The 41,519-nt window shown below is 55.8% G+C and carries 43 protein-coding genes, 3 tRNA genes and 1 rRNA gene; 24 read left to right on the top strand and 23 right to left on the bottom strand.

All coding sequences use genetic code 11. From position 1 onward, the window contains the following. From rrf to dkgB, 3 genes are all read left to right on the top strand, one after another. Positions 1-115: ribosomal RNA gene (rrf, locus tag WFK85_RS22190) — 5S ribosomal RNA — on the top strand. Positions 116-170: 55 nt separating this feature from the next. After that, positions 171-247 (top strand) — tRNA-Asp (locus tag WFK85_RS22185). 175 nt (positions 248-422) lie between these two features. Beyond that, positions 423-1,229, top strand: a complete 807-nt coding sequence (gene dkgB / locus WFK85_RS22180; RefSeq protein ID WP_008457256.1) for a 2,5-didehydrogluconate reductase DkgB — start codon at positions 423-425, stop codon at positions 1,227-1,229. A 6-nt stretch (positions 1,230-1,235) separates the two neighbouring features. On the opposite strand, the gene yafC is transcribed toward dkgB, so the two are convergent. Further along, a complete protein-coding gene (gene yafC / locus WFK85_RS22175; RefSeq protein ID WP_336709690.1) occupies positions 1,236-2,138 on the bottom strand; it encodes a DNA-binding transcriptional regulator YafC in 903 nt (300 codons plus the stop codon). A 104-nt stretch (positions 2,139-2,242) separates the two neighbouring features. On the opposite strand from yafC, the gene WFK85_RS22170 reads away from it, so the two are divergent. The 3 genes from WFK85_RS22170 (at position 2,243) to WFK85_RS22160 (ending at position 5,207) form a co-directional block, all read left to right on the top strand. Next, entirely contained in the window at positions 2,243-3,418 is a 1,176-nt protein-coding gene (locus WFK85_RS22170) for an MFS transporter (RefSeq protein ID WP_166876476.1), read from the top strand. Positions 3,419-3,564: 146 nt separating this feature from the next. After that, positions 3,565-4,368 (top strand): endonuclease/exonuclease/phosphatase family protein, encoded by an 804-nt coding sequence (locus WFK85_RS22165; RefSeq protein ID WP_008457262.1) that lies wholly within the window; start codon positions 3,565-3,567, stop codon positions 4,366-4,368. Between the two features lie 71 nt (positions 4,369-4,439). Then, a complete protein-coding gene (locus WFK85_RS22160) occupies positions 4,440-5,207 on the top strand; it encodes a class I SAM-dependent methyltransferase (RefSeq protein WP_336709692.1) in 768 nt (255 codons plus the stop codon). 46 nt (positions 5,208-5,253) lie between these two features. Here WFK85_RS22160 and mltD read toward each other — a convergent pair whose 3' ends face one another. After that, positions 5,254-6,624: a murein transglycosylase D gene (gene mltD, locus WFK85_RS22155; protein ID WP_336709694.1), complete on the bottom strand. Its 1,371-nt coding sequence runs from the start codon at positions 6,622-6,624 to the stop codon at positions 5,254-5,256. 70 nt (positions 6,625-6,694) lie between these two features. Continuing rightward, on the bottom strand, positions 6,695-7,450 hold the full coding sequence (gloB, locus tag WFK85_RS22150) for a hydroxyacylglutathione hydrolase (protein ID WP_336709696.1): 756 nt from the start codon (positions 7,448-7,450) through the stop codon (positions 6,695-6,697). Positions 7,451-7,485: 35 nt separating this feature from the next. Between gloB and WFK85_RS22145 the strand changes: the two genes are divergently transcribed. Continuing rightward, positions 7,486-8,250, top strand: a complete 765-nt coding sequence (locus WFK85_RS22145; protein WP_166994247.1) for a methyltransferase domain-containing protein — start codon at positions 7,486-7,488, stop codon at positions 8,248-8,250. Here WFK85_RS22145 and rnhA read toward each other — a convergent pair. Further along, positions 8,204-8,680: a ribonuclease HI gene (gene rnhA, locus WFK85_RS22140; protein ID WP_039290486.1), complete on the bottom strand. Its 477-nt coding sequence runs from the start codon at positions 8,678-8,680 to the stop codon at positions 8,204-8,206. The genes WFK85_RS22145 and rnhA overlap by 47 nt on opposite strands. A 66-nt stretch (positions 8,681-8,746) precedes the next feature. On the opposite strand from rnhA, the gene dnaQ reads away from it, so the two are divergent. Continuing rightward, entirely contained in the window at positions 8,747-9,478 is a 732-nt protein-coding gene (gene dnaQ, locus WFK85_RS22135; protein ID WP_008457272.1) for a DNA polymerase III subunit epsilon, read from the top strand. Between the two features lie 134 nt (positions 9,479-9,612). Continuing rightward, positions 9,613-9,689 (top strand) — tRNA-Asp (locus WFK85_RS22130). 112 nt (positions 9,690-9,801) lie between these two features. Here WFK85_RS22130 and WFK85_RS22125 read toward each other — a convergent pair. Both WFK85_RS22125 and WFK85_RS22120 read right to left on the bottom strand, forming a co-directional pair. After that, positions 9,802-10,725, bottom strand: coding sequence for a DMT family transporter (locus tag WFK85_RS22125; RefSeq protein ID WP_008457273.1), 924 nt, complete (start codon positions 10,723-10,725; stop codon positions 9,802-9,804). A 146-nt stretch (positions 10,726-10,871) separates the two neighbouring features. Further along, entirely contained in the window at positions 10,872-12,365 is a 1,494-nt protein-coding gene (locus WFK85_RS22120; protein ID WP_336709697.1) for an NCS1 family nucleobase:cation symporter-1, read from the bottom strand. Positions 12,366-12,508: 143 nt separating this feature from the next. Between WFK85_RS22120 and WFK85_RS22115 the strand changes: the two genes are divergently transcribed. From WFK85_RS22115 to puuE, 3 genes are read left to right on the top strand one after another with little or no spacing between them, the layout of a single operon-like run. After that, positions 12,509-13,222, top strand: coding sequence for a GntR family transcriptional regulator (locus tag WFK85_RS22115; RefSeq protein WP_008457275.1), 714 nt, complete (start codon positions 12,509-12,511; stop codon positions 13,220-13,222). A gap of 2 nt (positions 13,223-13,224) precedes the next feature. Further along, positions 13,225-13,962, top strand: coding sequence for an allantoin racemase (gene hpxA, locus WFK85_RS22110; RefSeq protein ID WP_008457276.1), 738 nt, complete (start codon positions 13,225-13,227; stop codon positions 13,960-13,962). A 17-nt stretch (positions 13,963-13,979) separates the two neighbouring features. Next, positions 13,980-14,936 carry an allantoinase PuuE gene (gene puuE, locus WFK85_RS22105; RefSeq protein WP_336709699.1) on the top strand — a complete coding sequence of 319 codons (957 nt, stop codon included), beginning with the start codon at positions 13,980-13,982 and terminating at the stop codon, positions 14,934-14,936. A gap of 460 nt (positions 14,937-15,396) precedes the next feature. Here puuE and hpxZ read toward each other — a convergent pair whose 3' ends face one another. From hpxZ to WFK85_RS22085, 4 genes are read right to left on the bottom strand one after another with little or no spacing between them, the layout of a single operon-like run. Further along, the gene (gene hpxZ, locus WFK85_RS22100) at positions 15,397-15,780 is read right to left on the bottom strand and encodes an oxalurate catabolism protein HpxZ (protein WP_336709701.1); all 384 of its coding nucleotides are present in this window, start codon (positions 15,778-15,780) and stop codon (positions 15,397-15,399) included. Next, positions 15,781-17,157 carry an AtzE family amidohydrolase gene (locus WFK85_RS22095; protein WP_166994253.1) on the bottom strand — a complete coding sequence of 459 codons (1,377 nt, stop codon included), beginning with the start codon at positions 17,155-17,157 and terminating at the stop codon, positions 15,781-15,783. After that, positions 17,154-17,342: an oxalurate catabolism protein HpxX gene (hpxX, locus tag WFK85_RS22090; RefSeq protein ID WP_008457287.1), complete on the bottom strand. Its 189-nt coding sequence runs from the start codon at positions 17,340-17,342 to the stop codon at positions 17,154-17,156. Before hpxX ends, WFK85_RS22095 begins: the two co-directional genes overlap by 4 nt. Positions 17,343-17,353: 11 nt before the next feature. After that, complete coding sequence (locus WFK85_RS22085) at positions 17,354-18,937, bottom strand: gamma-glutamyltransferase (RefSeq protein WP_166994255.1); 1,584 nt, start codon at positions 18,935-18,937, stop codon at positions 17,354-17,356. A 122-nt stretch (positions 18,938-19,059) separates the two neighbouring features. On the opposite strand from WFK85_RS22085, the gene WFK85_RS22080 reads away from it, so the two are divergent. The 3 genes from WFK85_RS22080 (at position 19,060) to hpxK (ending at position 22,586) form a co-directional block, all read left to right on the top strand. Next, positions 19,060-19,899 carry a MurR/RpiR family transcriptional regulator gene (locus WFK85_RS22080; RefSeq protein ID WP_008457289.1) on the top strand — a complete coding sequence of 280 codons (840 nt, stop codon included), beginning with the start codon at positions 19,060-19,062 and terminating at the stop codon, positions 19,897-19,899. Positions 19,900-20,085: 186 nt separating this feature from the next. Then, positions 20,086-21,327, top strand: a complete 1,242-nt coding sequence (locus WFK85_RS22075) for an aminotransferase class V-fold PLP-dependent enzyme (RefSeq protein WP_166994259.1) — start codon at positions 20,086-20,088, stop codon at positions 21,325-21,327. Beyond that, positions 21,327-22,586, top strand: coding sequence for an allantoate amidohydrolase (gene hpxK / locus WFK85_RS22070; protein ID WP_336709704.1), 1,260 nt, complete (start codon positions 21,327-21,329; stop codon positions 22,584-22,586). The genes WFK85_RS22075 and hpxK overlap by 1 nt, the downstream gene beginning before the upstream one ends. Positions 22,587-22,627: 41 nt before the next feature. On the opposite strand, the gene WFK85_RS22065 is transcribed toward hpxK, so the two are convergent. Then, entirely contained in the window at positions 22,628-23,395 is a 768-nt protein-coding gene (locus tag WFK85_RS22065; RefSeq protein WP_336709714.1) for an amidohydrolase, read from the bottom strand. 258 nt (positions 23,396-23,653) lie between these two features. After that, a complete protein-coding gene (gene fadE / locus WFK85_RS22060; protein WP_336709705.1) occupies positions 23,654-26,098 on the bottom strand; it encodes an acyl-CoA dehydrogenase FadE in 2,445 nt (814 codons plus the stop codon). 229 nt (positions 26,099-26,327) lie between these two features. Between fadE and lpcA the strand changes: the two genes are divergently transcribed. Continuing rightward, positions 26,328-26,909 (top strand): D-sedoheptulose 7-phosphate isomerase, encoded by a 582-nt coding sequence (gene lpcA / locus WFK85_RS22055; RefSeq protein WP_008457307.1) that lies wholly within the window; start codon positions 26,328-26,330, stop codon positions 26,907-26,909. Positions 26,910-26,964: 55 nt separating this feature from the next. Beyond that, positions 26,965-27,732 carry a class II glutamine amidotransferase gene (locus WFK85_RS22050; RefSeq protein WP_008457309.1) on the top strand — a complete coding sequence of 256 codons (768 nt, stop codon included), beginning with the start codon at positions 26,965-26,967 and terminating at the stop codon, positions 27,730-27,732. Here the strand turns inward: WFK85_RS22050 and dpaA are convergent. Next, positions 27,703-28,443, bottom strand: coding sequence for a peptidoglycan meso-diaminopimelic acid protein amidase (gene dpaA / locus WFK85_RS22045; RefSeq protein ID WP_039300629.1), 741 nt, complete (start codon positions 28,441-28,443; stop codon positions 27,703-27,705). The two genes, WFK85_RS22050 and dpaA, sit on opposite strands and share 30 nt — an antisense overlap. Positions 28,444-28,735: 292 nt before the next feature. Between dpaA and dinB the strand changes: the two genes are divergently transcribed. Beyond that, entirely contained in the window at positions 28,736-29,791 is a 1,056-nt protein-coding gene (dinB, locus tag WFK85_RS22040) for a DNA polymerase IV (protein ID WP_008457347.1), read from the top strand. A 119-nt stretch (positions 29,792-29,910) separates the two neighbouring features. Here dinB and pepD read toward each other — a convergent pair whose 3' ends face one another. Then, positions 29,911-31,368: a beta-Ala-His dipeptidase gene (gene pepD, locus WFK85_RS22035; protein ID WP_166994265.1), complete on the bottom strand. Its 1,458-nt coding sequence runs from the start codon at positions 31,366-31,368 to the stop codon at positions 29,911-29,913. 255 nt (positions 31,369-31,623) lie between these two features. Here pepD and gpt point away from each other — a divergent pair, with 255 nt between their 5' ends. The 3 genes from gpt (at position 31,624) to crl (ending at position 33,910) form a co-directional block, all read left to right on the top strand. Beyond that, positions 31,624-32,082: a xanthine phosphoribosyltransferase gene (gpt, locus tag WFK85_RS22030; protein ID WP_008457349.1), complete on the top strand. Its 459-nt coding sequence runs from the start codon at positions 31,624-31,626 to the stop codon at positions 32,080-32,082. A 121-nt stretch (positions 32,083-32,203) separates the two neighbouring features. Further along, positions 32,204-33,451: an esterase FrsA gene (gene frsA / locus WFK85_RS22025; RefSeq protein ID WP_166994267.1), complete on the top strand. Its 1,248-nt coding sequence runs from the start codon at positions 32,204-32,206 to the stop codon at positions 33,449-33,451. 57 nt (positions 33,452-33,508) lie between these two features. Next, positions 33,509-33,910 carry a sigma factor-binding protein Crl gene (gene crl / locus WFK85_RS22020; protein WP_008457351.1) on the top strand — a complete coding sequence of 134 codons (402 nt, stop codon included), beginning with the start codon at positions 33,509-33,511 and terminating at the stop codon, positions 33,908-33,910. Positions 33,911-33,965: 55 nt separating this feature from the next. Here crl and ompC read toward each other — a convergent pair whose 3' ends face one another. After that, positions 33,966-35,075 carry a porin OmpC gene (ompC, locus tag WFK85_RS22015; protein WP_008457352.1) on the bottom strand — a complete coding sequence of 370 codons (1,110 nt, stop codon included), beginning with the start codon at positions 35,073-35,075 and terminating at the stop codon, positions 33,966-33,968. Between the two features lie 298 nt (positions 35,076-35,373). On the opposite strand from ompC, the gene proB reads away from it, so the two are divergent. The 3 genes from proB to WFK85_RS22000 all read left to right on the top strand — a co-directional run bounded on the left by proB (position 35,374) and on the right by WFK85_RS22000 (position 37,929). After that, complete coding sequence (gene proB / locus WFK85_RS22010) at positions 35,374-36,477, top strand: glutamate 5-kinase (RefSeq protein WP_008457354.1); 1,104 nt, start codon at positions 35,374-35,376, stop codon at positions 36,475-36,477. Between the two features lie 11 nt (positions 36,478-36,488). After that, positions 36,489-37,742 carry a glutamate-5-semialdehyde dehydrogenase gene (gene proA / locus WFK85_RS22005; protein WP_008457356.1) on the top strand — a complete coding sequence of 418 codons (1,254 nt, stop codon included), beginning with the start codon at positions 36,489-36,491 and terminating at the stop codon, positions 37,740-37,742. Between the two features lie 111 nt (positions 37,743-37,853). Next, positions 37,854-37,929 (top strand) — tRNA-Thr (locus tag WFK85_RS22000). Positions 37,930-37,943: 14 nt separating this feature from the next. On the opposite strand, the gene WFK85_RS21995 is transcribed toward WFK85_RS22000, so the two are convergent. From WFK85_RS21995 to WFK85_RS23680, 8 genes are all read right to left on the bottom strand, one after another. Further along, a complete protein-coding gene (locus WFK85_RS21995; RefSeq protein WP_442892337.1) occupies positions 37,944-39,101 on the bottom strand; it encodes a site-specific integrase in 1,158 nt (385 codons plus the stop codon). Further along, positions 38,984-39,331, bottom strand: coding sequence for a helix-turn-helix domain-containing protein (locus WFK85_RS21990; protein WP_336709707.1), 348 nt, complete (start codon positions 39,329-39,331; stop codon positions 38,984-38,986). Before WFK85_RS21990 ends, WFK85_RS21995 begins: the two co-directional genes overlap by 118 nt. A gap of 172 nt (positions 39,332-39,503) precedes the next feature. Beyond that, on the bottom strand, positions 39,504-39,821 hold the full coding sequence (locus WFK85_RS21985) for a hypothetical protein (RefSeq protein WP_336709708.1): 318 nt from the start codon (positions 39,819-39,821) through the stop codon (positions 39,504-39,506). Further along, positions 39,821-40,060 carry a DNA polymerase V gene (locus WFK85_RS21980; protein WP_336709709.1) on the bottom strand — a complete coding sequence of 80 codons (240 nt, stop codon included), beginning with the start codon at positions 40,058-40,060 and terminating at the stop codon, positions 39,821-39,823. Before WFK85_RS21980 ends, WFK85_RS21985 begins: the two co-directional genes overlap by 1 nt. A gap of 71 nt (positions 40,061-40,131) precedes the next feature. Next, positions 40,132-40,530, bottom strand: coding sequence for a hypothetical protein (locus tag WFK85_RS21975; RefSeq protein WP_336709710.1), 399 nt, complete (start codon positions 40,528-40,530; stop codon positions 40,132-40,134). Beyond that, the gene (locus WFK85_RS21970; RefSeq protein ID WP_336709711.1) at positions 40,523-40,837 is read right to left on the bottom strand and encodes a hypothetical protein; all 315 of its coding nucleotides are present in this window, start codon (positions 40,835-40,837) and stop codon (positions 40,523-40,525) included. Before WFK85_RS21970 ends, WFK85_RS21975 begins: the two co-directional genes overlap by 8 nt. Further along, positions 40,834-41,109: an ASCH domain-containing protein gene (locus WFK85_RS21965; protein WP_336709713.1), complete on the bottom strand. Its 276-nt coding sequence runs from the start codon at positions 41,107-41,109 to the stop codon at positions 40,834-40,836. Before WFK85_RS21965 ends, WFK85_RS21970 begins: the two co-directional genes overlap by 4 nt. Continuing rightward, positions 41,102-41,371, bottom strand: a complete 270-nt coding sequence (locus WFK85_RS23680; RefSeq protein WP_442892336.1) for a BlaI/MecI/CopY family transcriptional regulator — start codon at positions 41,369-41,371, stop codon at positions 41,102-41,104. The genes WFK85_RS21965 and WFK85_RS23680 overlap by 8 nt, the downstream gene beginning before the upstream one ends. Positions 41,372-41,519: the final 148 nt, after the last annotated feature.

Below are 41,519 nucleotides of genomic sequence, written 5' to 3'. Positions count from 1 at the left end.
CTGGCGGCCGTAGCGCGGTGGTCCCACCTGACCCCATGCCGAACTCAGAAGTGAAACGCCGTAGCGCCGATGGTAGTGTGGGGTCTCCCCATGCGAGAGTAGGGAACTGCCAGGCATCAAATTAAGCAGTAAACCGGGGCAACAAACCGGTGGTTGTAGAAAAATTCGGTGGAGCGGTAGTTCAGTCGGTTAGAATACCTGCCTGTCACGCAGGGGGTCGCGGGTTCGAGTCCCGTCCGTTCCGCCACTTATTTAAGCCCTGAGTCTTAGACTCAGGGCTTTTTTGTTTTTAAATTTCATCACACACGGCGGCATTGTTGCTGATTTAGCAAAAATCTTCTGCATTTATCTGCCTTTTTCATCAAAGTTCTCCCCTGCATACTCTGCCTCATACAAACGCACACCCTATAATGAGGTTAATAATGGCAATTCCTGCATTCGGTCTGGGCACTTTCCGCCTGAAAGACGACGTCGTCATCGCATCGGTTAAAACTGCGCTGGAACTGGGCTATCGCGCAGTAGACACTGCTCAAATCTATGATAATGAAGCGGCTGTTGGTCAGGCCCTGGAAGAAAGCGGTATTCCGCGTGATGAACTGTTTATCACCACCAAGATCTGGATCGAAAATCTGAGTAAGGACAAGCTGATCCCGAGCCTGAAGGATAGCCTGGCGAAACTGAATACTGATTATGTCGATCTGACCCTGATCCACTGGCCATCACCAAACGACGCCGTACCGGTTGCTGAATTTATGCAGGCGCTGTTGTCGGCGAAAGAAGCGGGTCTGACTCGCCAGATTGGGATTTCGAACTTTACGGTTGAGCTGATGCAGCAGGCCATTGACGCCATTGGCGCTGAAAATATTGCGACTAACCAGATCGAACTGTCGCCATACCTGCAAAACCGTACCGTTGTTGAGTGGGCAAAACAGCATAACATCCACATCACGTCTTACATGACGCTGGCGTATGGCAAGGCACTGGCAGACGAAACGATTGGCCGCATTGCACAGAAGCATCAGGCGACCCCTGCTCAGGTGATTCTGGCGTGGGCGATGGCTCTGGGTTACGCAGTCATTCCTTCATCTACCAAACGTGTGAATCTCGAAAGCAACCTGCAGGCGCTGAACTTGAAGCTGGATGCAGAAGACATGGCGGCTATTGCTGCTCTGGAATGCAATGACCGCCTGGTGAGCCCGGAAGGGCTGGCACCTAAGTGGGATAACTGATCCTGATTACGGCCCTGAATGGGGCCGTTTTACTGCGTCACTCAGAAAATCAATAAATGCACGAATACGTGTACTGACCGCCCGGTCGCTATAGTACACCGCACTGAAAGGCATATTGACCGGCAAAAGTTTATCGGCAAGCACCTCAACGAACTCTCCGCTCTCAATCTCTTTATCAATCATAAAATCCGACAGGCAGGCAATGCCGTTTCCCGTCAGGCAGAGCTGCTTAAGTGTCTCGCCACTATTCGAAGATAACCCAGGCTTAATCTCAAAAAGCTGCCCATCCGCTTGTGAAACAGGCCAGCGGTTAAGAGATGACGGCTCGGTAAAGCCCAGGCAGACATGATTCATCAAATCGTCGGCAGTCTCCGGCACACCGTGTGCCGCCAGATATTCAGGTGATGCAATAATCTTGCGATAACTGCTAAAGAGTGGGCGAGCACGTAAGCTTGAGTCGGTTAAATTGCCCACGCGGATCGCCACATCGACTTTGCGTTCGATGAGGTTAATGAAGGTTTCTGAAGAGACTAGCGAGAGCGTCATTTCCGGGTAGCGTTCGCGGAACGGTTTTATCAGCGGCATCAGTAAATGCAACATTACCGGCGTTGCGGCATCAATGCGCAATAATCCCCGCGGCGTTTGCTTACTTTCCATCACTTCATTTTCGGCTGCGGCCATCGCCTGCAGAATCTGCTGCACGTTACGGAAGTAGCGTTCACCTTCCTCCGTCAGGCTCAGCTGCCGGGTTGTGCGGTTGAGCAGGCTTACTCCCAGCTTCATCTCCAGCTTTTTAACCGTTCTGCTTACCGCAGAGTTAGCCTGTCCCAGCTGTTCTGCTGCGCGGCTAAAACTCCCGCTTTCTACTACGGCAACGAAAATCGCAAGTTCTTCCGATGTAGCCTTCATTGTTGCTCCACAAGCAAAATTCTATTGAGATTTTACATATTTTTGTTATTTAAGCATCCCGCCATACTGCGTGTCATCAAAAGACACCTGTTATGGAGTAAATTATGCCTCTGGCGCTTCTGGCACTGACAATCAGTGCTTTCGCAATCGGTACTACCGAATTTGTGATTGTCGGGCTTGTGCCGACCATCGCTGAACAACTCGCGATCTCCGTGCCGTCGGCAGGATTGCTGGTTTCTATCTATGCCCTGGGCGTAGCCATTGGCGCGCCTGTCCTGACCGCTTTAACGGGTAAATTGCCGCGTAAACAGCTGCTGATCGGGCTAATGGCTCTCTTTACAGTGGGTAACGTTATTGCCTGGCTGTCGCCTAATTACGAGACCCTGGTTGTGGCACGTCTACTAACTGGCCTGGCGCATGGCGTGTTTTTCTCTATTGGCTCGACGATTGCGACAAGCCTTGTGCCTAAAGAGAAAGCTGCTTCGGCGATTGCCATTATGTTTGGTGGCCTGACGGTAGCGCTGGTGACCGGCGTGCCATTAGGCACTTTCATCGGGCAGCATTTTGGCTGGCGTGAAACCTTCCTCGCGGTATCGGCTATTGGCGTGATCGCGTTAATCAGCAGCATGATCCTTATCCCGAAAGATATTCCTAACCGTGCGATGGCGGGAATAAAAGAGCAATTACAGGTACTAACGCATCCGCGTCTGGTACTGATCTATCTGGTTACTGCTCTGGGCTATGGTGGCGTGTTCACCGCCTTCACCTTCCTTGCTCCAATGATGCAGGATCTGGCCGGCTTCTCACCTTCTGCGGTTAGCTGGATCCTGCTCGGTTATGGCGTATCGGTGGCTATCGGTAACATCTGGGGTGGTAAACTGGCGGATCGTCACGGTGCGGTGCCGGCTCTGAAATTTATCTTTGCCGCTCTGGCTGCGTTACTTCTGGTCTTCCAGTTCACCGCGCATTCGCATGTTGCTGCCTTGCTGACTATTTTGGTGATGGGTGTTTTTGCTTTCGGCAATGTGCCGGGATTACAAGTTTATGTTGTCCAAAAGGCTGAGCAATACACGCCCAACGCGGTAGATGTTGCCTCTGGGCTCAACATTGCGGCCTTTAACGTAGGGATTGCCCTGGGCTCCATCATTGGCGGTCAGACTGTACAGAACTTCGGCCTGGCGCAAACGCCCTGGATTGGCGCCGTGATTGTTGTTCTGGCACTGCTGTTAATAGGCTTAAGTGGCCGACTCGATAAGCAATCACGGGTTGCCATCGGTTAAGTTTTATCCTTCCGGAGCGTGATTGTTTACGTTCCGGAAAGGCAATGGTTTGTAATGGTCGTTGAAAGTCTGCGCTAAAGTCCCTATAACTGAAAGATAGCCTGCGAGCTGCAGGCAAGTTGAGTTACTGAGGTCGTTAGCCAAACGTGCACAAGAATACCTATGCCATGAGATATGTAGCCGGACAGCCAGCAGAGCGCATTCTGCCTCCTGGCTCGTTCGCGACTATCGGCCAGGCATTACCCCCCGGTGAACCTTTACCCGGTCAGGACACAATTCGCGTTCTGGTGTGGAACATCTTTAAGCAGCAGCGGGCCGACTGGCTTTCAGTGCTGCAAACCTTCGGCAAAGACGCACATCTGATGTTGCTCCAGGAAGCGCAAACGACGCCTGAGCTGGTCAGGTTTGCGACTTCTAACTATCTGGCTGCCGACCAGGTTCCTGCCTTTGTTTTACCCCAGCATCCTTCTGGCGTGATGACGCTGTCTGCAGCCCATCCGGTATATTGCTGCCCACTGCGTGAACGCGAGCCGATCCTGCGCCTGTCTAAATCAGCTTTGGTCACGGTCTATCCGCTGCCAGACGGGCGCATGTTGATGGTGATTAATATCCACGCCGTCAATTTTAGCCTCGGTGTCGATGTCTACAGCAAGCAGTTGGGGCCTATTGGAGACCAGATAGGGCATCACAACGGGCCGGTGATCATGGCCGGTGATTTCAATGCCTGGAGCCGTCCACGCATGAACGCGCTCTTCCGCTTTGCCCGCGAGATGACGCTCCGTGAAGTCCGCTTTACTGACGATCACCGCCGCCGGGCGTTTGGTCGCCCTCTTGATTTTGTGTTCTATCGTGGCCTGAACGTCACCGAAGCTTCGGTGCTGGTGACTCGTGCATCAGACCATAATCCGCTACTAGTTGAATTCCGTCCCGGCAAGCCTGAGCTGAAATAAGGTTCGTCAGGTCTGCCGTTGGGCAGACCTGTGCGCTGCCCTTTTTCTCACTTAACCGCAAGGACATAACGATGACAACGCAATCCCATCACGACAAAGTTGGCCAGCAGTTTGGATCTCAGGCCAGCGCCTATTTGACCAGTACGGTTCATGCTTCCGGGCGCGATCTGGAGCGGCTTAGCGCAAGGCTGAATGACTTCCCTCATGCCACGCTCCTGGACATGGGATGCGGGGCAGGGCACGCCAGCTTTATTGCCGCGGCTAGAGTGAAATCGGTGGTGGCTTATGATCTGTCCGAGCAGATGCTGGCGGTCGTTGCTGAAGCGGCAACAACGCGCGGAATAGCGAATATCGCGACGCGTCAGGGATACGCGGAATCATTGCCGTTTGACGACGGTATTTTTGACGTGGTGATCAGTCGCTACTCAGCGCATCACTGGCACGATGTTGGCCAGGCGCTGCGCGAAGTAAAGCGCGTGCTTAAGCCCGGTGGTATTGCCATCTTTATGGATGTGACCTCGCCAGGCCATCCGGTTAAGGATATCTGGCTGCAAACGGTCGAGGCGCTGCGAGATACCTCGCATGTGCGTAATTATTCCAGCGGAGAGTGGCTTAGCCTGTTCAATGAGGCGGGCCTGGTCACGCACAGCGTGTTGTGTGACAGGTTGAATCTGGAATTTACCAGCTGGATCGCCAGAATGCGCACGCCGATAGTGTTATCGGACGCAATCCGCGCCTATCAAAAAAGCGCCTCGGACGAGGTGAAACAATACTTTGAATTGCAGCGGGACGGCTCATTCACCAGCGATATCATCATGCTGGAAGCGCGAAAGGCATGAGGTAAAAAAGAAAAGGCACCGTAAGGTGCCTTTTTTGTTCTGGCTATCAGGTATCCGGCGAGCTGTTGCCGCTGACAAACAGCGTCAAACGGTCACCCGGTCTCAGGTCATCGGTACCGCTGTTCCAGCGCATCACATCTTTGATGTTCACGCCGTGACGTTTAGCAATACTCGACAACGAGTCGCCTTTGCGCACCTGATAAGTGATGCTGCTGTTATCAGCCAGCTGCGTGGCGCCACCTTTCACGCTGAGCGTCTGCCCAACTTTGAGGTGCGAACCGCGCAGGTTATTCCAGCCCTGCAAATCCTTAGCATTCACACCGAGGCGTGAAGCAATGCTGGACAGAGTATCCCCTGAACGCACTTTATAGGATTTGTTGCCACCCGCGTTGAGGCGGTTATCCGCCACCAACGTTGGCTGTAAAGCATCGATTTCACCTGAAGCCAGAGAGGCTTTCAGCTGCTCGGCATGCTTTTTCGGCACCATCACATAGCGCTGATTTTTCCCAACGGTGGTGCTTTTCACGCCGGCGTTGAAGGTCTTCAGGTTGGTGAGCGACATGCCTGCCATTTCGGCGACCTGCGTTAACTCAACCGGACTGCTTACTTCAACACGCGCCAGCGCGCGGCTTTCATCCGTTGTCGGCAGACGTACGCCGTACTTCTGACTGTTTTTGAGTATGTCACTCAACGCCAGCATTTTCGGTACGTAGATCTTTGTTTCACGTGGCAAAGCCAGCGACCAGAAATCGGTAGGTTTACCCCGCGATTTGTTCGCTTTAATAGCATTCAGCACGCGGCCTTCACCGCTGTTGTACGCCGCCACGGTCAACAACCAGTCGCCGTCAAACATCTTGTTCAAACGCTGCATCATATCCAGTGCGGCAGTGGTGGAAGCCACTACATCACGGCGTGCATCGTACGCTTTGGTCTGCTTCAGACCGTAATTGCGCCCCGTACTTGGGATAATCTGCCAAATGCCTGCGGCATTTGCACCAGACGTCGCGTGGGGGTCAAAAGCGCTCTCCACTATGGGTAGTAGTACTAGTTCCATTGGCATGTTGCGTTTCTTAACTTGCCCGGCAATCCAGTACATATACGGCTCTGCCCGTAATGTTACATCGTGGAGATAGCTCTTATTACTCAGGTACTTCTGTTTCTGTTCGCGGATACGGATGTTTTCCGGTATCCCCATCTTTAGCTCGTTGCCGATGAAGTTCCACAGGTTTTGATCTTGCGCGAGGAAGGTTCCATCATCCATCCATCGCGCGGAGGTCGCTCGACCCGTGTACTTTCCTGCTTCACCTTGACCAGCTGCAGACAGACTCTGTGCGTGCTGTTGAATGTTGGCATCATGCTTTGACGCCTGGCACCCGACAAGCAAGACAGAGGCGAGTAGTATCGCTTTTGCCTTCATGTGTGTGTCAATGGTTGCTTAAAAGACGAGCGATGATACCGTCGCCTTTTCGACAACACAACCAGAATATTCAGAAGCTGTCCTTCTTTGTCCTTAACCAGGCGAATATCTCATGGGGTTGTTGCAAGTTTGTTTCTTTTTTTATTTCTTCTTTTAAAACAACATCTTCAGTGCGTAAAAAAATATTTATTTCACGTTCAGTTTGCAGGGAAGACGGCAATGTTGAATGATTTTTTGCGCGTAACTCCTTAACTTTTCGATAGTATCCCGTTAAATGCTCATCATGGGGTAGAATACTTAAGGCAAACTTTATGTTCGATTCCGTATACTCATGTGCGCAACAAATCAGTGTATCGGCGGGGAGTTCATTAAGCTTTTGAAATGAATTAAACATCTGATCTGCCGTGCCTTCAAAAAGCCTTCCACAGCCGCCTGAAAACATTGTGTCGCCGCAAAATAGATAAGGAAAACTAAAAAAGGAGATATGTCCTAAAGTGTGACCAGGTGTTGCTATCACGCGAAATTCACGCCCAAGCAGACTAAACTTATCCCCTTCGCCCACGATCTGAGTGGCGCCTTTCTGCCGGGTTTCCTCCGGGCCGTAGACCTTAATCTTCGGAAACTTGTCCTTTAATTGCTGAACGCCACCCACATGATCGGCATGATGATGGGTCAGCAGAATGGCCTCTGGCTGCCAGCCGTTTTCCTCTATTCCCCTCAATACCGGTGCGGCGTCGCCAGGGTCAACGATCACACATTTTCCCTGCTCGTTATTAAGCACCCAGATGTAGTTATCCTGGAAGGCACGAATACTGTTAAGATTCATAGTTCAACCTCTCTATGGCCATTAAGAAGGTAGTGATGAAACCGGCAAGGATACCTGAGATTATCACTTCCCCCCATCATTGGGCGCAGCTGCGGTGGGGAGAACACTATCGGGATGCGCTCGAAGAGCAGCTCCGCCCGTGGCTGGCGAAAATGTTCGGCTTTCACTTATTGAAAATTGGCAACCTGAGTGCGGAAGTGAACACCGAAGCGTGTGCGATTTCGCATCAGGTTAATGTGGCCCTGCAGGGTGAACACCTACAGGTTAATGCCGATCCTCTGCACTTGCCTTTTGCGGCGAAGTCGGTGGATGCTTGCCTGTTGGCCCACACGTTACCCTGGTGCCCTGATCCCCACCGCCTGCTGCGGGAAGTGGATCGTGTCCTGATCGACGACGGTTGGATCGTGCTCAGCAGTTTTAATCCCATTAGCTTGCTGGGGCTGGGGAAAATGGTCCCGTTCCTGCGTAAGCGTGTGCCTTATAATAGCCGAATGTTTACCCCCATGAGGCAACAAGACTGGCTGTCGTTACTGAATTTTGAAGTGATGTACCGGCGCAGTTTTCAGGTCCTGCCCTGGCATAAGCAAGGTGGGCGTTTGCTGAGTACGCATCTGCCGGCGCTGGGCTGTATGCACGTTATCGTGGCGCGAAAACGCACGCTGCCGCTGACGCTGAACCCAATAAAAAGCCGCAAAGCGAAAAATCAGATTCGCTCGGCGGTAGGGGCCACGCGGCAGTACCGCGAAGCCGTTGCTAAGGTGCCGCCGCGTCCGGCTGATAACCCACATCCTCATGAGTAGGGCGGGAGGCTGCGTTGCGCGCCAGTTCGTCGCAGCGTTCGTTCTCCGGGTGGCCAGCATGCCCTTTGACCCATTCCCACTTAATCTGGTGATGGCTCAGGGCGGCGTCCAGGCGCTTCCATAAATCGACGTTTTTCACCGGCTTTTTATCTGCCGTCTTCCAGCCGCGTTTTTTCCAGTTGTGGATCCACTGGGTAATGCCCTGGCGGACGTATTGGCTGTCGGTGCTGAGGACCACATCGCAGGGTTCGATCAGCGCCTCAAGCGCGACGATAGCGGCCATCATTTCCATGCGGTTATTGGTGGTGAGACGAAACCCTTCGCTGAAGATTTTCTCGTGCTGCTTGTACCGCAAAATTGCCCCGAAGCCGCCCGGCCCTGGATTCCCCAGGCAGGAGCCATCGGTGAAAACTTCTACCTGTTTACGCATCTCTGGTAGACTTCCTGTGATGAAAACGTCAAGTCTGACACAAACGAGCGCGATGAGCACAGCTATATGATTTCTACCCCCACCAGACAAATAGTCCTCGATACCGAAACCACCGGTATGAACCAGATCGGTGCTCATTATGAAGGGCATCGCATTATCGAGATCGGTGCGGTTGAAGTGATCAACCGTCGCCTGACGGGCAACAACTTCCACGTCTACCTCAAGCCCGACCGGCTGGTGGATCCGGAAGCCTTTGGCGTTCACGGTATTGCGGACGAGTTCCTGGCGGATAAGCCGACCTTCGATCAGGTTGCAGACTCGTTCCTCGACTACATTCGCGGCGCCGAGCTGGTCATTCATAACGCCTCGTTTGATATCGGCTTTATGGACTACGAGTTCAGCAAGCTGCGGCGCGACATTCCTAAAACGGATACCTTCTGTAAGGTAACCGACAGCCTGGCAATGGCCCGTAAGATGTTCCCGGGCAAGCGGAACAGCCTCGATGCGCTCTGCTCTCGCTATGAAATAGACAACAGCAAACGTACGCTGCACGGCGCATTGCTCGATGCCCAAATCCTGGCCGACGTTTATCTGATGATGACCGGCGGGCAAACGTCACTCAAATTTTCTATGGAAGGTGATGTGCAGCAGCAGCAGGGCAGCGGCGGCATTCAGCGCGTGGTACGTCGTGCAACAGGTATGCGGGTGATCCACGCCAGTGATGAAGAGCTGGTGGCCCATGAATCGCGCCTTGATTTGGTGCAGAAGAAGGGCGGCAGCTGCCTCTGGCGCAGCTAAAAATAGCCAAAACGAGTTAAAAATCACCACTCAGGTGATTTTTGCGGCAAACGGTTAATTTTATGATAAAAAGCGTTGACGGTTATCGGGGCAATCCGTAATATCCGCTTCGTTCCCGACGGGGAACAAAACGCGGAGCGGTAGTTCAGTCGGTTAGAATACCTGCCTGTCACGCAGGGGGTCGCGGGTTCGAGTCCCGTCCGTTCCGCCACAATTCAGAAGGCCTGAGTCAGCAATGACTCAGGCCTTCGTCGTTTCTGTCTTTCTTAAAAATCCACCTAACCCCCGCGCCGCAATCGCGCAAGGGCTGGCTGAAACCACCTCTAGTGCCTGCTGGCCAACGCCACGCCTACCAAAATAGTCGCAATCCCGATGATATGGAAAAGATGCAGCGTTTCGCCGAGAAATACCAGCGACAGCACTACGCCAAAGACTGGGATCAGGTGAATGCTAAGCCCGGCACGTGCGGCGCCGACGGCTTCCACGCAGCGTCCGTACAGCAGATAGGAAACAAAAGAGGGGAATGCACCGAGGAACACGACCGCTGAAATCGTCATGGTATTCCAGTGTGGCACAGCCCCGGTGCTCATTTCATGCAGCCACAGCGGCAGCGTCACCACCAGCGCGATAGCCACCTGAACGCCCAGCAGCCCCATGCGGCTAATATCGGAAGGAATTTTTCGGATCCACAGCGTATACAGCGCAAAACAAGCCATGGCCGCCAGCAGCATCAGGTCACCCGATGAAAACGCCATTTGCAGCAGCCCGTGGATATCGCCCTTAAAGATAATAAACAGCACGCCGCAGCAGGAAATTGCCAGGCCGACCACCTGCTTAACGCTGAGCTTGTGCCCAAAGAATAGCGCACCAAACAGCATAATCAGCACCGGTATACAGGAGTTAAGCAACAGCGCGTTGGTACTCGAAGTGTGGTGCAGGCCGATATAGACCAGCAGGCTAAAGCAGACGATCCCCGTCACCGACACGGCGACAATCCAGCCCAGATACTCCCGGTAGCGACGAAAGTCTCTTTTTATATAAGGCAGCGCAAACGGCAGAATCACTATGAGCGCCACCAGCCAGCGCATAAAGGTGAGCCCCACCGGGGGAATATCATTGCGAACGGCTTTGCCGACGATGTAATTGCACGCCCAAAGCAGCGGCGGAATAGTGAACAGGAGTAAAACATACCAGGCCGACGGCTTATGGGGGGCAGCCTCAGTGGCCGACTTCTTACTGCTGAGCAAGGGACTCTCCTTTGATACGGGATTTTGCTGGAAAAGGCGAAGGGAGAATATATCACTCGCGCTTAGCCAGCCGTCGTCTCAGAGAAGAAAAAGAGTATGTCTGGAAATGAAAAAGCCTGAACCCCTTCGGGCCCAGGCCTCAATGTTTACTCTTTGGAGGTGGCGACGCGGCCAGCAAAACCGGCAGCAACGCTGACTTTTTCGCTACGGGCCAGCCAGCGGTAGCAGCTCAGGCCGAGGAACACGCCGATAAACCAGCTGAAGTTGGCGACTTCATGCAGCGAAGGAATAAAGCTGATGGTCAGGCAAACGGCAACCGAAGGCACCAGGGCGATAATCGCTTTCGGGTTAAAGCCTCGGCTGTACCAGTAGCGGCCTTTCGGCGTGTCGTTAAACAGATCGTCGACGTGAATTTTACCGCCTTTCACCAGGTAGAAGTCCGCCAGCAGGATGCCGAACAGCGGCCCAATGAACGAGCCCAGCACATCCAGCGTGTAGTGGATAAGTTCCGGGGACTGGAACAGGTTCCACGGCGTCAGCAGCACAGAACCCACCGCGGCGATCATCCCACCCGCACGGAAGCTGATCTTCTGCGGAGAGCAGTTAGAGAAGTCGAACGCCGGAGAAACAAAGTTCGCCACGATATTGATCCCGATAGTCGCGGTGATCATCGTCAGCAGGCCAATCGCCATCGCGAGGCTGTTGCCGATATGGCTCACGGTTTCGATCGGGTCGGTGATCATTTTGCCGAACAGCGACTGAGTACCGGACACAATCACCACGGTGACAATAGAGAACAGCAGGAAGTTAAACGGCAGGCCCCAGCGGTTGCCGCGGCGGATCTCATTCATGCTTTTACCGTAGCGAGAGAAGTCGCCGAAGTTCAGCAGCGGGCCGGAGAAGTACGACACCACCAGCGCGGTGGCGGTGATCATCTGCCACACCTGCTCGCCGGAGCTAAGCTGTTTGCTGGCTAAGGTAAAGGAGATGCCATCGAAGCCGGTCTGATACAGGATCCAGCCTGCCAGCGCCATCATCACGATGTATACCGCAGGGCCCGCGATATCAATAAAGCGCTTAATCGCATTCATCCCGTGCCAGAACACCATCGCCTGCAGCACCCACATAATGCCGAAGCAGACCCAGCCGAGCTGAGACAGGCCGAGGAAGCTGACGCTGGTCATCGGCGCAAGCGTTGGCCAGAACTTCAAGAGCACCAGCATTAAAGCGTTAGCGGCCAGGTAAGTTTGTATCCCGTACCAGGCGAAGGCGATAAGCCCGCGGATCACCGCCGGAATATTCGCGCCGAAGACGCCGAAAGCCTGGCGGCAAATCACCGCGTAAGGCACGCCCGCCATCTGGCTGGGTTTGGCGACCAGGTTGGCACAAAACTGCACGATGCAAATCCCTGCCAGCAGGCAAATCAGTACCTGCCAGCTGGCCAGCCCGAGCGTAAAGAAGCTGGCTGCCACCACGTAGCCGCCCATGCTGTGTACATCCGACATCCAAAACGAAAAAATATTATACCAGGACCAAGTCTGGTGGCGGGTTGGGGCCAGGTCATCGTTGCACAGGCGCGGGCTGTAGCCGGCGTTGGCACTCTCTTTCATGGCTGTTGCGTTGTTCTCTATACCTGGCATGGGATCTGCTCCTATAAAAACAGAAGATGGATTACGTCTGCCATAGGTATTGCAGGAACCAGGCCAGGTTTGCATTTCTTGTATTCAATTATCAGTGATATTGTATACAAATAAAAAGTGCCTGGTGCTAACAGGAGAGGTGAATGAAGCGTGATTTCGGGGTGACAGCCCCAGCAGAACTGCATGATAAAGAAGCCGTTATCTGGCAATCGCTGATGACGGCGATGGTCGAACACCAGCTACCGCCGGGCAGCAAACTGCCGGAAGAAGCGCTGGCGGACGTTTTTGGCATTAGCCGAACCGGGATCCGTAAAGTCTTAACGCGCCTCGCAACGGTGCAAATGATCACCCTGCTGCCCGGGCGTGGTGCATTTGTGGCGATGCCGGACGTCGAAGAATCAAAAGCGATCTTCCAGACACGCTCCGTCCTCGAATGCGCCAACCTGCCTCATGTCCTCGAGCATCTTCAGGCGCCGCACCTGGCCGCGCTGCGTAAAATCATCCAGCAGGAAGAAAAAGCGCACCGCGACGGAGACGGGCCGGCGGCCATCCGCCTTTCAGCGGCGTTTCATATTCAGCTGCAGGCTATCTCCGGCAATGCCGTGCTGACGGAAATGGTCACCAGTTTGACGCACCGCTCCTCGCTGGTGATCGCTGCCTGGGGCGCGCCGTGGCAGCGGGGCTGCCGCTGTGACGATCATGAACACCTTATCGATCTGCTGCGTAAAAAAGACATTGAGCCGCTGACCCTGGCGATGAAGCACCACTTCGATCACATTGTTTCCAGCCTGCATTTTGAGCGCAGCGGTGAAACCACCCCAGACTTCGCCCGCCTCTTTGGCACCCGACAGGAATAACCATGCCCCAGCCTATTATTCAAGTGATCAACCCCAATACCAGCCAGGCGATGACGCACACCATTGCTGAAGCCGCGCGTAGCGTTGCCGCCCCCGGTACGCAAATCCTCGCGACCTGTCCGGAGCAGGGCGTGGAGTCAATAGAAGGGCACTTTGACGAAGCCATTGCGGCCATCGGTGTGCTGGAACAAATTCAGCAGGGCAAAGCACAGGGCGCGAGCGGGCACGTCATCGCCTGCTTTGGCGACCCTGGGCTGCTGGCGGCGCGTGAGATAGCCAGCGGGCCGGTGATTGGCATTGCCGAAGCGGCCATGCATATGGCCACGATGGTCGCCACCCGCTTCTCTATTGTCACCACGCTGCCACGCACGGTGATCATCGCCCGCCATTTGCTGCAGCAATACGGCTTCGAGCATCACTGCGCGGCGCTGCATGCCATCGATCTGCCCGTGCTGGCGCTGGAAGACGGCACCGGGCTGGCCCAGCGCATGGTGCGTGAGCGCTGTATTCAGGCCAAAAAAGAAGACAACAGTGGGGCGATCGTGCTGGGCTGTGGCGGCATGGCAAACCTGGCGAAAGAGCTGACCGAAGAGATCGGTATCCCGGTTATCGACGGCGTCACCGCGGCGGTGAAGCTGGTGGAGTCGCTTGTTGCGCTGGGGATCGGCACCAGCAAATTTGGCGATCTCGCTTATCCGAATAAAAAGCCGCTTTCCGGCTCTTTTGCTCGCCTGGGTTAAAGTTGAAGAGGCCAACTATGACGGAAGAACAAAAGCGTAATCGCTACCCTTTTACCGAAAACTACCCGCGCGATCTCGCCGGTTATGCCGGCAATCCTCCCCATGCGCAGTGGCCGAACGGCGCGCGTATTGCGGTTCAGTTTGTCCTGAACTTTGAAGAAGGGGCGGAAAACAACGTGCTGCACGGCGACAGCGGCTCGGAACAATTTCTCTCCGACATCATCGGGGCGGCCAGTTTCCCGGACCGCCATATGTCGATGGACTCCCTGTACGAATACGGCTCCCGGGCAGGGTTCTGGCGTATCCATAATGAATTCCAGAAGCGCGGTCTGCCTCTGACGGTGTTTGGCGTCGCCATGGCGCTGGCCCGCAACCCGGAGATCGTGGCCGCGATCAAAGCCGCTGACTACGACGTGGTCAGCCACGGCTGGCGCTGGATCCATTATCAGAATATGGACGTTGCCACCGAGCGCCAGCACCTGCATCAGGCGATGGAAATCCTGGAAGATCTGTTTGGCTCACGCCCGCTCGGTTGGTACACCGGGCGCGACAGCCCTAATACCCGCAGGCTGGTGGTTGAGCAAGGCGGTATCCTGTACGACAGCGATTACTACGGCGACGATCTGCCTTTCTGGAGCAAAGTGGCCTGCGAAGACGGCAGCACCAAACCTCACCTGATCGTGCCGTACACGCTGGATACCAATGACATGCGCTTCGCCACCGCGCAGGGGTTCAATACCGCCGAGCAGTTTTACACCTACCTGAAAGACAGTTTTGACGTGCTGTATGAAGAAGGCGACACGGCACCGAAGATGATGTCTATCGGCATGCATTGCCGCCTGTTAGGGCGACCGGGCCGTTTCCGGGCCTTGCAGCGTTTTCTGGATTACGTGCAGCAACATGAAGGGGTGTGGATTTGCAGAAGGCAGGACATTGCCGAGCATTGGGTGAAGACGCACCCGTTTGTTGAATGATGTTATTGGCCTTCCCATTCTTTTGTGGATGCCATTTTTATACAGATATGTCTTTGAGGCTCGTTTCTGAGATATTTGTTACTTTGTTGCTGTTCAGTTCACCCGTATCTCTGCTTCCCCTGCACGTTCAGAGCACGGTGAACCTGTCAGGGAGATAACGCCATCTCCCTGACAACCCTGGCCGCCCGGCTAGCTCAACCCCGCCTGAGTTGGGTCATAGCCGGAGGCTGAGAGCGTCGGGAACGCATCTCAGCCGACCGAGGACTGGGAGATAAAACGGAGGTCTGCCGATTCAGCGGTCGATTTATTTCGCCGGGAGCCCGGGGTCTTAGGGGAGTGACGGTGACTCCCCTAAGACGTTCACCTGTATGGTGGCAACATATGAAGCGGTATTTAAGGTGAACGGAACACGACATGGGCTTTCATAAACAGAAGATTTTTATGGTGAAGAAACAGACTATCACCCCATTAAACTTACATGCGCCGCCACAATCTTCCAGCCTGAGGCAAACCGGACCCAGGTCTGCATCTGGCGGCCAATCTTATCGCTGCCTTCTCGGGTAAACTCAGTGCTCGCCACCGCGAGGTCGTCGCTGAAGGTGGTGATAACGGTATTTCTCAACTGGCGACCCAGCCCCTTCGGCGAACGCCCGTTGCGGAAAGCGCGGATCTGCTCAATGCCATAAAGGTTTTCCGTTGCGCCAAAACGCACGGTGCGAGCATCCTCCCAAAACAGCTCATCCAGAACGGCGACGTCATTGGTAATCAGCGCCTGCTCGTAGCGATAAAATGCCGCAGTGACTTCATTTAAAACGGCCGGGCGGTCGATATTATCTCGCATCATTTAACTTACCTTCGTCTGTAAAATACCCTGAGATTCCAGGCGGCGAGCGGCCTGCAAACACACGTCTTCCCGCCACGGTGCGGCAATTAATTGCACGCCAATCGGTAAACCGCTGGCCGCGACCAGCGGGGCGCTGACAACCGGTAATCCCAGGAAAGAGATTGGCTGCGTCAGGATGCCCATGCTGGCTTTGACCGGGATATCTTGCCCGTTGATATGCATGGTTTGCTGCCCGATAAGCGTGGCGCAGCATGGCGTGGCGGGGGCAACAAGCAGATCAAAATGGTCAAACAGCGGCAGCGTGCGATCGCGGAACCAGGCCCGGAAGCGCTGAGCCTGGGTGTACCAGGCCGACGGCGTCATGGCCCCCGCCAGCAGGCGTTCGCGCGAGTTAGTTTCGAAGCGCTCAGGGCTGGTTCGCAGTGCGGGCAGGTACTGATTTCCCCCTTCGGCGGCGGTCAGCAAAAAAGCCGCCGAACGGGCGAGTTCGGCTTCCGGCATAGAAACTTTTTCCGTAGCCTGGAGCGCTTTGGCTACCCGGCTAACGGCTTCTTTGGCATCTGCGTCACACCAGCTTTCAAAGAAACCCTCCAGCACCGCCACGCGAAGCGGCGTATCACGCTCAAGCGCTGCGCAAACCGGCTCAATGGCGCGCGAAGTCTGAAAAGGATCGCTACTGTCGTACCCTTGCAGCACATCGTAAACCGCCGCGACATCCTCCACGCTCCGAGCCAGCGGGCCGATATGGTCGAGGCTGGCGACAAAAGGATGGCTGCCGCCGCGCGACAGGCGACCAAAAGTCGGCTTCAGGCCCACGAGCCCGCAAAGTGAAGACGGGACGCGAATGGAGCCGTTGGTGTCGGTGCCAAGGGTGAAGTTCACCATGCCCGCAGCTACAGCTGCCGCTGAGCCGCCGGACGAGCCGCCCGCAATACGCGACAGATCGTGCGGGTTTTTGGTGGCTCCGTAATAACTGTTTTCCGTGGTGAAGCCGTAGGCATAGGCATCCATATTCAACGCCCCGCTTAGCATTCCCCCCGCTTTTTGCAGCCGTGTAATAGCGAAGGCATCTTCAGAGGCCGCGGGTTGCCCGGCAAACAACTCCGCACCTGCAAGGGTTGTTACCCCTTTAATGTCGAAAAGATTTTTTACCGCGTAAGGCACGCCCGCGAGCGCTGGCAAAGGGCTGCCGCGACCGATCAGTTGGTCTACCGAGGCCGCCTCTTCCAGAAGACGATCCTGGGTGATTTCCGTAAAGGCATTAAGCTGCGGGTTTCGCTGCTCAATCTTTGCCAGCGTTTGCCGGGCCAGTTCGGTAGCTGAAAAATCTTTGTCCCGCAGTCCCTGCTGGATCTGTCGGATAGAAAGGGCAGTCATAGCGTATAAACTCCGGCGGTTTCCTGGCGATCGGCAAGCGGGAAGGCCATCAGCGGTCCAGCCATGGCCGCAATACGTGTCAGCTGCAACTCCAGCTCTTTGCGGCGCTCGTCGGTCAGCGGCACGGCGAGCAGTTGCTCCATCAGGACAATGTAGTGCTGCCAGTCAAAAGAAGATTGGTTCATTGGTATTTTCCTCAAAAGCCTGCGGCGCTGCCGTTGCTGCGCGGATCCCACGCACCTTCGAGCATGCCATTGGTATGTCTGACGATGGCGCCGGCGTGGCCGACGATCTCGCTGAAGGCGGGGACTGTTTCTACCTCGTGTCCGAGGGCTTCAAGCGCGTTGACGGTGTCCTGGCTAAAGCGGCTCTCAAGCTTGAGGCTGTCGGAAACTTGCCCCCAGGTGCGGCCCAGCAGCCAGCGCGGCGCGCAAATGGCCTCCTGTAAACCGATGCCCTGAAGTACATAGCGGGTAAAGATTGTCGCCTGCGTCTGCGGCTGGCCGTCGCCGCCCATCGAGCCGTAAACCAGCGTTCTGCCGTCGGCGAGCCTGGCTGCTGCCGGGTTCAGGGTGTGGAACGGTTTTTTGCCCGGCGCCAGCGCCAGCAGATGCTCTGCATCGAGGCTGAAAGATGCCCCGCGGTTTTGCCACAGCACGCCGCTTTGGGGTAGCACAACCCCGCTGCCGAATTCGTGATAAATACTTTGAATAAACGACACGGCCAGGCCATTCCCGTCAATGACGCCCATCCAGACCGTGTCGCCGGGGCCTTTACCTTTGCCCCACGGGGCGGCGCTTTGGTCATCAATTTTTGCGGCCAGCAGATCCAGCGCCTCGGGATCTAACAGGTTTTGTATTGAGGTCGCGATCAGGCGCGGGTCGGTGATGTGCTTGTCGCGCAGCGCAAAGGCTTTTTTAGTGGCTTCCACGATGCGGTGTACGGTCTGAACTTCACTGGCGTTTGCCATCGACAGGCGGTCGGTAATGCCGAGGATCGCCAGCGAGACCAGCCCTTGCGTAGGCGGGGCGAGGTTAAAAACTTCCCCGGCCTGGTGCTCAAGGCGAAGCGGTTTGCTGCGGGTTGCCCGATGTGCGGCGAGGTCAGCCGCGGTGATTGGCAGTCCCAGTTCGGCCAGCTCTTCGGCAATGATTGAAGCCAGCGGGCCGCGATAGAAACTGTCCAGGCCTTCTACGGTCATTCGCGTCAGGGTCCTGGCCAGCCGGGGCTGCGTGAAACGACTCCCGGTCGCGGGCACTTCACCGCGCTGCAGGAACGTGTCGGCAAAACCTGGAATATCAACCAGCTCTGCGTATTTGCTTTGTGTCGCGTTCGCCTGAGAGGCGGTGACCGGGATCCCGTCCGCCGCATAGCGAATAGCATCGGCCATCAGGCGGGAAAGCGGCATCTGCCCGCCGCCAAGCTCCGATGACACTTTCAGTGCTTCTGCCCAGCCGCTCAGCGTGCCGGGCACGGTCAACGCAGCACGGGTGCCGCGGTGGGGAATAGCGCGTTCTCCCCGATAGAAATCCAGTGACGCCAGCGATCCGGCGGCCCCGCTGGCGTCGATGGCCACAGGTTCCCCCTCAGGCGGAACAATCAGCCAGAATCCATCCCCGCCTATACCGTTCATATGGGGATAAACCACCGCGATAGTGGCGGCTGCGGCGACCATCGCTTCAACGGCATCACCGCCCTGGCGCAGCACAGACAGCGCACTTTCAGAAGCCAGATGATGGGGCGTCACCGCCATGCCTCCGGGGGCCATATTGCTTTGCATATTTTTCTTCTCTTGCAGGAAATCCGCTCGGGTAGGGGAGTCAGAAGCAAGAGATGTTCCAGGTTGACGAGGATCGTTTCACTGTGTCAGGCTTTGATGAAACAAAAGTTGCAGGAGTCGGCATGAAACAGTTAGACGAGCGGTTGCGGGCGTCATGGGCGCTCTTTTCCCCGCAGGAGCAGCGCGTGGCCTCGTTCATCGTTGACCACTTTGATGACTTGATCAGCTACAACAGCGCCGAGTTGGCGCGGCTTTCAGGCGTGTCCAAGGCCACCGTGAGCCGCCTGTTTAAGCGCTTAGGTTACGAGCGCTACAAAGATATGCGCGAAGAGCTGCGGACCCTGCGCCAGAGCGGGATGCCGCTGACGGAAAACCGCGATGCCGTGCAGGGCAACACGCTGCTGGCGCGTCATTACAAGCAGGAAATGGCGAACCTTACTCAACTGGTAAATCAGCTTGAAGCGGGCCCGTTTGCCGAAGTGGTCAAGGCCCTTGTGACCGGAAAACGACTGTTTATCATTGGGATGCGAAACTCCTGGCCGGTGGCGATGCACTTGCGCCAGCAGCTTTTGCAGGTGCGCAGCGGCGTACATCTGCTCCCGCAGCCGGGGCAGACGCTGGCGGAAGAGCTGGTGGATATCGGCCCGGAAGATTGCGTCGTCACCGTGGCGTTTCGCCGCAGGCCGCGCATTATTAAGCCACTGCTCACCAGTTTACAGCAGCGCGGTATACCGCTGGTGATGCTGAGCGAACCGGGTTCGGCGGTGCTGGCAAGTTATCCTGGCTGGCATTTGAGCGCGCCGCTCGACAGCGTTTCGGCGTTTGACAGCTACAGCAGCGCCATGAGCCTGGTGAATTTACTGGCTAACGCGGTGCTGCATGAATCATTGACCAGTGGACGTCAGCGTATCCATAATATCGCTGAATTGTATACAGAGCTGGACGAACTCGAACAGCGTTAATGCTCCTCGACGGTGCAACTGCACAGTTCGGGTGAGCCAAAAGAGTTCATCGTTTTTACCCAAACCTGTTTTTCCGCGCTGGCTTAAGCCTGTCAGCCGGAAAAAATTTTGCCTGCGGCTGGCACATTAGTTGCAAAAGATGATTATAAGAATCTTTTGTTTCAATCTCAGACTCAAGGAATCGCCATGTTTGATATTCAGCAGTTTTCCCAGATCAACCCGCCGCACCGTTTGCTGATGGGGCCAGGCCCGATCAATGCCGATCCGCGCGTGCTGCGTGCCATGGCGAGCCAGCTTATCGGCCAGTATGACCCGGTGATGACGGGATATATGAATGAGGTGATGGTGCTGTACCGCGAGCTCTTCCGCACCGAAAACAAATGGACGATGCTGGTGGACGGCACTTCCCGCGCCGGGATCGAGGCCATTTTGCTGTCGGCTATTCGCCCTGGCGATAAAGTGCTTGTGCCAGTGTTTGGCCGTTTTGGTCACCTGCTGTGTGAGATTGCCCGCCGCTGCCGCGCCGAAGTGCACACCATTGAAGTTCCGTGGGGCGAAGTATTCAGCCCGCAGCAAATCGAAGACGCCATCAAAGCGGTAAAACCTCGCCTGCTGCTGACCGTGCAGGGCGATACTTCCACCACGATGCTGCAGCCGCTGGCCGAACTGGGGGAGATCTGCCGCCGCCACGGCGTGCTGTTCTACACCGATGCTACAGCATCGTTTGGCGGGAACGAACTGCTCACCGATGCCTGGGGACTGGATGCCGTTTCCGCCGGATTGCAGAAGTGCCTGGGCGGCCCGTCAGGCAGCTCACCGGTTACCCTTAGTCCGAAAATGGAAGAGGCCATTCGCCGCCGTAAATGCGTGGAAGAAGGCATTCGCACTGCCGCCCATCAGGACGGGGACGAAGAGATGATCTACTCCAACTACTTCGATCTGGGCATGATCATGGACTACTGGGGGCCGGAACGTCTGAATCACCACACCGAAGCGACGAGCATGCTGTTTGCTGCCCGTGAGTGCGCCCGCGTGATCCTGGAAGAAGGTCTGGACGTCGGTATTGCCCGTCATGAGCTGCACGGCAGGGCGATGGTGGCGGGGATCCAGGGCATGGGGCTGGAAACTTTCGGCGATCTTGACCACAAGATGAACAACGTCCTCGGCGTGGCTATCCCGGCGCAGGTTCACGGCGAAGAGGTTCGTAAGCTGCTGCTGGAAGATTTCCATATCGAGATCGGCACCTCCTTCGGCCCGCTACAGGGCAAAATCTGGCGCATCGGCACCATGGGCTACAACGCACGCAAAGACTGCGTGCTGCAAACGCTCACCGCGCTGGAAGCGGTGCTTAACCGTCTCGGCTTTAAAAGCGTGCAGGGTGAAGCGATGCAGGCAGCGTGGAACGTTTACGCGCAGGGTGCCCGCTAATGGGCGCGCCGCTTATGGATGCTAACGATGCCGCGGTTGCCGCCCAGCGCGTCATGGACAGGGCTGACCAGCTAGCTGCTATCAGCGAAAGCGCGGGCCAGCTGACCCGGGTTTACCTTTCGGTGCAACATTTGCGGGCGAATCAGCTGGTCGCTGGCTGGATGGAGCAGCTCGGCATGACGACCTGGCAGGACGCTGTCGGCAATATTTGTGGGCGTTACGAAGGCAGGCAAGAAGGCGCGCAGACGATTTTGCTGGGATCCCATCTTGATACGGTGCGCAATGCGGGCCGCTACGATGGGATGCTCGGCGTGCTGTGTGCCCTGGAAGTGGTCGCGTACCTTTATCAAAACAATATCCAGCTCGAGCAGGCCATCGAAATTGTCGGTTTTGGCGATGAAGAAGGCACCCGCTTTGGGGTTACCCTGCTGGGGAGCCGAGGCATCACCGGCAGTTGGCCGGCGCATTGGCTGAGCTGTGAAGATGCCAACGGCGTCAGCGTGGCGCAGGCCATGACGATTGCCGGTCTGGATCCGACGCGTATTGCCAGCGCGGAGCGGCCAAAAAGCGATTTCAGCGCTTACCTTGAGGTGCATATCGAGCAGGGACCGGTGCTGGAAGAGCAGGGCCTTGCGCTGGGCGTGGTCACGGCCATTAACGGTGCCCGTCGCCTGAACTGCAGCTTTACCGGCCATGCGGGCCATGCGGGGACGGTGCCAATGGCGCTGCGCAAAGATGCGCTGGCCGCCGCTGCCGAATGGATGACCTTTATTGAATCCGCCACGCGCCGCCACGGCCCCGACGAAGTTGCCACGGTGGGAACGTTAAGCTGCGCGCCAGGCGCGGTGAACGTCATCCCTGGCGACGTTCAGCTTACGCTGGACATTCGCAGCCCGCGTGACGAAAGCCTGGCGAGTTTGTTAGGCCAGCTTCTTGCCGAAGGGGAAGCGATTGCCGCCCGTCGCGGCATGCAGTTTACCGCAGAAGCCTACTACGCTATTCCGGCCACGCCGTGTGATGTGGCGTTGCAGGCAATGCTAACGCAGGCGGTGAGCGAAGTTCAGGGGCGGAGCCTGTCGTTGCCAAGCGGCGCAGGGCACGACGCCATTGCCATCGCCGAGCGTTGGCCGAGCGCCATGCTGTTTGTTCGCTGCGAGAAGGGTATCAGCCATCATCCGGCGGAATCCGTCATGGAAAGCGACGTGGCCCTTGCCGTCCAGGCTTTCACTCGCGCCGTGACTGTGCTGGCGGAACAATAAAAAACCGGCCTGAATAGGCCGGTTTCTGCATACTTTCATTCTTAAAGGCTGAAAGGATCGGCATCCTGCCAGGCCGGAAATTTATCCCGGTACTCCCGCAGCGCAATCAGCGAAAGATCGGCATCAAGTCGTGCCGCCTGGTGAGGTTCAACGCTCGCCAGGATCTCGCCCTGCGGGCTGATGATCCGGCTGTCGCCCCGGTAATGGTGGCCGTTGCCGTCGGTGCCCACGCGATTGCAGCCTGCCACATAAGCCTGGTTCTCAATGGCGCGCGCCTGCAGCAGACTTTGCCAGTGCAGAGAGCGCGGCGCGGGCCAGTTGGCGACGTACAGCGCCAGATCGTAGTCGTTGCGATTGCGGGACCACACCGGGAAGCGCAGGTCGTAGCAAACCAGCGGTAAAATACGCCAGCCTTTCCACTCAATAATCACGCGTTCTTCCCCGGCCTGATAATGATGATGCTCATCGGCCATGCGGAACAGGTGGCGCTTATCGTAGAAATGCACTTTGCCATCCGGCTGAACCAGCAGGAAGCGGTTCACCGGCCCGCGTTCGGTTTGCAGAGCGGCGCTGCCGGCGATCATCGCCTGCGTTTGCTGGGCTTTGAACTGCATCCAGTCAATCACTTCCTGTTCCGGCATTGACTGCACGGCGGCTTCCATCGCGAAGCCGGTGGTGAACATTTCCGGCAGAATAATCAGGTCACGTCCGCGCACGCCCTCCAGCAGCACATCAAAATGACGCAGGTTCGCGGCACCGTCCATCCAGACGAGCGGTTGTTGCAGAACGGAAACTTTCAGACCAGACACCATCGGCAGCCTCTTAGCAGAATATTTCATCCACTGTAGCACGAGAAAACGTGCTTTTGTTGGCAATAAAAAACCCCGCATCTGCGGGGAAAAGGCAACTGGTAACTTTCAGATAAAATAAAAAACTTAAAGAAAACAGTCATGAATAAATAGAAAAATCAATTCATTGATTTTTGGCGTATTACCACAAAGAGGGAAAAACCACGCTTTTTCCCTCTTTGTTATAAAGAATTAACCCCTCATAAGAGGGGTTAATGGTCAGGCGGCTTCAACCTTTCTGTGCTTTTCCGGCACCTTCACCGGCTGTGTCGCCAGCGCCTCCGGATCAAACTCATCCACGTTGATGCTGCGCAGGCGGCTGGCTTCCGCTTTGGTCAGAATCGCCGCTTCATCGGCGGTGATCTTGCCTTCACCCAGCAGCTGCTTCGCCAGTTCATCCAGGCGAGTGAACGGCAGATTGCGCTTCAGCTCTTTGCATACGCGCTGGTGGATTGGCTCGGCGGCCATAATATCCAGCAGAGCGGCTTCCAGCAGGCCAGCAGGGTTATGCTCGCTTGGCGTCAGGTACTGACCGCGGCCAATACGCGACCGGGTTGCGGACGGCACCTGCAGGATTTTCGCCAGCTTGTGGTCCAGCACATCGGACGGCGCATCGTAGCGGCGACCCAGCGGGAAGATAACCAGCCGCAGCGTACCGGCCACAAAGCGGTTCGGGAAGTTGCGCAGCAGGTCATCAATCGCCTGTTCGGCCTGGAACAGCGCATCCTGCAAGCCCCAGTGAACCAGCGGCAGATCGGCTTCGTTACGCCCTTCATCTTCGTAGCGTTTCAGCACCGCCGTCGCCAGATAAAGCTGGCTCAGCACATCACCCAGGCGAGCAGAGATACGCTCTCTGCGCTTCAGGCTACCGCCCAGCACGGCCATGGAGACATCCGACAGCAGCGCCAGGTTGGCGCTCAGGCGGTTGATGTACTGGTAGTAGCGTTTAGTTGCATCGCGGGTCGGCGTGCTGCTGCCGAGGCCGTTGGTCAGGCCCAGCCACAGGCTGCGCATTTTGTTGCTGCCCACGTGGCCGATGTGCTTGAACAGCAGCTTATCGAAGGCATTCACGTCGTTATTCTGCGCCGCAGCCATCTCTTCCAGCACGTACGGATGGCAGCGAATTGCGCCCTGGCCGAAGATGATCATGCTGCGGGTCAGAATGTTAGCGCCTTCAACGGTGATAGCGATCGGCGCGCCCTGGTAAGCGCGGGCCACGAAGTTAGCGTCGCCGAGCATGATGCCTTTCCCGCCGACGATATCCATCGCATCAAGAATGGCGCGCTGGCCACGGTGGGTACAGTGGTACTTAACAATCGCAGACAGTACGGCGGGTTTCTCACCGAGCACGATGCCGTAGGTAATTAAAGAAGCTGCGGCATCCATGACATACGCGTTACCGGCGATGCGTGCCAGCGGCTCTTCAATCCCTTCCATTTTACCGATAGAGATTTTGAACTGACGGCGAATATGCGCGTAAGCACCCGTTGCCATCGCCACGGATTTCAGGCCGCCGGTAGCGTTCGACGGCAGGGTAATGCCGCGACCTACGGACAGGCACTCAACCAGCATACGCCAGCCCTGACCGGCCATTTTTGGACCACCGATAATAAAGTCGATAGGCACAAAGATGTCGTTCCCACGGGTTGGGCCGTTCTGGAACGGCACGTTCAGCGGGAAGTGACGTTTGCCGATCTCCACGCCAGGCGTGTGGGTTGGGATCAGCGCACAGGTAATGCCGAGGTCTTCTTCGCCGCCGAGCAGGCGTTTCGGGTCAGACAGTTTGAACGCCAGGCCCAGTACGGTGGCGATAGGGGCGAGCGTGATATAGCGTTTGTTCCAGGTCAGGCGCATACCGAGCACCTGTTCACCCTGCCATTCCCCCATGCAAACCACGCCGCTGTCCGGGATGGCACCGGCATCGGAACCGGCTTCCGGGCTGGTCAGCGCGAAGCAAGGAATTTCCAGGCCGCGGGCCAGGCGAGGCAGGTAGTGATCTTTTTGCTCTTCGGTGCCGTAGTGCTGCAGCAGTTCGCCCGGGCCTAAGGAGTTAGGCACGCCGACGGTAATCGCCAGGATCCCGGAAACACCGGACAGTTTTTGCAGCACGCGAGCCTGAGCATAGGCTGAGAACTCGAGGCCGCCGTACTCTTTCTTGATGATCATCGCGAAGAAGCGATGCTCTTTCAGGTAAGCCCACAGCTCAGGGGGCAGGTCGGCCAGCTCATGGGTGATCTGGAAATCGTTCGCCATGCGGCAGGCTTCTTCCACCGGGCCATCAAGGAACGCCTGTTCCTCTTCGGTCAGCTTTGGCTGCGGGTAGTTATGCAGTTTTTGCCAGTCCGGCTTGCCGCGGAACAGATCGCCTTCCCACCAGGTCGTCCCGGCGTCGATGGCTTCTTTTTCGGTGCGGGACATCGGCGGCATGACTTTGCGGAAGCCACGGAAAATCGGTGAGGAGATCAGCGATTTACGCAGCGGCGTGACCAGCAGCGGCACCAGAATTACCGACAGCGGAACCAGCACCCAGAAAGACCAGATGCCAGCGAAGCCCAGCGCGGCGGTCCACGCGAGCAGAAGCACGCTGCTAAGCAGCAGATTTGCCTGGTGATAGAACAACACACCCAGCAGAACAACGGTAAGGACAATGCTTAAAATCAACATAAAGAAAGCTCCCTTGCTTGTAGGAGGTCTGACCACTTGTGATGTATTGGTTGTAGTGGATGTTGCTTTCTTTAGCAATGTGTTTACAAAATAATTACAACCTCGCTCACATTGTTGCCGCACTTCCAGGGAAAACCCCGGCTTTACACGCGGGGTTACGCTTCTCGCTTTCGGCGCTATCCGGTACACTGCGGGATGTGAAATTCACTCAAACCTCAAGGACCTCCTCATGTACCAGGATCTTATTCGTAGTGAGCTAAATGAAGCGGCGGAAACGCTGACTAACTTCCTTAAGGATGAAGCCAACATTCATGCCATCCAGCGCGCAGCGGTGCTGCTGGCAGACAGTTTCAAAGCGGGCGGCAAAGTACTGTCCTGCGGGAACGGTGGCTCACACTGCGATGCTATGCACTTTGCGGAAGAGTTAACGGGCCGCTATCGTGAGAACCGCCCGGGCTATCCGGCGATCGCGATTTCTGACGTGAGCCACATCTCCTGCGTCAGCAACGATTTTGGCTACGACTATGTCTTCTCTCGCTACGTTGAAGCCGTTGGCCGCGAAGGCGACGTGCTGCTGGGGATCTCCACGTCCGGCAACTCCGGCAACGTCATCAAAGCGATTGAAGCTGCCCGCGCGAAAGGCATGAAAGTCATTACTCTGACCGGCAAAGACGGCGGCAAAATGGCCGGTACGGCTGACATCGAAATCCGTGTGCCGCACTTCGGCTATGCGGACCGCATTCAGGAAATTCACATCAAAGTGATCCACATCCTGATTCAGTTAATCGAAAAAGAAATGGTTAAAGCTTAGCCCGTAATGCCCCAGCTCCTCCCGGAGCAGGGGCATTCGTTGTGGGAGAGAAGAGATGTGCGAATTGCTCGGGATGAGTGCCAACGTACCGACGGATATCTGTTTTAGTTTTACCGGACTGGTGCAGCGCGGAGGCGGAACAGGCCCCCATAAAGACGGCTGGGGTATAACCTTCTACGAAGGAAAAGGCTGCCGCACGTTTAAAGATCCGCAGCCGAGCTTTAACTCGCCCATCGCCCGCCTCGTCCAGGATTACCCAATTAAATCCTGCTCGGTTATTGCGCATATTCGCCAGGCAAACCGCGGCAAGGTTGCGCTGGAAAACACCCATCCGTTCACCCGCGAACTGTGGGGCCGCAACTGGACCTATGCCCATAACGGGCAACTCAAGGGCTATCGCACGCTGGAGACGGGGACGTTCCGCCCGATTGGCGAAACGGACAGCGAGCAGGCGTTCTGCTGGCTGCTGCACAAACTCACGCAGCGTTACCCGCGCACGCCGGGCAATATGGAAGCGGTATTCCGCTACATCACTGAACTGGGCGCAGAGCTTAGAGAAAAGGGCGTGTTTAACATGCTGCTGTCGGACGGGCGCTACGTGATGGCGTTTTGCTCGACGAACCTGTTCTGGATCACCCGCAGAGCGCCATTCGGTGTCGCTAAGCTGCTGGATCAGGACGTGGAAATTGATTTTCAGGAAGAGACCACACCTAACGATGTGGTCACGGTCATCGCAACTCAGCCGCTGACCGCCAACGAAACCTGGCACAAAATTGAGCCAGGCAAGTCGGCGTTATTTTGCCTCGGTGAGCTTATAGTTTGAAGCCAGCTGCGGTTGAACTGGCGTCATCACGGCAGGTTTGCTGATGACGTAGTTCCCGCTGACCACGGCCACGCCCGGTGGTTGATGGTTAGCCGCGAAGTAGTCATAGCCCGGTTTCAGCTCTTTCCAGAAGTTGATGTAGGTGGAGTACTTGTGGCGTTCCATATTGGCGTCGGTCATGCGGAACGGGAAGATACTCACCTGTACGCGCGGCTGGCCAAACACCAAAGCCCCGGTCACAAACTGGAAGATTTCGTCGATGCCGGAGTCGGTCATGGCATAGCAGCCAATCGACACGCAGGCGCCGTGAATCATCAGGTATTTCCCTTCATAGCCGTGAGCGCGGTCAAATTCATTCGGGAAGCCAATATTAATGGCTTTATAGAAGCGGCTGTCCGGTTTTAACTGACTGCGATCAACGCTATAAAACCCTTCCGGGCTTTTAAAATCGCCCTGACGCTGTTTTGGCCCCAGGCCGCCGGAATAGTTACAGATGCGGTAACTGTTGAGGAGCTGGTACTGCTCGCCCATCTTCACCCACAGTTCCAGGGTGCGCTCTTCTTTAAAGATTTGAATATAAACCGGGGAGCCCATTAGCTGCTGTCTGCTATCTTTGCCGACAGGGGCGGCGACACCGCTGCTGTTAAGCAGGCTGGCGAAAGAGAAAAACGGCATAGAGAGCATCGCAATAATCAGTGCGATCTTACGCATACTGCTTGATTCCTTGATAAACCTGAAACTAACAGCCAGGACGGCTAAAGGGACCCGAAATCAGAAAATTCTGTACAGGATTGCGCTCACATTAGCATCGTGGCTAATTTTCGCAAGCGCCAGACGCGGGCGTTTACACATTTTATTGGAATCAATTGGAGTTTTTGCGGTGTGTCACTTTATGCCCGAGGTGATGCCACTTGCAGGAAAAGATTTGGTGGCCTGCGACAATTTCCTCATTTTGAAAATTAGCTGTATACTTATCCAGTGTTATTTTTCTGGTTGAGTGGATATGCGCAAAATCATTCATGTCGATATGGACTGCTTTTTTGCCGCCGTTGAGATGCGTGATAACCCGGCCCTGCGCGATATTCCCCTCGCTATTGGCGGCAGTGCCCAACGGCGAGGCGTGATCAGCACGGCGAACTATCCCGCCAGAAAATACGGCGTGCGCAGCGCGATGTCGACCGCGATGGCGCTAAAACTCTGTCCGCATCTCACGCTATTGCCGGGCCGGTTCGACGCCTATAAAGAAGCCTCCAACCATATTCGTGAAATCTTCTCCCGCTATACCCCGCTGATCGAACCCTTGTCGCTGGATGAAGCTTATCTGGACGTTACGGACAGCGAACACTGCCAGGGCTCGGCCACGTTGATCGCCCGCGAAATTCGTCAGGCCATTGCCGACGAACTGAACCTGACCGCCTCAGCTGGCATTGCGCCGATAAAGTTTCTGGCAAAGATTGCCTCCGACCTCAATAAACCCAACGGCCAGTATGTCATTACGCCCGAACAGGTGCCGGACTTTTTAGCGACGCTACCGCTCGGGAAAATTCCCGGCGTGGGCAAAGTCACGGTGGCAAAGCTGGAAACGCTCGGTCTGCGAACCTGCGCTGACGTGCAAAATGCTGACCTGGCCATGTTGTTAAAACGCTTTGGGAAATTTGGCCGGGTGCTGTGGGAGCGCAGCCAGGGCATTGATGAGCGCGAGATCAGTAACGATCGTCAGAGAAAGTCGGTGGGGGTAGAGCGGACGCTCGCGGAAGACATTCATGAATGGCCAGAATGCGAAGAGATTATTGAACGCCTGTACCCGGAGCTTGAGAGGCGACTTGCCAAAGAGCGGGCCGACCTGCGTATCGCGCGGCAAGGCATCAAGCTGAAGTTTAATGACTTTCAGCTGACGACCCAGGAGCACGTCTGGCCGAAGCTGAACAAAGAAGACCTGATTGCCACCGCCCGTAAAACATGGGAAGAACGGCGGGGAGGGCGCGGCGTCCGGCTGGTGGGGCTGCATGTGACGCTGCTCGACCCGCAACTGGAGAGACAACTGCTGCTGGGGTTGTGAATTAGACCCTCATCCCGGCCTTCTCTCTGGAAGGGAGAAGGGGAAAACACGTTTTCGCTGAAAATGAGGCAGACAAAGAAAATCCCCTCTCCCTTATAAGGAGAGGGTGAGGGTAAAACTTATTTCGCCGGAATCGCCTTCAGCAGCTCGGTCAGCAGCTTCCAGTACTGGCCAACGCTCTCAATATGTACCTGCTCGTCCGGGGAATGTGGGCCGGTAATGGTTGGCCCGATGGAAACCATATCCATCTCCGGATACGGCTTTTTGAACAGACCACATTCCAGGCCCGCGTGGATAACCATGATGTTCGGCGTCTGGTTGAACAGCTTCTGGTAAGTCTCGCGTACCAGGGCCATCACCGGAGACTTAGCGTCCGGCTGCCAGCCAGGATAGCTGCCTTTCGCCACGGTTTTCGCCCCGGCCAGTTCACCCAGGGACTCCAGCACGCTAACCACGTAGTCTTTACCGGAATCGATCAGGGAACGAATCAGGCAGATAATTTCTGCACTGTCGTCGCTCATGGTCACGACGCCCGCGTTCAGGGAAGTCTCAACCACGCCCTTCACTTCGTCTGAGTTACGAATCACGCCGTTTGGCGTTGCGTTCAGCAGATGCAGGAAGGTATCGCGAGTTTTAGCGGTCAGCGCCTGTTTGTCAGACGTTGTGGCTTCCACCAGCACGGTAATGTTCTTCTCGACCGCAGACAGTTCATTTTTCAGAACGGCCAGGTAAGCGTTAGCCGCAGACTTCAGCTCGGCCGCTTTCGCCGCAGGCACGGCCAGCGTGGCGAAGGCTTCGCGCGGAATGGCGTTACGCAGGGTGCCGCCGTTCAGGTCGAGCAGACGTGCGTCCAGTTCCGCGGCATGAGCCAGCAGGAAGCGAGCCAGCAGCTTGTTGGCGTTCCCCAGGCCCAGATGGATATCTGCGCCGGAGTGGCCGCCTTTCAGCCCCTTGATGGTCAGCTTGAAGGTGTCAAACCCAGCCGGAACGGCTTCACGCTGCAGCGGCAGCGTAGTGATAAAGTCGATCCCGCCCGCGCAGCCCATGTAGATCTCACCTTCCGTTTCGGAGTCGGTGTTGATCAGGATATCTGCCTGCATCCAGCCCGCCTGCAGGCCAAATGCGCCGTCCATTCCGGCTTCTTCGGTCATGGTCAGCAGCACTTCCAGCGGGCCGTGCGCCACGCTGTCGTCAGCCAGCACCGCCAGCGCGGACGCCATACCGATGCCGTTGTCTGCGCCCAGCGTGGTGCCGCGCGCTTTTACCCACTCGCCGTCGATGTACGGCTGGATAGGATCTTTAGCGAAGTCGTGAACGGTGTCGTTGTTTTTTTGTGGCACCATGTCGAGGTGCGCCTGAAGCGCCACAGGTTTGCGGTTTTCCATGCCCGGCGTAGCAGGCTTGCGAATCAGGATATTCCCCACCTGGTCACGTTCAACGTGCAGGCCTTTTTCTTTTGCCCAGGACAGGATGTGTTCCGCCAGCGCTTCTTCATGATAGGACGGATGCGGAATAGAACAGATTTTGGCAAAAATATCCCACAGCGGCTGTGGCGATAATTGAGACAATTCAGACACGTTGAGTCTCCCTGGAGTCGTTTTTTTGGCTGACCGGTTACGTTTTTAGCCGGGTTCAGATACACCACAAGCACGGCTTGCGCGATGTTCTGAGAATACCACTTTCTTTTGTTGCGTGAAGGCTGAATACGAGCAAAATCCGCTGCCAGTGGCCTGCGGCACTGGTTTTTAGTGCGCCAGATCTCTATAATCTCGCGCAACCAAAACTCCTTCGAATACTTTTTAAGCCGTTATTTACAGGCCGGGACACTTCACATGAGCGAAAAATACGTCGTCACCTGGGACATGTTGCAGATTCACGCCCGCAAACTGGCTCAGCGTCTGCTGCCAGCCGAACAGTGGAAAGGCATTATTGCCGTTAGCCGTGGTGGCCTGGTGCCGGGCGCGCTGCTGGCTCGTGAACTGGGTATTCGCCATGTTGATACCGTTTGTATCTCCAGCTACGACCACGACAACCAGCGTGAGCTGACCGTGCTGAAGCGTGCGGAAGGCGACGGCGAAGGTTTTATCGTGATCGATGACCTGGTCGACACCGGCGGTACCGCGGTAGCCATTCGCGAAATGTATCCGAAAGCTCACTTCGTCACTATCTTCGCTAAACCAGCCGGTCAGCCGCTGGTGGACGATTACGTGATTGATATCCCGCAGGACACCTGGATTGAGCAGCCGTGGGATATGGGCGTGGTGTTTGTGCCGCCGTTGGCTGGCCGTTAATCCCTCCATGATTTGAGCTTTGTCATTTATTTGGCGCCCGGCATAGCCGGGCGTTTGTGTTATTTGGACCGTATCAGGCTACAATAGCGACGTTTCTCGTATTCATGGAGGCAGTGAAACGATGTCGCAGGCCAACCTCAGCGAAACCCTCTTTAAGCCAAGATTCAAACACCCGGAAACGTCCACGCTTGTTCGTCGCGCACGGCATACCGCCACGCCCGCGATCCAGTCCGCGCTGGACGGCAAAAACGTGCCCCACTGGTACCGCATGATCAACCGCCTGATGTGGATCTGGCGCGGGGTCGATCCGCGTGAAATCCTCGAAGTCCAGGCCCGGATTGCCTGCACCGAGGCTGAACGTACCAACGACGACCTGTTTGATACCGTGATGGGCTATCGCGGGGGGAACTGGATCTACGAATGGTCGAAGCAGGCGATGCTCTGGCAGCAGCGTGCCGGCCAGGAAACGGACGAAGAGAAAATCGGCAAATGCTGGCTGCAGGCGGCTAACCTCTACAGCATTGCGGCGTACCCGCACCTGAAAGGGGACGCGTTGGCGGAGCAGGCCCAGGTGTTGGCTAATCGGGCTTACGAAGAGGCGGCTCCCCGGTTGTCCGGCGGGCTGCGCGAGCTTGAATTCCCGATGACCGGTGGCGGCACCATCAGCGGCTTCCTGCACATGCCTAAAGGGGTAGAAGGGCCATTCCCGACCGTGCTGATGTGCGGCGGCCTCGATGCCCTACAGAGCGATTATTACAGCCTGTTTGAGAAATATTTTGCCCCACAGGGCATCGCGATGTTGACCATCGACATGCCGTCAGTCGGTTTTTCCTCTAAGTGGAAACTGACCCAGGATTCCAGCGTGCTGCACCAGCACGTGCTCAAAGCATTGCCCAACATTCCTTGGGTTGACCACACGCGCGTCGCAGCATTTGGCTTCCGCTTTGGCGCCAACGTTGCCGTGCGCCTGGCCTACCTCGAAGCGCCGCGCCTGAAAGCCGTTGCCTGCCTTGGGCCGGTGGTTCACGCCCTGCTGAGCGACCCGCAGCGCCAGGCCAACGTGCCGGAAATGTACATTGACGTGCTGGCGAGCCGCTTGGGCATGACCAGCATCTCCGACAGCGCGCTGAGCGTGGAGCTAAACCGCTACTCCCTGAAAACGCAGGGGCTGCTTGGCCGCCGCTGCCCAACGCCGATGCTGTCCGGTTTTTGGGAGAACGATCCGTTCAGCCCGGAAGAAGAATCCCGTTTAATCACTTCGTCATCTGCTGACGGCAAATTACTCCAGATCCCGTTTAAGCCGGTGTATCAAAATTTTGACAAAGCGCTGCAGGAAGTTACCGGCTGGATGAAACAAAGATTACGTTAAATATTTGCTAAATTACGGCGGTTTGCTAAAACAGTTGCTTCACAACAGGAGATCGTAATGACGTTACCGAGTGGACACCCGAAAAGTAGACTGATCAGAAAGTTCGCCTCGCTTGGCCCGTATATCCGGGAAGAGCAGTGTGAAGACAACCGTTTCTTCTTCGATTGCCTGGCGGTGTGCGTTAACGTAAAGCCCGCGCCGGAGAAACGCGAGTTTTGGGGATGGTGGATGGTGCTGGAAGCCCAGGAAAAGCAGTTTACCTACACCTGGCAGTTCGGCCTGTTTGATAAAGACGGCAAATGGACGGCGACCCCGGCAAAAGATAAAGAAGTGGATGAAAAGCTGGAGCAGACGCTGCGCGGTTTCCACGGACGCCTGAAAGATTTACTCGCCACCCTTGAGCTTGGGCTGGTGCCTGCCGAGAACTTTGCGGAAAAGTCGCTTAAACTCTCTGCCTGAAAATAAAAAATCCCCGTCAAGCTGACGGGGATTTTTTTATCCGCAGTATCGCGAATTAGAACTGGTACACCATACCTACCGCAACAACGTCGTCGTTGTTCAGCTTCAGCTTGTTGTTGTCGCTCAGCTGGTTGATTTTGTAATCAACAAACGCAGACATGTTTTTGTTGAAGTAATAGGTGGCGGCCACGTCGATGTATTTCACCAGATCCGCATCACCAATGCCTTCGATGTCTTTCGCTTTAGACTGCACGTAGCCCAGGGATGGACGCAGACCGAAGTCGAACTGGTACTGAGCGATGGCTTCGAACGCCTGGTTTTTGTTAGCAAAACCAGACACGCTGCTGCTGGTGCCCGCCAGGGAGCCCGGAACGCTGATTGGGTTCATGTTACGGGTTTCAGCGTAGATGGTTGCCAGGTACACGTTGTTTTTGTCGTACTTGATGCCGGTGGTCCAGGCTTCAGCTTTATCGCCTTTACCGTAAACGGACGCTTTCTGCGCGTTGGTACGGTTAGAGTTGGCGTATGCTGCGCCCACGCTCAGGCCGGTGTCAGCGATGTCGTAGGACAGGCTGGTACCGAAGCCGTCGCCGTTCTGGCGAGAAGTATCGGAACGGGTGTTCGCGCTGTCAGCCCCGTTCTTGCCCTGGTATTGCAGAGCCAGCTTCAGGCCGTCAACCAGACCGAAGAAATTGTTGTTGCGGTAAGTCGCCACGCCGGTCGCACGGCCGGTCATGAAGGTGTCGGTTCTGACGAAAGAGTCATCGCCGAACTCTGGCATCATATCGGTGTAAGAGGCGATGTTGTACAGCACGCCGTAGTTACGACCGTAATCAAATGAGCCGTAGTCACCGGCTTTCAGGCCCGCGAACGCCAGGCGAGTTTTGGTGCCGGTAGAGTCGTTCTCTGCTTTGTTACCCGCAATCTGGTATTCCCACTGGCCGTAACCGGTCAGCTGGCTGTTAATCTGAGTTTCACCTTTAAAGCCCAGGCGAGCGTAAGTCTGGTCGCCATCGGAACCGGTGTTGTCGCTGAAGTAGTGTTCAGCTTTAACGCGGCCATAGATGTCAACCTTGTTGCCGTTTTTGTTATAAACTTCGGCTGCCTGAGAAGCAGAAGCAGCCACGATACCCATTACCACTAATGCCAGTGTGCTCTTTTTCATTTGTTATCCCAAGAATGATGAACGCTTGCAAAATTGATCCAGGAGTCGGGCTCCTGCTAAAAACAGGAAGGGTTTTATCGTTCTCAGATTAAAGATTTATGACAATTTAGGAGAAAGATTAAATAAACGTAATAAAGTTTATATGTCATAAAAATGTAAAATATATCCGCTATCCTCAGCGATCCTTTCTGGCTTATTAGCCCTTTTCCCACGCCGCCTGTTGGCAAGCCGCGCGACTCCTGTTACAACGTCATCTGGCTTTTTAATTTCCCCTTATTTGTAGAAACGGCAGAGAATCATGAGTGACAGCCAGACGCTGGTCGTAAAACTAGGCACCAGCGTATTAACCGGTGGCTCCCGCCGCCTGAACCGCGCCCATATTGTTGAACTGGTTCGCCAGTGTGCCCAGCTGCACGCGGCGGGGCATCGTATTGTGATTGTGACTTCCGGGGCGATTGCCGCCGGGCGTGAACACCTCGGCTACCCCGAACTCCCCGCCACCATCGCGTCCAAGCAGCTGCTGGCCGCGGTAGGGCAAAGTCGCCTGATTCAGCTTTGGGAACAGCTGTTCTCTATCTACGGCATTCACGTCGGGCAGATGCTGCTGACCCGCGCCGATATGGAAGATCGCGAACGCTTCCTTAATGCCCGCGACACGCTCAGAGCGCTGTTAGATAACAACATCGTGCCGGTCATTAATGAAAACGACGCCGTGGCGACGGCTGAGATCAAAGTCGGCGACAACGACAACCTTTCCGCGCTGGCCGCGATTCTGGCCGGGGCCGACAAGCTGCTGTTGCTCACCGACCAGCAGGGCCTCTACACCGCCGACCCGCGTAACAACCCGGCAGCGGAACTGATTAAAGAAGTGCACGGCATCGACGATGCGCTGCGCGCCATTGCGGGCGACAGCGTTTCCGGCCTCGGCACGGGCGGCATGGGCACCAAGCTCCAGGCCGCCGACGTGGCCTGCCGCGCGGGTATCGACGTCATCATCGCCGCAGGCAGCAAGCCAGGCGTTATCGGTGACGTCATGGCCGGCAACCCTGTAGGAACGCGCTTCCACGCGCAGCAGTCGCCGCTGGAGAACCGCAAACGCTGGATCTTTGGCGCTCCGCCTGCCGGCGAAATCACCGTGGATGACGGGGCGCTGTCCGCTATTCTGGAGCGTGGCAGCTCGCTACTGCCTAAAGGCATCAAAAGCGTGAGCGGCAACTTCTCCCGCGGCGAGGTGATCCGCATTCGCAGCCTGGAAGGGCGCGACATCGCCCACGGTGTTTGCCGCTACAACAGCGACGCGCTGCGCCGCATTGCCGGGCATCACTCCCAGCAAATCGACGACATCCTCGGCTATGAATACGGCCCGGTGGCCGTGCATCGCGACGACATGATTGTTAATTAAGGAGCAGACTAATGCTTGAACAAATGGGCAAAGCGGCAAAAGAGGCCTCTTACCAGCTGGCACTGCTCTCCGGCCGCGAAAAGAACCGCGTGCTGGAAAAAATTGCCGACTACCTTGAAGCGCGTTCGGAGCAGATCCTGACCGCCAACCAGCAGGATGTAGACGAGGCGCGTAAAAACGGCCTCAGCGAAGCCATGCTCGACCGCCTGCAGCTCACCCCGGCTCGCCTGAAAGGCATCGCCGACGATGTGCGCCAGGTATGCAGCCTCGCTGACCCGGTAGGGCAGGTGATCGACGGCGGGCTGCTGGACAGCGGGCTGCGCATCGAGCGCCGCCGCGTGCCGCTCGGCGTGGTGGGCGTGATCTATGAAGCTCGCCCGAACGTGACCGTGGACGTCGCCTCCCTGTGCCTGAAAACCGGCAACGCGGCAATTCTGCGCGGCGGGAAAGAAACCTGGCGCACCAACAACGCCACGGTGGCGGTGATCCAGCAGGCGCTGGAAGAGTGCGGCCTGCCGAAAGCGGCGGTTCAGGCGATTGAAAACCCGGACCGCGCGCTGGTCACCGAAATGCTACGCCTCGATCGCTACATCGACATGCTGATCCCTCGCGGTGGCGCGGGCCTGCATAAACTCTGCCGTGAGCAGTCGACGATCCCAGTGATCACCGGCGGCATCGGCGTGTGCCACATCGTGGTGGACGACACCGCCGAGATTGAACCGGCGCTGAAAATCATCGTGAACGCCAAAACCCAGCGCCCGAGCACCTGCAACACGGTGGAAACGCTGCTGGTGCACCAGGCGATTGCCGACCGCTTCCTGCCTGCGCTGAGCAAGCAGATGGCGGAGTCCGGCGTGACGCTGCATGCTGACGAGAAATCGCTGCCTGTACTGCAAACCGGCCCGGCGGCGGTGGAAGCGGTGAAAGAGGCGGATTACAACGACGAATGGCTGTCGCTGCACCTGAATGTGAAAGTGGTGGCGGATCTCGATGATGCCATCGCCCATATTCGCGAGCACGGTACCCAGCATTCGGACGCTATCCTGACCCGCACGCTGCGCAACGCGAATCGCTTTATTAACGAAGTGGATTCCTCTGCCGTGTACGTCAACGCCTCAACCCGCTTCACCGACGGCGGCCAGTTCGGCCTCGGTGCGGAGGTGGCGGTCAGCACCCAGAAGCTGCACGCCCGCGGCCCGATGGGGCTTGAAGCCTTAACTACCTACAAGTGGATCGGTTTCGGCGACGACACTATTCGTGCGTAATTGAAGACAGGGTGATGCAAAAACCAGCGGTCAGTTTGATAAGTGGTTGACGCATCACCCAATCTTCCTTAACCTTTTACACCGCAGCCACGCTCGTGGCGCGTCCGGAAAGCCGATATAGCTCAGTTGGTAGAGCAGCGCATTCGTAATGCGAAGGTCGTAGGTTCGACTCCTATTATCGGCACCAGTAACCACGCGGGTTCACGCGATATTCACCAAATCAGAAAATCCACCTTGTGCCATATTTGTGCCATTTCCCGCCAGAAATGCGTCAATTTGCATGGCATGCTGAGTAAGGTGGTTGGGTGCCAGGTGAGCATATCGCTGAACCATTTCTATGCTTTCCCATCCTCCCATTTCCTGCAAAGCGCTTAGCGGCACTCCTGACTGAACAAGCCAGCTAGCCCAGGTGTGCCTAAGGTCATGGAATCGGAAGTTCTCAATTCCAGCCCTCTTTAGTGCAGCCCGCCAGGCTGTGTTAGCATCACTTCGCATTTTCCTCACCTCTTTCGTTCTCGTTCCGTCAGGCCTAACCGACGACTCAGTGTGAACGAATACCCACCTGTTATGCCTTCCAACCTGATCACGAAGCACCTTGCAGGCTGAATCATTAAGGGCGACCCCAATCGCCCTTCCTGACTTAGCATCTTCTGGGTGAATCCATGCTACCTTTCTCTGCATATCAATCTGCGACCACTCAAGGTCGATGATGTTTGATCTGCGAAGCCCGGTAGCCAGCGCGAAAACAACAACTGGCTTGAAGTGTGGTGGCATCTCACGAATAAGAGCCGTAGCCTCATCACGGGTAAGCCAACGTATGCGCTTATTCTTCGGCACAGGGCATTTGATGTTCGGGGCTTTGGCAATCCATCGCCATTCGTTGGCCGCGCACCTAAGCAATGCACGAATGAATGCCAGGTGTGTTGCCTTCGTTGCCTGAGCCGCTGGCTTATCCTTAAACTCAGGAACGGGCTTGCCATTCCTCAGACAACTGTCCCGCATGGACTCCCAGTTAAGGCGATGCTTCCTGTTTACCATCCCGCTAACCGCTGAAAGAATCCTGTCCTCAGTGATTGCTGATAACTCCATTCCTTTAAAATGCAAAAGCCAGAATCCAATCCGGCTTTTATCATCATCAAGGCTTTTCTTGTGCTGCTTCTCGTTAAGCCATCGCACACAGGCCTCTTCAAAAGTGCGAGACTTATATTCCCCCATCTTATCAACTCGCCATGCCTCAGCCTTTAGTTGATCGTGGAGCTCCTGAGCTTGCCTTTTGTCCGCTGTCCCAAGAGATCGTCTAATTCGACTCCCACCAGGCGCAACGAAGTCGCAGTGCCACGTACCGGCACGTAGTTTGATTGACATGCTTTCTCCTCTGGCACATCAACCGCATTCACCGGCTGATTGTGGATCGGGTTCTTCAATGCTGCAATGCAATCCGTCTTGCAGATGAGGTAAGGGCTCTTTTTCTTTCCCGGGTTCTTTCTTGCCGCAGCCAGCCGCCCTGACTTTATCCAGTCGGCTACGGTGCCTTTGCTAACCCGGAGGAATTCGGCAGCCTCATCCCGGGTGAAGATGACTTCATCCATAGTCACCTCACAATAAGAAAAGAGCCGTTACGGCAGACGCAAAAGCCACTGCGAGCAGCACGAAGAACAGCTTTGCTCCGATGGTGTAATTCATAACTTCCTCCCAATAAAAAACCGGCTCAGTGGCCGGCGTTATTCGCATAAAAATAAACCCGCACTTGGCGGGTCGTTGTCAGACTATCTCTTGGTCATCAGAAGCTCTGTTTATCCAGTGCGTCACGACGCCTTGAACATTCACATCGTTGAGCGCTTCACCTTCAATGGCTTCACCGTCCTGCGTGATTAGCGCCGGTCCCCTCAGCCTGGCAAACTCCATCTTGCCGCAGAATTCGATGAGCACATGGTCACCCTGAGCGGGGCGACGCGAGACGCGAATGACTGCGTATCCATCAGTGGTTTCAGCCAGCCGACAGTTGGCATCAAAGTTAATGAGCACATCTACCGTGAGTCTGGAGGCGACGTAATCAGCTGCAGGTGATGGGAATCCCATTACAAGCCTCCATTCGGGTTGTATACCATGAATGTTCTCGCTTCGCCCTCTGCGGTGGAGATGTCCTTGAACGTTGTCACCGACATCTCTATCCACTCGTTCGCCTGCTTCAAACCCCAGTGCCAGTTGAGCTTCTCCAGCTCTTTGACAAACTCCTCCGTTGTCACTGTTCGCTTTCCGTTAGCCGCAATCCTGATTGCATTGATAAAAGCCATCCTGATGTCATCGTAACGCGGCATGATATTACCCTCTCAAAAATACTGTATGCATACACAGTATAAATTGTTCGAGTAATTGATCAACTGTTGAGCTATTCCGGCTTTGGTGCTGCGGCTATCATGGCGGCGAAAACCTTTCTGGCCGTGTCGTCCTGGTGCTCTCCGTGCGCTTCGCATTCAGCAACCACTATTCCGCCAGCTTGTGCCATTTCGGTTGTCACAGCAGGCAGCTGCGGCGCTGCGTATGTGTAGTAAACCTCTTTGTTGCCGGATTTAGAGAATTCATCGAAGCGATCAACGTCGAAAGTGTGATGAAGCATGGTTGTCTTACGCCAATCGGTAAACCGCCACCTTATCCCAACCGGCTCTTTCCCCGCTTCCCGCAATGCGAGTAGCTCGCGGGCCATTGCGCGTTCAGAATCACTGTAGCTGCCGCGATATGCTATTTCGCGCAGATCTTCGATGGTGAAGCTGCTGCTCAGGTTATTCATTCGGTTTGCTCCATTCGTTTTCGATGGCAACACCAAGGCGGTGCAGCCAGTCAGCAAGCTTCAGCATTGACTCGCGGTCGCTGAGCCCTCCGGGGAAATCATCTAGCGCGACGGATACTGCAAACTTACCGTAGCGATCGCGCTCGACTGTGACGTATTGTTCAAGCGTGGTTTTCTGCACCCTTGAGCTGTGGCTGACCAGGTATTTCGAAACGGAAGCCCGCTCCTTGTGGTCGAATTTGTACTCAATCAGCGTCATGCTGCTGCGCCGGGAGTCGATGCCCAATAGGCTGCTCAGGTTATTCATAAAGCCACCTTGATAGCGAAAACCTTTACCGGCTCCGCGACAAAATGAGGGTGAGTGATAGTTTTAATCTCATACCCGTCGTAAGGGATATCAATTCGGCGGCTGGCATCATCCTTTTTTGGATAGCCTCGAGTGATAATCAGGCGGTCATAATCCCGGCCAAAAATGCGGTTGCCCCAGTACGGATTCACCAGTCGGTATTCTTCGGTTTTCTCTCCACGCTTCATTGCGTCGAAATACTCACCCTTTACTGCCAGTTGCAGGTTATTCATGAAGCCTCCGGTTACGGCTACGCATTAATAATTCGTTAAATAGAGAACTCATGCTCATGCTCACGCCCGAGTTAACCGGCGAGTAAGTGACTCGCCTTCCAGTTCTCTCCTTCCTCAACTCCCCCCTTTCAACAAGCCAGTTAAGTTGACTTATGACTGAATCAAGCCTGGTGGTTGGCTTTTCTGGCAAATAGCCATTAAGAATATCCTTAGCAGAGAAGCTACCCTGCTGAGATCTTATGTACTCGCGTAAAGTTCTCATTATCTACTCCCCCTCCACCTGGCCGCCAGCGGCGCGGATTGCTTCGATAACTTCCTCAACTTCCACTACCTTCGGGCAATCTATATCGCCATCAGGATAGAAAGACTCTGGCAGCTTCACCGCTAATGGGCTGGCTTCCAGCTCTGCT

The sequence above is a fragment of the Cedecea sp. VD22 genome, assembly GCF_037150195.1.
Taxonomy (GTDB): Bacteria; Pseudomonadota; Gammaproteobacteria; order Enterobacterales; family Enterobacteriaceae; genus Cedecea.
This window is presented reverse-complemented; position numbering and strand designations above follow the sequence as displayed.

Excerpts from the sequence above, each read along its gene's own strand:
- dkgB (WP_008457256.1), top strand. The coding sequence starts at position 423 with ATGGCAATTCCTGCATTCGGTCTGGGCACTTTCCGCCTGAAAGACGAC.
- yafC (WP_336709690.1), bottom strand. The coding sequence starts at position 2,138 with ATGAAGGCTACATCGGAAGAACTTGCGATTTTCGTTGCCGTAGTAGAA.
- WFK85_RS22170 (WP_166876476.1), top strand. The coding sequence starts at position 2,243 with ATGCCTCTGGCGCTTCTGGCACTGACAATCAGTGCTTTCGCAATCGGT.
- WFK85_RS22160 (WP_336709692.1), top strand. The coding sequence starts at position 4,440 with ATGACAACGCAATCCCATCACGACAAAGTTGGCCAGCAGTTTGGATCT.
- mltD (WP_336709694.1), bottom strand. The coding sequence starts at position 6,624 with ATGAAGGCAAAAGCGATACTACTCGCCTCTGTCTTGCTTGTCGGGTGC.
- gloB (WP_336709696.1), bottom strand. The coding sequence starts at position 7,450 with ATGAATCTTAACAGTATTCGTGCCTTCCAGGATAACTACATCTGGGTG.
- WFK85_RS22145 (WP_166994247.1), top strand. The coding sequence starts at position 7,486 with ATGAAACCGGCAAGGATACCTGAGATTATCACTTCCCCCCATCATTGG.
- rnhA (WP_039290486.1), bottom strand. The coding sequence starts at position 8,680 with ATGCGTAAACAGGTAGAAGTTTTCACCGATGGCTCCTGCCTGGGGAAT.
- dnaQ (WP_008457272.1), top strand. The coding sequence starts at position 8,747 with ATGATTTCTACCCCCACCAGACAAATAGTCCTCGATACCGAAACCACC.
- WFK85_RS22120 (WP_336709697.1), bottom strand. The coding sequence starts at position 12,365 with ATGCCAGGTATAGAGAACAACGCAACAGCCATGAAAGAGAGTGCCAAC.
- WFK85_RS22115 (WP_008457275.1), top strand. The coding sequence starts at position 12,509 with ATGAAGCGTGATTTCGGGGTGACAGCCCCAGCAGAACTGCATGATAAA.
- hpxA (WP_008457276.1), top strand. The coding sequence starts at position 13,225 with ATGCCCCAGCCTATTATTCAAGTGATCAACCCCAATACCAGCCAGGCG.
- puuE (WP_336709699.1), top strand. The coding sequence starts at position 13,980 with ATGACGGAAGAACAAAAGCGTAATCGCTACCCTTTTACCGAAAACTAC.
- hpxZ (WP_336709701.1), bottom strand. The coding sequence starts at position 15,780 with ATGATGCGAGATAATATCGACCGCCCGGCCGTTTTAAATGAAGTCACT.
- WFK85_RS22095 (WP_166994253.1), bottom strand. The coding sequence starts at position 17,157 with ATGACTGCCCTTTCTATCCGACAGATCCAGCAGGGACTGCGGGACAAA.
- hpxX (WP_008457287.1), bottom strand. The coding sequence starts at position 17,342 with ATGAACCAATCTTCTTTTGACTGGCAGCACTACATTGTCCTGATGGAG.
- WFK85_RS22085 (WP_166994255.1), bottom strand. The coding sequence starts at position 18,937 with ATGCAAAGCAATATGGCCCCCGGAGGCATGGCGGTGACGCCCCATCAT.
- WFK85_RS22080 (WP_008457289.1), top strand. The coding sequence starts at position 19,060 with ATGAAACAGTTAGACGAGCGGTTGCGGGCGTCATGGGCGCTCTTTTCC.
- WFK85_RS22075 (WP_166994259.1), top strand. The coding sequence starts at position 20,086 with ATGTTTGATATTCAGCAGTTTTCCCAGATCAACCCGCCGCACCGTTTG.
- hpxK (WP_336709704.1), top strand. The coding sequence starts at position 21,327 with ATGGGCGCGCCGCTTATGGATGCTAACGATGCCGCGGTTGCCGCCCAG.
- fadE (WP_336709705.1), bottom strand. The coding sequence starts at position 26,098 with ATGTTGATTTTAAGCATTGTCCTTACCGTTGTTCTGCTGGGTGTGTTG.
- lpcA (WP_008457307.1), top strand. The coding sequence starts at position 26,328 with ATGTACCAGGATCTTATTCGTAGTGAGCTAAATGAAGCGGCGGAAACG.
- WFK85_RS22050 (WP_008457309.1), top strand. The coding sequence starts at position 26,965 with ATGTGCGAATTGCTCGGGATGAGTGCCAACGTACCGACGGATATCTGT.
- dpaA (WP_039300629.1), bottom strand. The coding sequence starts at position 28,443 with ATGCGTAAGATCGCACTGATTATTGCGATGCTCTCTATGCCGTTTTTC.
- dinB (WP_008457347.1), top strand. The coding sequence starts at position 28,736 with ATGCGCAAAATCATTCATGTCGATATGGACTGCTTTTTTGCCGCCGTT.
- gpt (WP_008457349.1), top strand. The coding sequence starts at position 31,624 with ATGAGCGAAAAATACGTCGTCACCTGGGACATGTTGCAGATTCACGCC.
- frsA (WP_166994267.1), top strand. The coding sequence starts at position 32,204 with ATGTCGCAGGCCAACCTCAGCGAAACCCTCTTTAAGCCAAGATTCAAA.
- crl (WP_008457351.1), top strand. The coding sequence starts at position 33,509 with ATGACGTTACCGAGTGGACACCCGAAAAGTAGACTGATCAGAAAGTTC.
- ompC (WP_008457352.1), bottom strand. The coding sequence starts at position 35,075 with ATGAAAAAGAGCACACTGGCATTAGTGGTAATGGGTATCGTGGCTGCT.
- proB (WP_008457354.1), top strand. The coding sequence starts at position 35,374 with ATGAGTGACAGCCAGACGCTGGTCGTAAAACTAGGCACCAGCGTATTA.
- proA (WP_008457356.1), top strand. The coding sequence starts at position 36,489 with ATGCTTGAACAAATGGGCAAAGCGGCAAAAGAGGCCTCTTACCAGCTG.
- WFK85_RS21990 (WP_336709707.1), bottom strand. The coding sequence starts at position 39,331 with ATGGATGAAGTCATCTTCACCCGGGATGAGGCTGCCGAATTCCTCCGG.
- WFK85_RS21985 (WP_336709708.1), bottom strand. The coding sequence starts at position 39,821 with ATGGGATTCCCATCACCTGCAGCTGATTACGTCGCCTCCAGACTCACG.
- WFK85_RS21980 (WP_336709709.1), bottom strand. The coding sequence starts at position 40,060 with ATGCCGCGTTACGATGACATCAGGATGGCTTTTATCAATGCAATCAGG.
- WFK85_RS21975 (WP_336709710.1), bottom strand. The coding sequence starts at position 40,530 with ATGAATAACCTGAGCAGCAGCTTCACCATCGAAGATCTGCGCGAAATA.
- WFK85_RS21970 (WP_336709711.1), bottom strand. The coding sequence starts at position 40,837 with ATGAATAACCTGAGCAGCCTATTGGGCATCGACTCCCGGCGCAGCAGC.
- WFK85_RS21965 (WP_336709713.1), bottom strand. The coding sequence starts at position 41,109 with ATGAATAACCTGCAACTGGCAGTAAAGGGTGAGTATTTCGACGCAATG.
- WFK85_RS23680 (WP_442892336.1), bottom strand. The coding sequence starts at position 41,371 with ATGAGAACTTTACGCGAGTACATAAGATCTCAGCAGGGTAGCTTCTCT.